We start from the raw sequence: 55,575 nt of genomic DNA, 5'->3' as shown, positions 1-55,575 counted from the left end.
AGAAAGGACCCCGCCCCATGGATGCCGCCCAGACCATCCGCGACTGCATCGCCGACGTCACGGCCCTGCGCCTGCACCGCACCGGCGATGCCGCACTGGGCGCGGCGGTGGGCCAGGTCAAGACCCTGCAGGCACGGCGCTTCAGGGGCACCTATGCCGACCTCATGGGCTCGCCCTCGTTCGGCCCCGCGGCCCGGTTCTTCCTCGAGGAGCTGTACAGCGACACCGACTACACCGAGCGCGACCTGCAGTTCGGCCGCATCGCGGGCACGCTGCAGACCATGTTCCCCCAGCCCGTGGTGGCCACCGCCGTGGCGCTGGCCGTGCTGCATGCGCAGACCGAGGGGCTCGACCAGGAGATGGGCCGCGCCTGGCTCGACGCCTCCGGCGGGGGCGGCATGCCGGACGCCGCCCGCTACACCGCCGCCTGGCGCGCCGTGGGGCAGCGCCATGCGCGCCAGCAGCAACTGCAGCGCGTGCTGGCCATGGGCACCGACCTCGCCCGCCTGACCCGCACCCCCGGCCTGCGCATGATGCTGCGCATGATGCGCGCGCCCGCCCAGGCGGCCGGCATGGGAGCGCTGCAGCGGTTCCTGGAGGCGGGCTTCGACACCTTTGGCCAGCTCGCGCGCCAGCGCGGCGGGGTCGAGCAGTTCCTGGCCACCATCCAGGAGCGCGAAGGCGCGCTGATGGCGCAGCTGTTCGATGCCGATCCTGTCACCTGCGAGACCCAACTGGCGCGCACCCTAGGACAAGCCCGGTAGCTGACTGCACGCCCGCGCTTCCACAATCTGTGCCCACCCTTTCACTGGCGAGCACAAGGAAACAAGCGCATGGAAAAGATCTGGCTCAAGAGCTACCCCCCGGGCGTACCGCACGATGTGCAGCCCGAGCAATACCGCTCTGTGGCCCACCTGCTGGAGGAATCCTTCCGCAAGCACGCAAAGAGCCCCTTCTCGGTCTGCATGGACCGGTGGATGACCTATGGCGAACTGGAGCGCCGCTCGGCCGCGCTGGGCGCCTACCTGCAGAGCCTGGGTCTGCCCCCCGGCGCGCGCGTGGCCATCATGCTGCCCAACATCCCGCAGTTCGGCGTGACCATGGCGGCCGTGCTGCGCGCGGGCTACACCTGCGTGAACGTGAACCCGCTGTACACGGCGCGCGAGCTGGAGCACCAGCTCAAGGACTCGGGCGCCACGGCCATCGTGATCCTGGAGAACTTCGCGCACACGCTGGCCGAGGTGGTGGACCGCACCGCCATCCAGCACGTGGTGATGACCTCGATGGGCGACCTGCTGGGCGCCGCGTTCGGCGCCTGGATCACCTTCGCGGTGCGCCACCTGGCCAAGATGGTGCCGGCCTACGAGCTGCCCCTGACCGGCGGCCGCAAGCTCGTCACCTTCAAGAAGGCGCTGTCGCTGGGCGAGCACAAGTCCCTGGCCCCGAGCCAGGCCACGCTCGACTCCATCGCCTTCCTGCAGTACACGGGCGGCACCACGGGCCTGTCCAAGGGCGCGGTGCTCACCCACCGCAACATCGTGGCCGCCACGCTGCAGGCCGAGGCCTGGTTCACGCCCGCGCTGTCGAAGGTGGGCGACATCAGCAAGGCCAACTCCATCGCCGCGCTGCCGCTGTACCACATCTTCGCGCTCACGCTGTGCCTGCTGGCCATCCGCCAGGGCTCCAGCCTCACGCTGATCCCCAACCCGCGCGACATTCCCAAGTTCGTGGCCGAGCTCAAGAAGCGCCCCTTCCACATGCTGCCCGCCGTGAACACCCTGTTCAACGCGCTGCTGCAGAACCCGCAGTTCCGCACCCTCGACTTCTCGCACCTGTGCGTGTCGCAGGCCGGCGGCATGGCCGCCAGCGAAGGCACGGCCAAGCAGTGGCAAAAGGTCACGGGCAGCACCATGATCGAAGGCTGGGGCATGAGCGAGACCTGCGCCATCGGCACCAACAACCCGGTGAACAACACCACCTTCAGCGGCACCATCGGCCTGCCGCTGCCGGGCATCGACATCGCCATCAAGGACGACGCCGGCCACAGCGTGCCCCAGGGCGACCCGGGCGAGATCTGCATCCGCGGCCCCAACGTGATGACGGGCTACTACAACCAGCCCGAGGAGAACGCCAAGGCTTTCACGCCCGATGGATTCATGCGCACGGGCGACATCGGCATCATGGACAGTGAGGGCTACACGCGCATCATCGACCGCAAGAAGGACATGATCCTGGTGAGCGGCTTCAACGTGTTCCCCAACGAGCTGGAGCAGGTCATCAGCCTGTGCCCCGGCGTGGTGGAATGCGCGGCCATCGGCATCCCCGACGAAAAGCAGGGCGAGGCGATCAAGGTGTTCATCATCAAGAACGACCCCACGCTCAGCGAGGAGGACGTGGCCCGCTACTGCCAGGAGAACCTCACCGGCTACAAGCGGCCCAAGTACATCGAGTTCCGCGACGAGCTGCCCAAGAGCAACGTGGGCAAGATCCTGCGGCGGGAATTGAGAACCGCCGCCTGAGCGGCTCCGCCCCCTTTCCTCTTCTCCTTCCTTTCCCCCTTCTCCTCACGCGCTTCGCGCCAGGAAAAGGGGGCACAACACCGGCGCGGCGGGGGCGGGCCTTGCGCGGTGTTTCTGGCAAGGCAGCGCGCAGGTTTCCACGCCCTGGCGCCACGGCCCGGCCCTTGCTCTTTTCTGCGGGGCCCCTCCTCCCATCCACCCCCTCCAAGCCCCGCGAAGCCAGGGCCGGGCTCCGCGCAGGGCGGCACGGCGGCAGAGCCGTTCCCGGCTTTCTCCCCGCCAGGCCATTGCGTGCTATTTCAGGGTTTTCACCAACTAGCAAACGTTTGCGCAAACGTTTGCTTTAGATATGATTCGCGCCGCGGCATCGCTTTGGCGGGTCGCCCGAAGCGTTTTTGTGGGCGCCGCTGGCGCTTGAAGCCCCATTCCAACAGGAGACACCATGCAGTTCACCCGCCGTTCCGTTCAGACCGCCGCCGCCCTTGCCGTCGTGGGCAGCCTGCTGGCCAGCCCTGCGTTCGCGCAGGACAAGCCCAAGATCGCCCTGGTCATGAAGTCGCTGGCCAACGAGTTCTTCCGCACCATGGAAGACGGCGCCAAGGCGCACCAGAAGGCGCACGCCAGCGAATACACGCTGGTGGCCAACGGCATCAAGAACGAGACCGACACCGCCGCGCAGATCAAGATGATCGAGCAGGCCGTGGCGCAGAAGGTCAGCGCCATCGTGCTGGCCCCGGCCGACTCCAAGGCGCTGGTGCCCGTGGTCAAGTCCGCCATCGACAAGGGCATCCTGGTGGTCAACATCGACAACCAGCTCGATGCCGACGCGCTGAAGGAAAAGAACATCACCGTGCCCTTCGTGGGCCCCGACAACCGCGCGGGCGCCAAGCTGGTGGGCGACCACCTGGCCAAGACACTGAAGGCCGGCGACAAGGTGGGCATCATCGAAGGCGTGTCCACCACCTTCAATGCGCAGCAGCGCACGCTGGGCTACCAGGACGCGATGAAGGCCGCCAACATCACCGTGGTGGGCGTGCAGTCCGGCAACTGGGAAATTGAAAAGGGCAACACCGTGGCCGCCGGCATGATGCGCGAGCACCCCGACCTGGTGGCGCTGCTGGCCGGCAACGACAGCATGGCCCTGGGCGCCGTGGCCGCCGTGAAGGCCGCCGGCAAGACCGGCAAGGTGCAGGTGGTGGGCTACGACAACATCGGCGCCATCAAGCCCATGCTGGCCGACGGCCGCGTGCTGGCCACCGCCGACCAGTACGCCGCCAAGCAGGCCGTGTTCGGCATCGAGCTGGCGCAGAAGGCCCTGGCCGCCAAGACGCCCCAGGCGCAGCTGCCCGCCCTGGTGAAGACCGACGTGGTGCTCGTGACCAAGGGCAGCAAGTAAGACGCACCCCGACCCCAGCCGCACCCGCTTCGCCCGCCATGCCCCGCACGACCGCCGCCCCCGCCCTGGCCACTCCCCTGCTCACGATCGACGCCGTGGGCAAGGACTACACGGCCACGGTGCTGGACGGCGTGACGCTGGCGCTGAACGCGGGCGAGGTGCTGGCGCTGACGGGCGAGAACGGCGCGGGCAAGAGCACGCTCTCCAAGATCATCTGCGGGCTGGAGTCGCCCACGCGGGGCGGCATGCGCCTGGCGGGGCAGACCTACACCCCCGGCTCCCGCCGCGACGCCGAACGCCAGGGCGTGCGCATGGTGATGCAGGAGCTGGGCCTGGTGCCCACGCTCACCGTGGCCGAGAATCTGCTGATGGGCCGCCTGCCGCACCGCCTGGGCTGGCTGCGGCGCGATGCGCTGCACACGGCCGCGCGCGCGCAGCTGGACAAGATTGGCCTGCGCGGCATCGACCCCGCCACGCCGGTGTCGCAGCTGGGCATCGGCCAGCAGCAGATGGTGGAGATCGCGCGCAACCTGCAGGACGACACGCGCATCCTGGTGCTCGACGAGCCCACGGCCATGCTCACGCCGCGCGAGACCAACTACCTGTTCGAGCAGATCGCGCACCTCACCGCGCGCGGCGTGGCCATCATCTACGTGTCGCACCGGCTCGAAGAGCTGCGGCGCATCGCCGACCGCGTGGCCGTGCTGCGCGACGGCCGCCTGGTGGACGCGCGCCCCATGGCCGGAATGAGCGAGGACGACTTGGTGCAGCGCATGGTGGGCCGGTCGGTGAGCGACCTGGAGCACCGCCCGCGCCGCCCCGCCGGCCCGGTGGTGATGGGCGCCCGGGGCCTGGGCCGGGGCACCGCCGTGCAGGACGTGAGCCTGGAACTGCGCGCGGGCGAGATCTTGGGCATTGCCGGGCTGGTCGGCTCCGGCCGCACCGAGCTGGTCCGGTTGCTGTTTGGCGCCGACCGGGCAGACCGGGGCAGCATCGCGCTGCACCCGGAATTTGAGCAAAAACAGCCCCCAGCGCTTGATGGACAAGCGCAAACAGCTACACAAAACATAGCAAACCAGGCGACCAAGGCGCCCCTCGCCACACCACGCACCATTGCGCGTGGCTTCGCATCCCCCCTGCAGGCCATCGCCGCCGGCGTGGGCCTGGTCACCGAAGACCGCAAATCGCAGGGCCTGCTGCTGGCGCAGCCCATCCGCATCAACGCCACGCTGTCCGACCTGTCGGCCGTCTCGCGCGGCGGCTGGCTGCTGCGCGGGCTCGAAAGCCGGCTGGTGCAGGGCTTTGTGCGCACGCTGGGCATCCGCTGCCGCAGCCCCGAGCAACCCGTGGGGCAGCTGTCGGGCGGCAACCAGCAAAAGGTGGTGTTCGCCCGCTGGCTGCACCGCCAGGGCCGCGTGCTGCTGCTCGACGAACCCACGCGCGGCGTGGACGTGGGCGCGCGCGCCGAGCTGTATGGCGAACTCGACCGCATGGCCTCGGAAGGCCGCGCGCTGCTCATGGTGTCGTCCGACCTGCGCGAACTCATGGCCATGGCCGACCGCATCGGCGTGATGAGCGCGGGCCGCCTGGTGGCCGTGTTCGAGCGCGGCGAGTGGTCCGAGCAATCGCTGCTGGCGGCCGCGTTTTCCGAGCCCGGCGGCCGTACCGGCACCACCCCTTCCACCCCTTCTCCTGTCACCGCATGAACGCCCCCGCACACTCTGCCGCCCCTGCGGCGGCACCTTCCGCCTCCTCCGTCTGGCGCAGCCAGCTGGGCACCTACCTGGGCCTGCTGGCCGTGCTGGCGGGCATGGTGGCGCTGTTCTCGTCGCTGTCCGACTACTTCTGGAGCGCCGAGACCTTCATCACCATCGCCAACGAGATCCCGGCCCTGGCCGTGATGGCGGTGGGCATGACCTTCGTGCTCATCATCGCGGGCATCGACCTGTCGGTGGGCTCGGTGATGGCGCTGGCCGCCGCCACCTCGGCCGCCGCCATCCTGCAATGGGGCTGGACGGTGCCCGCCGCCGCAGCCCTGGCGCTGGCCACCGGCCTGGTGTGCGGCACCATCACGGGCGCCATCTCGGTGGCCTGGCGGCTGCCCTCGTTCATCGTCTCGCTGGGCATGCTCGAAGCCGTGCGCGGCAGCGCGTACGTGGTCACCGACTCGCGCACGCAGTACGTGGGCGACGCCATCTCGTGGCTGTCGGCACCCTTCTTTGGCGGCATTTCGTTCGCGTTTCTGCTGGCCGTGGTGCTGGTGGTGGTGGCGCAGCTGGTGCTGTCGCGCACCGTGTTCGGCCGCTGCGTGGTGGGCATCGGCACCAACGAGGAAGCCATGCGCCTGGCGGGCGTGGACCCGCGCCCCATCCGCGTCATCGTGTTTGCCATGACCGGCCTGCTCGCGGGGCTGGCGGGGCTGATGCAGTCGGCCCGGCTCGAAGCCGCCGACCCCAACGCCGGCACCGGCATGGAGCTGCAGGTGATCGCCGCCGTGGTGATTGGCGGCACCAGCCTCATGGGCGGGCGCGGTTCGGTGGTGAACACCGCGTTTGGCGTGCTCATCATCGCGGTGCTGGAGGCGGGCCTGGCCCAGGTGGGCGCGAGCGAGCCCAGCAAGCGCATCATCACGGGGTTCGTGATCGTGGCGGCCGTCATCGTGGACACGCTGCGCCAGCGCCGCGCCGCCGCCTGACACCCCTCCCTCCTTGCCCACCGACTTCCTCCCCTCCCAATTTTTTTCTTCTTCCCATGGCCACTATCAAGGACGTTGCGCGCCACGCCGACGTGTCGGTCACCACGGTGTCGCACGTGGTCAACGGCACGCGCCGCGTGAGCCCCGAGGGGCGCGAGCGCGTCGAAAAAGCCATCCGCGCGCTGGGCTACGTGCCCAGCGCCATCGCGCGCAGCCTCAAGAGCAACAACACGCGCACGCTGGGCATGCTGATCCCCAACAGCTCCAACCCCTACTTCGCCGAGATCGTGCACAGCGTGGAAGACCGCTGCTTCGGCGCGGGCTACAACCTCATCCTGTGCAACACCAACGACGAGGCGCACCGCCAGGGCACCTACCTGCAGGTGCTGGCCGAGCGGCGCATCGACGGACTCATCGTCGTCTCCACGGGGCACGACGCCACGCTGCCCACACAGCTGGCGGGCCTGTCCATCCCCACCGTGCTGGTGGACCGCGAGATCGAGATCGCCGAGCAGCCCTGCGACCTTGTCGAGACCGCGCACATGCAAGGCGGGCAGCTCGCCACGCAGCACCTGCTGGACCTGGGGCACCGCCGCATCGCCTGCATCAGCGGGCCCGAGGGCCTGGTACCGAGCGAGCAGCGCATCGCGGGCTGGCGCGCCGCCCTGTCCGCGGCTGCGGATGCCCGCGGCGAGGCGCCCATGCTGTGCAACGGCCACTTCACCAGCCAGGGCGGCTACGACGCCATGCACGCCCTGCTGCGCGCGGACACGCCGCCCACCGCCGTCTTCGTCTGCAACGACCTCATGGCCATGGGCGCGCTGTGCGCCGCGCATGAACGGGGCCTGCGCGTGCCCGAGGCGCTGTCCATCGTGGGCTTCGACGACATCGAGCTGGCCGCCTTCACCAGCCCGCCGCTGACCACCGTGGCCCAGCCCAAGCAGCGCATCGGCGCGCTGGCGGTGGACATGCTGCTCGAACGCATCGACGGCAAGCGCCAGGACGCGCGCAAGGTGATGCTACAGCCCGAGCTGCGCGTGCGCGCCTCCACCGCGCCGCCCGCCCTGGAGACCCGCGCATGAGCGCCTCCGCCGCGCGCGTGCCGCGCATCGCCGTGGTCGGCAGCCTGAACATGGACCTGGTGCTGCAGGTGCAACACGCCCCCGGCCCCGGCGAGACCGTGCTGGCCGACGCCCTGCACCTGGTGCCCGGCGGCAAGGGCGGCAACCAGGCCGTGGCCTGCGCCCGCCAGGGCGCCCGGGTGGCCTTGTTTGGCCGCGTGGGCGACGATGGCTACGGCCACACGCTGCGCGCGGGGCTTGACGCCGACGGCATCGACCACGGCGGCGTGCAAACCGACACAGAAACCACCACCGGCGTGGCCGCCATCACCGTGGAGGCCAGCGGGCAAAACCGCATCGTGGTCGTGCCGGGCGCCAATGGCCGCTTTGTGCTGGATGCCGCCGCGCTGGGCACCGCACTGCAAGGCGCAGGCGGCCTGGTGCTGCAGTTTGAAACGCCCCTGCCCCAGGTCCTGGCCGCCGCCGAGATGGCGCATGCCGCTGGTTGCCCTGTGGTGCTCAACCCCTCGCCCATCCAGCCCCTGCCCGAAGCCCTGTGGCCGCTGGTGCACACGCTGGTGGTGAACGAATTGGAAGCCACGGCGCTGGCAGGCCAGAACGTGACCACGCCCGTGGAAGCAGCCAAGGCCGCGCAAGCCCTGCGCGCCAAGGGCCCGGCCCAGGTGGTGGTGACGCTGGGCGCGGCAGGCGCCGTGGCCGCCGACGCTGCCGGCAGCCGCCACCACCCCGGCAGGGTGGTGCGGGCCGTGGACACCACGGCGGCGGGCGACACCTTCCTGGGCGCGCTGGCCGTGGCGCTTGCGCGCGGTGAGCCCCTGGATGCCGGCGTGCGCGACGGCATCCGCGCCGCCGCGCTGTGCGTGACGCAGCCGGGCGCCCAGCCCTCCATCCCCACCCGCGCCGCCGTGGCGCACAGCCCCCTGCCTCCCGACTGGATCGCCCTGTGAAACGCACCACCCTGCTGCACGCCGAACTCTCCCACGCCATCGCCAGCCTGGGCCACGGCGACATGCTGGTGATCGGCGACGTGGGCCTGCCCATCCCGCCCGGCCCCCGCCGCATCGACCTGGCACTCACCCCGGGCATCCCGGCCGTGGCCGACGTGCTGCGCGTGGTGCTGTCGGAGATGCAGGTGGAAAAGGCCGTGATCGCCACCGAGGCCGTGGAGCGCGGCGCAGGCCATCTGCCCGGCTGGTGCCAGCTCCCGGTGGAGCCGCAGGCCGTGCCCCACGACGACTTCAAGCGCCTGACCCAGCAGGCCCGCGTGATGGTGCGCACGGGGGAGTGCACGCCGTACGCCAACGTGATCCTGGTGGCAGGCGTGACGTTCTGATGCCCGCTGCCTCAACCTCAGGCTGTGATAGACGACCAGCCTACAAGATCTGAGGGGTGCTTTTTCAGGTCTGCAGTTCTCCAAGGCCCACAAGGCGCCAGAGTCGACTTGCAACGGATTGAAACAGCGGTCACGTTTTTTTAATGTCTACGCATAATCATTTCACAGACAAAGCACCACATTGGTGCGGCTTTTTTACACGCATCGGGAGAATCCGCCCATGAAAACCATGTCGCGAAAGCGCCCGGCTGCCCGTACCTGGCTGGCCTTACTTCTAGGTGCGTCCGTTCTAATCATCTCGTGCGGCGGCGGAAGCGATCAGGGTACGCCGGTTACACCACCCGCAGTCAAGGCTTCGCTCAGCCTGCTCGCTGGGGCCACCAGCGGCTCTGGCTATCTAGATGGCCCCGCTGCTGACGCACTTTTTGCCAGTGCGCCTGCACTGGCGCTCTCCTCCACGGGCGACTTGCTGCTGGCCGACACGGGCAACCACGCCATCCGCAAGTTGACGGCCTCCGGCATGGTCAGCACGGTGGCTGGCGGCAAAAGCCCCGAACCATCCCCGTCCATACAGGGGCAATACGCTGATGGACCGGGTACTACAGCCCGCTTCTACTATCCATCGGCGATCGTGTCGGACGCAGCAGGCAATACCTACGTGGCGGACACCGCCAACCACCTGGTGCGCAAGATCGACAACACAGGCGCAGTCACCACCTTCGCGGGCAAGGCCGGGGTGTGTGGCAATACAGACGGTGCGCCACAGGACTCGACAGTCTGCGCCCCCCGGGGGCTGAAGCTGGACAGCGCCGGAAATCTCTATGTCGGCCAAAGCTCCTACACCTATCCGAAAATTCGCAAAATCACGCCCGCGGGTCTGACGAGTACGCTGGACGCTGCATTGCCGATACCGGAACGCTCCAGCTTCGTCGTGGATGCCTCCGGCACCATCTACGTCACGGATGGCAGTTCCATCAAGAAATATGCCCCGACTGGCGAACTGACCCACATCTCCGGCGACAAAGACATCCAAGGAACAACCGATGGTGATGCAACAACGGCCCGGTTCGGCATCCTCCAGGACCTGGCAATCGATGCTGCCAACGAGCTCTACGCGCTGGATGGACTCCGTTCCGCCACCATTCGCCACATCGCCAAGAACGGAACAGCATCCACAGTAGCGACCAATGCTCCTGAGGCGCTGGGCGGCACCAGCCTGGTGATTGATCGCAGCGGCAACTTCGTTGCCAGCCTCTCCAACGGCCTATCCACGTGGGTCCAGAAGTATCAGCGCGACGGCACCCGCACCATCCTTGCCGGTAGGCCGACGCAACCAGATCTCGAAGGCCCCCCGCCCGATGGACCCGGCGTGGATGCACGGTTCAGGGCACCTCTGGCCCTGGCATTGGCGAAGTCTGGCTCTTTGTATGTGAGTGACTACGACAAATCGCGGATGCGCATCGTCAACCCGGATGGCACCACGAGGACCCGCGCGCTTCAGTGGCCCGTAGGCGCTGAAGCCCCTTCCTGGCGGGCCATGGCGGTGGACGGACAAGACAACATCTACGTTGCGTCGACGGCCAGCATGCGGGACTCGCCCAATCTCATTTACCGGTTCACCCCCGCAGGCCAGGGCGCTGTATTGGCAGATGTGTCCACATGGATCGCCCCCTTTGTATCGGGCGGTCGGACCTACAGTTACTTTGCAGGCATCAATGGGATTGCTGCCGACGACGCTGGCAACGTGTACGCAAGTGGCGTCAATGGCGTCATCCTCAAGATCACTGCGGCGGGCTCGGTCAGCGTGCTGGCCGGCAGTCCCGGCACTTTGGGCCATGTAGATGGGCCGGGCAGCACCGCACGCTTTGCCATCCTGGGGAACATGACTCTGGATCAGGCAGGTAACCTGTATGTGGTGGATGGACTCAACGACGCGTTCACCGGCATTGGCCCCACCATCCGGAAGATCACCCCGGCAGGCATGGTGAGCACCATCGCCGGTCGAGCCGATCTGCCTGCGGGTCTGGCGGATGGCCCCGCCGGTAGCGCACGCTTTGCTGTCGCCAGTTACAGCACCTATACGGCCGGCGGGGTCTACCTGGGCCAGGACTTCGGCTCCAGCCACGGGGAGGATGGCGCAACGGCCAGTCTTGCCGTGGACTCCAAGGGCCATTTGTACCTCACCGACCCCGTCAATAGCGTGATCCGCAAGATCTCCGCAGAGGGCCAGGTGACGACCTTGGTGGGCCAAGCAGGGCAAAGAGGATTCGTGGGCGGAGATCTCCCAGGAGTGATCCACACGCCTGTGGGCGTCGCGGTGCGCGACTCGAAGCTGTACTTCACCACGCGCAATGCTGCATCACAAGTGAGCCTGCCGCAGTAGCGACGCGCTGCCAGTTACCGCCACCCGGCCGCAGCAGCCATCGCAGGCCGAGCTGCGGGTTTTGGAGGGCTTCGGGCGGCCCCCACCTGCGGTACGCTGGGCAGCAGCCCACGGCGCGGCACGCATGCCCGCCACCGAAGCCATCGAATTCCCGCCCCCATGCCCACCACCGCGCCCCACGACCTCCTGCCCCCCGAAATCACCGTCCTCGAACGCGGCTGGCTGTCTGCCAACAACATTCTCTTCATCGGCCACCACGACACCGCGCTGGTGGACACGGGCTACTGCAGCCATGCCGAGCAGACCGTCGCCCTGGTGCGTGACGCGCTGGCGGGCCGCCCGCTGGACCGCGTGCTCAACACCCACCTGCACAGCGACCACTGCGGCGGCAACGCCGCGCTGCAAAAGGCCTGGCCGGGCGTGCTCACGGCCATCCCGCCCGGCCAGGCGGACCATGTGCGCCAATGGGACGCCTATGCGCTGAGCTACACCCCCACGGGCCAGGAATGCCCGCCCTTTCGGGCCGACACGCTGCTCACGCCCGGCTCCTGCGTGCTGCTGGGCGACAAGCCCTGGCAGGTGCATGCCGCCCCGGGGCACGACCCGCATTCGGTGGTGCTGTTCGAGCCCCAGGGCCGCGTGCTGATTTCGGCCGATGCGCTCTGGGAAAGCGGCTTTGGCGTGGTGTTTCCCGAGCTGGAAGGCGACGATGCCTTTGCCGAGGTGGGCGCCACGCTGGACGTGATCGAGAAACTCTCGCCCCAGGTGGTGATCCCCGGCCACGGGCCGGTGTTTGCCGATGCGCCCCGCGCCATCGACGGCGCGCGCCGGCGCCTGGACGGCTTCGTGCGCAACCCGGCCAAGCACGCGCTCTACGCCGCGAAGGTGCTGCTCAAGTACAAGCTGCTGGAGTGGCAGCAGATCAGCATGGCCGACCTCACGGCCTGGGCCGAGGCCACGCCCTATTTCGGGATGCTGCGCGAGCGCTACTTCGCGGAGCAGACGCAGGCCGAGTGGCTGCGCAGCCTGGCCGATGACCTGGTGCGCTCCGGCGCCGCGCTGCGCCAGGGCGAGGTGCTGCACAACGTGTAAGCAGCGCGGGGGCGGCTGCAGGCGGCCGCGCCACCGCACGTGGCCCGGCGGCGTCCGGCCAGCGCGGGCCCCCCCTGCGGGAAGGCGCGCGGCGCCTCACGGCAGGCTCAATGCTTGTACTGCTTGTCGCACCCCATCACGTGGTTGTAGCTGCTGGACATGCACTGGTAGAACGACTTCTTGTTGCCCGACGCGCCCTGGCAGTCCGACACGCTGTACTTGCCCTTCGCCTCGCGGATCTTGGGCGCCGTCTTGTCGAAGTCGGCCTGGGCCATGTAGCCATCGCGCACATTCTTCTGCCCCACTTCCAGCATGGAGTCGGCCTGGTCGTGGATGTTGCCCACGGCGGCCTGGCAGTTCAGCGGCACCTGCTTGCTGTCGACCGTGCCCAGGGCCTTCGTGGCCCCCTCGGCAAACTCCTGCACGTCCTTGGGAATCTTCTTGGTGCCGTCCGCGTTGTACTGGACGCTGCCGGGCTTGCCGCCCCCTTTGCCGCTCGCACCGGCGCCACCGGTTCCGTTGGTGCCCTGCAGCTTCAGCGGCTCGGCATCCTGCTTGGACGGCGGCGGCTGGGAGCCATAGTGGGTCTTGCCCTCGGCATCCACCCATTTGTAGACCGGCTGCGCCTGGGCACCGGCGCCCAGGACCATGGCCATCGCCGCCACCGCCATGGCGGCACGGGCCGCCATCTTTTTGGCATCTCTCATCTCGCTTCCCTCCGTAGTTTTTGATTCCAATGGGCTCCACCGCTTTTCACCAAAGCGCCGGCAGCTCATGTTTTTATAGCAATCCCATGCGGCAGCCACCCCCCTCCCCGTGTCAGGGAAGGTCCTTGTTCACCTCGGGCGCGGACGCATCGCGCGGGCCGATGGTGCCCAGGCGGCTCTTGAGCGACTGGGGCTGGCCCGTGAGCATGGCGGCGTAGTTGGTGGTGTTGGCCAGCACTTTCTTCACATAGTCGCGCGTTTCGGCAAAGGGCACGTTTTCGGCCCAGATGGCGGCGTCCAGCACCGGGCCGTTGCGCCAGCTGCGCGGGCGGCCGGGGCCGGCGTTGTAGGCGGCGGCGGCCATGGGCATGGAGCCCGCGAAATCGTCCAGCGCGAGCTTGAGGTAGGCCGTGCCGATGGTGATGTTGGTGTCGCGGTCGTTGATCTGGTCGGGCGTGAAGTTGGCGAGGCCGATCTTCTTGGCCGTCCAGCGCGCTGTGGCGGGCATCACCTGCATCAGGCCCGAGGCGCCCACGTGGGAGCGCGCATCCATGATGAAGCGGCTTTCCTGGCGGATCAGGCCGTAGACATACGCCGGGTCCAGCCCGATGCCGGTGGCGCGCTCCACCACGGCGCTGCGAAACGGCGTGGGAAAGCGCTGCGTGGTATCCACGACGGCCTTGGTGCGCTCGCTGGTGTTGATGCAGCGGTCCCACACCTCGCGCTGGCACGCGAAGTCGGCGGCGGCCAGCAGCTCGCGGTCGGCCATGCCGCCGCTCTGGTGCAGGTTGGTGGTGTAGTTCCACTCGCGCACGCCCTCGCTGCGCAGGCCGAGCAGGATGGCGTACAGCGCGCGGTTCAGGCCCGGGTTGGCGCGGGCTGCCGCCTTTTCTTCCGGCGTGAGCGGCGCGGGCGCGGGCGGCACGGTGATGCGCTGGCCAATCTCTTCCAGGGCCAGTTGCTCGTAGAAGCCGCGCGTGCTGGCGATGCCTTCGAGCAGCTGGCGGGCTTCGGCGCGTTCGGCATCGGTCACGCGGCCTGCGAGCAGCGAGCGCGCCTTCCAGTACACCCAGGTGCTGTCCTGGCGGGCTTCGGGGCCCATGGCGTCCACCGCCTTGCCGACGGCCTTCCACTGGCCGGCGCGCAGGGCGGCACGCACCTTCCAGCCCAGCAGGTCGTCGTTGAGGTCGCTGTCCTTGGTCACATTGGCAAAGTAGCTGTGGGCGTTGCTGGCCAGCTTTTGCGCAGCGGTCTTGCCGATCACGGCCCAGGCCCAATTGCGCTCCTCGGCCGAGAGGTGCACGCTCCACTTGCTGTCGAGCTGGTGGGCAGCGCCTTCCGGGTCGGTGGTGGCCAGCTTCAGGAGCGCGAGCAGCACCAGTTCCTGCCTGGCCTTGCCGGCGGCCGTGGCGCGCGAGAGCAGGTACTTGGCGGGCGCGTCGAGCACCTCCTTGACCTGCGGCAGCGATTCGGGCGAGACGATCTCGACCGCCGTGCGCACGACGCGGGGGCGGTTGGCCTCCACGCCCAGGCGGGCCTTGCGCCAGATGTCCAGGGCCGACAGCTTCTTGTAGCCATGCAGCTCCCGCGCCGCGTGGGTGCAGCCGTCGTCGCCATCGCGCTGGGCGTACCAGTTGCTGCGCACGTCCTCGGCCACCGTGGGGCTGGCCGTGCCCTTGATCTGGTCGATCAGCAGTGCGTAGCAGCGCACCTCGCGGTCGTCCGACATGCGGTAGCCGGGGTGCTGCTCGGCGAACTGGCCCCAGTCGCGCCGCTGGCCCAGCAGCAGCAGCCAGTCGTTGCGCAGGCGGTCTTCCTGGTAGCTGCCCGCGTAGCGCTGCAGGAAGGACTGGATCTCCGATGGCGACGCCTCGCCCAGGCGCAGCTTGAGCTCCCAATAGGCCGCCCAGGGCTCCAGCGCATGGCCGCGTGCGGCGGGCAGGAGCTGCTCGAGTTTCTTGCGGTCTCCCTTGCGGAAGGCCTGCTGCATTTCGAGCAGGGTATCGTCACCACGGTTTTGCGCCATGACAAGGGGCGCGGTGGCGGCCAGCAGGCTGGCCGCGACAAGGGGTGTCAGAATCGCTCTGAGAAATTGCATGGGGGAATTATCTGATGGACAAAGCAGCCCTTCGGCGCGCGTTGATAGAAGAACGCCTCAACCTGCCCGACCGCCTACAGCGGGCCGACCTGTTACAGCAGGTGATGCGCATCTGGCTGGTCAACCGGCCCGACACCGTGATCGGCGCCTACTGGCCCATCAAGGGCGAATTCGACCCCCTGCCCGCCCTGCACCGCTGGAAGGAAGACGGCGAGCTGCTCGATGAACCCCAGCTGCGCCGCATCGGCCTGCCGGTGGTGAACAAGCTGCACAAGACCCTCACCTTCCACGCCTGGTACCCCGGCTGCCCCATGGAGGAGGACGCCTACGGCATCCCCAAGCCCAAGGACACCGAGGTCATCGTGCCCACCCTGCTCTTCGTGCCCTGCGTGGGCTACGCGCCGGGCGGCTACCGGCTGGGCTATGGCGGCGGCTTTTACGACCGCACCCTGGCCACGCTGCAGCCCAAGCCGTTCACCGTGGGCCTGGGCTTCACCCATGGCTACCTGGACGACTTCGAGCCCGAAGCGTTCGACCTGCCGCTCGATGCCATCCTGAACGACAACGGCGTGGTCTGGCCGGTCTGACCCGCCAACAGGGCCCGCACGGCCCGTGATGCGTGCCGCGCATCATTGGGGCCGTGTTTTCGCATCGCTGGCGCGCGCCACTGCCGCTAGCATGGCAGGCTGGCTTTCTTTTCTCTGATTTCCATCGGCAGGTGCCCCATGCTCAAGCTCTATATCGGCAACAAGAACTACTCGTCCTGGTCCATGCGCCCCTGGGTGCTGCTCAAGCAGGCGGGCATCGTGTTCGAGGAAGTGCGCGTGCGCTTCGACAGCTTCGAAGCCAATTCAGAATTCAAGCGCGCGATTGGCGCCGTGAACCCCACGGGCAAGGTGCCCGTGCTGGTCGACGGCGACCTGGTGGTGTGGGACACCCTGGCGATTGCCGAATACGTGGCCGAAACCCACCCCGCCCAAAAGCTCTGGCCCGCCGATGCCAAGGCCCGTGCACGCGCCCGCAGCATCTGCGCCGAGATGCACAGCGGCTTCACCGCCCTGCGCAGCCACTGCCCCATGAACATCGAGGCGAACCTGGCCGACACCGGCGCCTTGATATGGCGCGACCAGGCCGGCGTGCGCGCCGATGTGCAGCGCCTGGTGGACATGTGGAGCGCGCTGCTGCAGGAACACGGCGGCCCCATGCTGTTCGGCCAATTCACCGTGGCCGACGCCTACTTCGCCCCCGTGTGCATGCGCCTGTACACCTACGCCCTGCCCGTGCCACCCCACATCGCCGACTACGTGCAGCGCGTGCGCGCCCTGCCCGGCGTGAAGGACTGGATCGACGAGGCCCTGGCCGAGAAGGACTTCCTGGACTTCGAAGAACCCTATCGCCTGCGCCACACGCAAGGCTGAGCAGCGCCATGGCCGTCACCATCTACCTGCGCTACGTGCTCAACACCAGCAAGCTCAAAGAGTTCGAGCACTACGGAAAACTGTGGATCCCGCTGGTCGAGAAGTTCGGCGGTAAACACCACGGTTATTTCATGCCCAGCGAGGGCGCGAACAACATCGCGCTGGCGCTGTTCACGTTCGAGAGCCTGGCGGCGTACGAGGTGTACCGCCAGCAGTCGATGCAGGACGCGGACTGCCAGGCGGCGTTCCGCTACGCCGAGGAAACGGGCTGCATCGTGAGCTACGAGCGGAGTTTTTTCAGGCCGGTGTTCAGCTGAACGGGCGCGGGCAGCCCGGCCCCGCTACCGGAACTGCTTGCGCAAAAACGGCTTGTGCCGCGCGATGTGCGCCAACTGCGCCGGGGCGACGGTGCCGCCCAGGTCCTCCTCTTGCGCGTTGAGCACCTGGTTGGCATAGGCCAGCGCACGCGCCACCACCTCTTCGTCGCTCACGCCCTGCTGCGCGGCCAGGTCCAGCGCCACGCGCTTCATGGCGCGCTGCGACAGCATCCACATCGCGCCAAAGGCATCCCACGCGGCCATCGCTTCCTTGAACTTGTCGCGGTCGGCCAGGATTTCGTTCAGCGGCTTGGCCAGGATCTCCTGCAGGTCGTCCACCTTGGCTTTCAGGGCTTCGAGCTGCGCCTCGCGCTGCAGGGCCTCGGCGGCCGCGTTGGCGGCCGCGTCGGGCGCCGTGGGCACGGGCACGCTGCCGTCGGGGTTGAGCTGGGCAATTGTGAGGTCGGACGATAGGGGCATGGTGGGCTGGAATATACGGCCGGGGGCCCGGCCTAAACTACACCGATGCAAATCTACATGGTGGGCGGCGCCGTCCGCGACAAGCTGCTGGGCCGGCCCGTGAACGACCACGACTGGGTGGTGGTGGGCGCCACGCCCGAGCAGATGCTGAAGCTGGGCTATCTGCCCGTGGGGCGCGACTTCCCCGTGTTCCTGCACCCCGAGACGCGCGAGGAATACGCGCTGGCCCGTACCGAACGCAAGAGCGGGCGGGGCTACCGGGGTTTTGTGGTGCAAAGCTCGCCCGACGTGACACTGGAAGAAGACCTGTCGCGCCGCGACCTTACTATCAATGCGATAGCTAGCAGCGCCGATGGGACAAGCGCCACAGGCCTATTTGATCCCTATCTGGGAGCCAGAGACATCGCGGCGCGGGTGCTGCGCCACGTGACGGATGCCTTTCGCGAAGACCCGGTGCGCATCCTGCGCGTGGCGCGGTTTGCGGCGCGGTTCACCGACTTCACGGTGGCGCCCGAGACGATGCAGCTGATGCGCGAGATGGTGCAGCATGGCGAGGCGGACCACCTGGTGGCCGAGCGCGTGTGGCAGGAGCTGGCGCGCGGGCTGATGGAAGAAAAGCCGTCGCGCATGTTCGAGGTGCTGCGCGAGTGCGGCGCGCTGCAGGTGCTGCTGCCCGAAGTGGCGCGCCTGTGGGGCGTGCCCCAGCGGGCGGAGTACCACCCCGAGGTGGACACGGGCGTGCACCTGATGATGGTGCTGGACATGGCCGCCCGCCTGCAATCCCCGTTGACGGTGCGCTTTGCCTGCCTGGCGCACGACCTGGGCAAGGGCACTACGCCCGCCGACGTGCTGCCGCGCCACATCGGGCACGAGGAGCGCAGCGCCGCGCTGCTCAAGGACGTGGCCGAGCGTCTGCGCGTGCCCGTGGACTGCCGCGAGACGGCCGAGGTAGTGGCCCGCGAGCACGGCCACATCCACCGCAGCAACGAGCTGTCGGCCGCCGCCCTGGTGCGGTTGCTGGAGCGCTGCGACGCCATTCGCAAGCCTGCGCGCTTTGCCGACATCCTGCTGGCCTGCGAATGCGATGCGCGCGGGCGCCTGGGGTTCGAGGAATCGGCCTACCCGCAACGCCCCCGGCTCCTGGCCGTGCTGGGTGCCGTGCAGTCGGTGGCCACGCGCGACATTGCCGCGCAGGCGGCGGCCAAGGGCCTGAGCGGCCCGCAGGTGGGCACGCTGATCCACCAGGCGCGGGTGGCGGCGGTGGCGCGGTGGCAACACCCCCGCAGCGAGGCTGACTGACCCCGCGCAAAACGCCGCCACAGCGCGGGCAGAACCCTGCCTACAATCCGCGTCCGCTCGCACCCCCTCCGGGGTGCGCCTCTTGCCAGCCCCGGGGGCGCATTTTCGCGCCCCGCGGCCCTCTCCACGCCTCCATGACCACTGTGCACATCCGCCTGGCCACCCCGGCCGATACCGACACCATCGCCCCGCTGTTTGATGCCTACCGGCAGTTCTACGAGCAGGCGCCGGACCTCGCCGGAGCACGGGCATTCATTGCGGAGCGGCTGGAGCGCGCAGAGTCGGTGATCCTGCTGGCGCAGGACGCGTCCCGGGCGGCAGTGGGCTTTTGCCAGCTGTACCCCACGTTCTGCTCGGTGGAGGCGGCGCCCATCTACACGCTGTACGACCTGTTCGTGGCCCCCACGGCGCGCAAGGCGGGCGCCGGGCGCAGCCTGCTGGTGGCCGCCGAGGCCACGGCCCGCGCCCACGGCAAGGTGCGCATGGACCTGACCACGGCGCACACCAACACCGCCGCGCAGGCGCTGTATGAATCGCTGGGGTGGACGCTGGACACGGTCTTTCGCGCCTACAACAGGCGGGTGGCGGCCTGAGCGGCGGCCCGCCGCCGGGCCTGCGCCGATAGCGGCTACCAGCGCAGCAGGCGCGGCCCCAGCACGGCCCCCAGCGCCGTCGGGATGGCCATGCCCGCCAGGTACCAGACCGCCAGGAACGGCGCGGCCATCTCGGGGCAATGCAGGGCATACACCAGCGCGCCCAGCGCGCCCGCGAGCAGGCCGGCACCCGCGCCCGTCCAGGCCAGGCGCGTGGGTGCGGCACCCCTGAGGGCCCAGAAGCCCGCGGCCAGCGCAGGCACCGACAGCGCGGCGATATTGAACGGACAGGTGCGCCAGGTGCTGCCCAGGATGAGCGGCACCCGCTCCGCCGCCGTCACCTGTGACAGGGCCAGCAGGGCCAGGGCCCACAGCAGCAGCGGCGGCACCGCCAGCAGCAGCGCCGCAGGCCGCACCGCCATGCCCGGCCGGGCCATGCGGCGCAACAGCGCCAGCCCGGCGGCGGCCAGTGCAGCGGCAAACACCAGCTTGCCCCAGAACATGGGCTGCGCCAGGGTCGCCGGCAGGTCCGGGCGCAGGCCGAACAGGCCCAGCATCAGCACCCCGGCACCGGCAATGCCCACGGCGGCGGCCACGGCAAACCGTTGCTCTATCGCGGTGGTCCGCACCGGTCCGCCATCAGCGGCCAGCAGGTGGATCAATTCATCGGTTTTCATGCCATTCCTCCTGGGACTTGCGCAAATCAGGACGCGCCAACGACCCGTCGGCCGTGGCGGGCGATTTGCGCAAGCCCTGTTTTGCGTGAGTCATATCCCTCATCCTGGCGGCCAGGGCCTTGAGCCCCCGGTGCACGCCGACCTTGACGGCCGACTCCGACAGCCCCGTGAGGCGCGCCGTCTCGATCACCGACAGACCTTCCAGCTTCACGTACTCGATCGGCAGGCGCTGCTTGTCCGGCAAGGTGCGCAGCAGCTGCCCCAGGTCGCGCCGGGCTTCGGCGGCCTCGCTGTCGCTGCTGGCAAACAGCTCGCTGGCATCGTCCAGCGGGTCGTTGCGCCCTTCCTTCACGGCGTGCGAACGCAGCCAGTCGATGAGCTTGTAGCGCGCAATCGCATGCGCCCAGGCCGTCACCGGCATCTCGGGCCGGTAGGTGTGGCGCTGGTTGTGCACCGCCAGCAGTGTTTCCTGCACCAGATCCTCCACCTCATCGGGCCGCTGCGCCAGGCGGCGGCGCAGGAAGGCGCGCAGGTGCGCGCTCAGCTCCTTCAGAAAGCGCTGGTAAGCGGCTGCATCGGCATCCAGCCCCTGCAGCAGCAAACCGCGCAGGCGCTCTTCCACAATCTCCATGGCGTCTCCCTGCAGGCAATTCGTATGCCGGGGCCAACGGGTTACAGGCACCGCAAAAAATTTTCTTGCACTGCCACCACATTTTTTTGCGCAGCACCGTAACCGGCCCGCCGCACTGCGCGAATTACAACGCAGATCGGGCAGCTGGAATCCACCTTCGTGCAGCGCCCCGGTCGGATGCAACCCTCAACCCTTGGAGATCCCACCATGACCACACGCACCCTCAGCCTCGGCGCCCTGGCCCTTGCCGCCCTGGCCTCTGGCGCCGCCATCGCCCAGACCGCCCCGATGGACGGCGCCAAGCCCGCCATGGAGAAGTGCTACGGCGTCTCGATGGCCGGAAAGAACGATTGCGCCGCCGGCCCCGGCACCACCTGCGCCGGCACCTCGAAGATGGACTACCAGGGCAACGCCTGGAAGTTCGTGCCCGCGGGCACCTGCGCATCGATCAAGACGCCCAAGGGCATGGGTTCGCTGACACCCGCCAAGGCCTGAGGCCATGGCGCTTCCCACCGCTGGCCTGGGCCTCAAGCCCCTGCACTACGACGAGGCGCTGCGGTGCACCGCCCCCGGCCTGTGGTGGGAGGTGCACCCCGAGAACTACCTGGCCGACGGCGGCCCGCGCCTGGCCTGGCTGGAAGCCATCCGCGCGCGCCACCCCGTGGCGCTGCATGGCGTGTCCCTGTCGCTCGCTGCCGATGAACCGCCCGACACAGCGCACCTGGCCCGCCTGGCCGCACTGGCGCGGCGCGTGGAACCCGTCCTGGTGTCCGAACACCTGGCGTGGTCCCGCTGGCGCGGGCAGTACCTGCCCGACCTGCTGCCGTTTCCCCGCACGCACGCGGCGCTGCACCGCATCGCTGGCAACATCGCCCGCACGCAGGACGTGCTGCAGCGGCCCATCGCCATCGAGAATCCCACGCACTACCTGCACATCGACGGCCACGACTGGGCCGAAACCGAATTCCTGGCCGAGCTGGTGCGCCGCACCGGCTGCGGCCTGCTGCTGGACGTGAACAACGTCCATGTCAGCGCGAGCAACCTGGGCTTTTGCGCGCAGGCGTACCTGGAGGCGTTCCCTCTGCACGCCGTGGCCGAGATCCACCTGGCGGGCCACCACGCCGACCCGGTGCATGGCAACGCCTTGCTCATCGACAGCCACGACGCCCCGGTGGCCCCCGCCGTGTGGGCGCTGTACCAACGCGTGATCGAGCGCACAGGTCCCATCCCCACCCTCATCGAGCGCGATGGCAACCTGCCCGGCTTCAGTGAACTGCTGGGCGAGCGCGACCAGGCCCACCACGCACTCATGGCCGCGCACGCCGGGGAGGCCGCATGCAGCTGACCGAATTTCAGGACGGTTTCTCGGCCGCCCTGCTCGGCACCGGCCGTGCCCCGGCCACCGCGTGGTCAGCGGCCCTGGAGGCCCAGCCCGGCTTTGCCGTGTACCGCAACACCGTGCTCAAGGGCTGCATCGACGCCCTGCAGGCCAGCTACCCCACGGTGTGCCAGCTGGTGGGCGAAGACTGGTTCCGCGCGGCAGCGGGGGTGTATGCCCGCGCGCGGCCGCCCCGTGACGGGCTGCTGATGGACTACGGCGCGGGGTTTGGCGGTTTTCTGGCCGGGTTCGAACCGGCCGCCGGGCTGCCCTACCTGCCCGCAGTGGCGCGCCTGGACCGCTGCTGGACCGAATGCCACCTGGCGGCGGATGCCACCGCCGTGGACCGTGGCTGGTGGGCCCGGCAAGCGCCCGGTGCGCTGCCCGGCATGCGGCTGCGGCCGCACCCCGCAGCGCGCTGGCCCTGGTGCGACGAACACTCCGCCTACGCCCTGTGGCAAAGGCACCGCGATGGCCTGGACATCCCCACGCACCTGGCCTGGGTGGGTGATGGCGGCCTGCTCACCCGGCCCCGGGCCGAAGTGGCATGGCGCCCCCTATCGCGTGCGGGGATGGCCCTGCTGGACGCCTGTGCCGGGGGCCTGCCCCTGGAGGCTGCCGCCACCTGCGCACTGGCCACCGACCCCGCCACCGATCTTGCCGCGCTGATGGGCGCCCTGCTGGACGCGGGCGCCCTGGTCCAGCCCCCTTCACAGACAGGCTGAGGAGCCCCCATGGCAACAACCACCCACTTCCCCACCGCCCCCGCCAAGGGCCCCCGCGTGCTGCTGGCACGGCTGGCCGATGCCGCCGCCCGCCTCACCCCGCACGGCCTGCTGGCCCTGGTCAACCGGGTGGCGGTGGCGGGCATCTTCTGGCGATCGGCGCGCACCAAGGTCGAGGGCTGGTTCACCCTCTCCGACAGCGCCTATGCGCTCTTCCGCGAGGAGTACCGGCTGCCCCTGATCGCGCCGGAGCTGGCTGCGCAGATGGCCACCGTGGCCGAACATGTGTTCCCTGTCCTTCTGGTGTTGGGCCTGTGCACGCGCCTGTCCGCACTGGCCTTGCTCGGCATGACGCTGGTCATCCAGGTGTTTGTCTACCCCGATGCCTGGCCCACGCACCTGTCATGGGCGGGGTTGCTGCTGTACCTGGCGGGGCGCGGCGCGGGCAAGGTGTCGCTCGACCGGGCGCTCGGAATTCGCTGACGCGTGGGCTTTTTTTAGCCCGCCGCCGTCCGCACCCAGCGCACGATGTCCGCCGCGCCGAGCGCCCCCGAGATGCGCGCCACCTCGCGCCCCTGCTGGAAGAGGATCATGGTCGGAATGCTGCGGATCGCATAGCGCGCCGCGATCGCCTGGTGCTCTTCGGTGTCGAGCTTTGCCAGGCGCACGCGCGGCTCCAGCTCGCGGGCGGCCTGCGCGAACGCCGGGGCCATTTGCCGGCATGGCCCGCACCACGGCGCCCAGAAATCGACCAGCACCGGGATGTGGCTTCGGCCCACATGGCGATCAAAAGTGTCGGCGTCGAGCGCAAGCGGCGCGCCCGCGAACAGGGGCTGGTGGCATTTGCCGCAGTCGGGCGCGCTGGCCAGGTCGGCACCTTGCACGCGGTTGGTGGTGTGGCAGTGCGGGCAGACGATGTGCAGGGCGTCGGTCATGCGGTGGACGTGGTGGGTGGAGGGGTAAGGGGATCGCTTCCTTCTGCACAGTGCGGCCAAGGCGTGGCATTTCAAGCCGCGGCCGGCAACTCTTCGCCCGGCGCAAACCCGCGCACGGCCAGTGGCAGGAAGTTACGCACGATTACCACGGCCAAAGCCCCCTTCCACGGGAGGCGGTTTAGCGCCATCTGCTAAGGTCCTGCCCCATGCAGCTGCTCCCGTTACTGACAACTGCCCATGCGCTTTTTCTCGATTTCGACGGCACGCTGACCGAGTTGGCACCGCGCCCCGAGGCGGTGCGCGTAGCCTCCGGCCTGGTTCCCACACTGGCGTCCCTGCATGCCCATCTGGGGGGGGCGCTGGCCATCGTGACCGGGCGGCCCGAGTCCGACATCGATGGATTCCTCGCGCCGCTGCGCCTGCCGCTGGCCAGCGAACACGGGGCGCAATACCGCCTGGGCGACACCTCCCACCCCGCCATCGAGCCGCCGGACCTGGCGCCCGTCCTGCAGGCCGCGCGGAACCTCGCGGCGCGGCACCCCGGCCTGCTGGTGGAGGCCAAGCGCGCCAGCGTGGCCCTGCACTACCGCCTGGCCCCCCCGCTGGAAGCGTTGTGCCACGACACCCTGGTGCGCGCGATGCAGCACCTGGACGGCGTGGAACTGCTGCGCGGCAAATGTGTCTTTGAAGTCAAGCCCCGTGGAGTCCACAAGGGCCAGGCCATCGTCGACTTCATGACCCAGCCGCCGTTCGCGGGCCGCACGCCGGTCTTCGTGGGCGACGACGTCACCGACGAGGCCGGCTTTGCCGCCGTGCAGGCGCTGGGGGGATGGGGCATCAAGGTCGGCGAGGGGCCGACCATGGCACAACACCGCTGCATGACATCCGCCGCGCTGCGCGGCTGGCTGTCTTCTGCACGCACCACCTGGGAGCGCGAACGATGAACACGCCAGCCACCGAACCCCAGCCCGGGTCCTTGAACCTGGGCATGATTGGCAACTGCGCCATCAGCGCGCTGATCGACGACCACGCCCGCATGGTGTGGTGCTGCCTGCCCCGGTTCGACGGCGACCCGGTCTTCAACGCCCTGCTGCAGCCCGGCGATGGGGGCAGCCACTTCGCCGTCGAACTGGAAGACCTGGCCTCGGCCCACCAGTGGTACGAGCCCAACACCGCGATCCTGCGCACGCAGCTGTTCGACAAGGCCGGCCACGGCATCGAGATCACCGACTTCGCCCCGCGCTTCTACAGCCGCTCGCGCTACTTCCGGCCCATGACGCTGGTACGCCGGGTGCGCTCCATCCAGGGCGCGCCGCGCATCCGCGTGGCGCTCAAGGTGCGCTACGACTGGGGGCAGACGGAACCCCGGATCACGCGCGGCAGCAACCACATCCGCTATGTGGGCGAGGGCATGACGCTGCGCCTGTCCACCGATGCGCCGGTCTCGCACGTGCTGTCGGGCCAGGCCTTCGTGCTCACGCGCGAACACAACTTCCTGCTGGGAGCCGACGAGACGCTGGTGGAGGGCATCGCCGACACCGCCCGCCTGTTCGAGCAGGAAACCACCTCGTACTGGCGCAACTGGACCCGCGCCCTGGCCGTGCCGCTGGAGTGGCAGGACGCGGTGATCCGCGCGGCCATCACGCTCAAGCTCTCGCTGTACGAGGACACGGGCGCCATCGTGGCGGCCATGACCACCAGCATCCCCGAATCCGCCCACAGCGGGCGCAACTGGGACTACCGCTTCTGCTGGCTGCGCGACGCGTTCTTCGTGGTGCGCGCGCTCAACAGCATCTCCGAGGTCGGCACCATGGAGGACTACCTGCGCTGGCTCAGCAACGTGGTGGTGGAAGGCGGCGACGGCCACATCCAGCCGCTGTACGGCATTGGCCTGGAGCACGACCTGCCCGAAAGCCTCGTGCCCCAGCTGGCGGGCTACCGGGGCATGGGCCCCGTGCGCGTGGGCAACCAGGCAGCCGAGCATTTCCAGCATGACGTGTACGGCAACATCGTGCTGGGCGCGGCCCAGGCCTTCCACGACCACCGCCTGCTGCACCGCGCGGGCCTGGCCGAATTCACGCGGCTGGAACAGGTGGGCGAGAACGCGGTGCGCGTCTATGGCCAGCCCGATGCGGGCATGTGGGAGCTGCGCACGCGCGCCCGGGTGCACACCTCGTCCGCGCTGATGAGCTGGGCGGCCTGCGACCGGCTGGCCAAGATCGCCGCCACCCTGCAACTGGCAGACCGCGCCAGCCACTGGCAGCAGCATGCGGACCGCATGCGCGCCGAGATCCTCGACAAATCCTGGTGCGAAGCGCGCCAGGCGTTCGCCGAAAGTTTTGGCGGCCATGAACTCGATGCCAGCGTGCTGCTGATGGCCGAGGTCGGCCTCATCGACCCCAGGGACCCGCGCTTCGTGAGCACCGTGGAGGCCATGGAAAAGAGCCTGTGCGACGGCCCCTACATGCGCCGCTACGAGGCGGCCGACGATTTCGGCAAGCCCGAGACCGCCTTCAACATCTGCACCTTCTGGCGCATCGACGCGCTGGCGCGCATCGGCCGCAAGGCCGAGGCCCGCGCCATCTTCGAGACCATGCTGGCCGCGCGCAACCCGCTGGGCCTGCTGTCCGAAGACACGCACCCCGAAACGCGCGAGATGTGGGGCAACTTCCCGCAGACCTATTCGATGGTGGGCGTGATCAACGCCGCCGTGCGCCTGTCCGCGCCCTGGGACAGCGTGATTTGAGGCCGTGTCCGACAGGCGGCGCCCCCCAACCCCGCCGATGATCGGGGGATGAGCCGCCTCGTCGTCGTATCCAACCGCATCGCAGACCCCCGCAAACCCGCAGCCGGGGGTCTGGCCGTGGCACTGGGCGACACCCTCAACCGCACGGGCGGCCTGTGGTTTGGCTGGAGCGGCAACATCGCGGAGGCGGGCACGCCCGGCGAAGGCGAGCTCCAGACCCGCCAGGCGGGCCCCGTGACGCTCGCCACCGTGGACCTGTGCCGCGAAGACCATGACACGTACTACCACGGCTACAGCAACAGCGTGCTCTGGCCGGTGTTCCACTACCGGCTGGACCTGGCGGACTTCAACACCCGCTACATCGCGGGGTACCGGCGCGTGAACCAGATGTTCGCGCGCAAGCTGCTGCCCCTGCTGCGCGACGACGACATCATCTGGGTGCACGACTACCACCTGATTCCGCTGGCCGCCGAGCTGCGTGCCATGGGCTGCAGGCAGCGCATCGGCTTCTTCCTGCACATCCCCATGCCGCCGCCGCTCATCATGGCGGCCATCCCGCAGCACGAATGGCTGATGCGCTCGCTGTTCGCCTACGACCTGGTGGGCCTGCAGAGCGAAGCCGACGTGTCGCACTTCACGCGCTACGTGCGCAACGAAGGCAGTGCCGAGGAGGTGGATGCCCAGCGCCTGCGCGCCTTTGGCGCCACGGTGCACGTCAAGGCCTTTCCCATCGGCATCGACGTGGACGAGTTCACGCGCCTCACGCAGGCCCCCGACGCGGTGGAAACCTACGAGAACATGCGCGACGAGTACTCGCGCCGGCGCCTGCTGCTGGGCATCGACCGGCTGGACTACTCCAAGGGCATACCGCACCGCGTGCGCGCCTACCGCGAGCTGCTCGACCGCTACCCCGAGAACCGCAACAGCGCCACCATGATCATGATCGCCTCGCCCTCGCGCGACGACGTGCATGCCTATGCCGACCTGCGCCAGGAGCTGGAGGGGCTGTGCGGCGCGGTGAACGGCGACTATGGCGAGCTGGACTGGATGCCGGTGCGCTACATCCACCGCATGGTGGCGCGCAAGCGGGTACCGGGCCTGTGCCGCGCCGCCGCCGTGGGCCTGGTCACGCCGCTGCGCGACGGCATGAACCTGGTGGCCAAGGAATACGTGGTGGCGCAAGACCCGGACGACCCGGGGGTGCTGGTGCTGTCCCGCTTCGCGGGAGCGGCCGAGCAGCTCAAGGAAGCGCTGCTGGTGAACCCCTACGACACCCAGGGCATGGCCGACACCATCCAGCAGGCACTGCAGATGCCGCTGGCCGAGCGCCAGGCACGCCACCAAAAGCTCATGGCGCGCATCCGCGAACATGACGTGCACTGGTGGCGCAGGTCGTTCCTGCAGGCGCTCCAGGCGGCAGGCGACTGAAGCCGCCACGCGCGGCGGCACATTCTGCCCCGGTGCGCGTGCCGCAGGGGGTCAGAGCAACTTCGTGAGCAAGCTCACCACAAAGCTCAGGAGCAGCGTCGACGCCAAGGGCACGTCCCAGTCCCGGCCCAGCCAGCGAAAGCGCAGGTCGCCGGGCAGGCGGCCAAACCCCATGCGCCTGAGCAGGGGCGACAGCCAGCTCAGCAACATCAGAGCCAGGAAGATGACGAGAAGCCAGCGGATCATGCCCACAGTGTAGGGCTGCAGGCCCGGTCGCCCCCCCACGGCGCAGGCATGCGGCGTGCCCTCACGGCATCCCGCGCCACGAGCGCCGGGCTGGCGCCGCCCCCTTCAGCGCTGCACGCCCCAGCGCCGCACCGTCAACCGTTCCAGCGTGTGGAAACCCAGGCTCTCCACCGCCAGGCCGATCAGGATCACCAGCACCAGGCCCGCGAACACCTTGTCGGTGTAGAGCTCGTTGCGGTTCTGGAAGATGTACCAGCCCAGCCCGCCCTTGCCCGACGACGCGCCGAACACCAGCTCGGCCGCGATCAGCGTGCGCCAGGCGAAGGCCCAGCCGATCTTCAGGCCCGACAGGATGGAGGGAAGCGCGGCCGGCACCAGGATCTGCAGCACGTAGCGGATGCCGGTCAGGCCGTAGTTTCGGCCCGCCATGCGCAGCGTCTCGGGCACGGACTGGAAACCCGCATAGGTGTTGAGCGCCAGCGGCCACAGCACCGAGTGGATGAGCACGAACACCAGGCTGCCCTGCCCCAGGCCGAACCACAGCAGCGCCAGCGGCAGCAGCGCGATGGCCGGCAAGGGGTTGAACATGGAGGTCAGCGTGGACAGCAGGTCGCGCCCGAACTGGGTGGACACGGCCAGCGTGGTGAGCACGAAGGCCCCGAGGATGCCTGCGAGATAGCCCTTGAGCAGCACCGACAGGGAGATCGCCGTCTTGCCGATCAGCTCGCCCGAGGCCAGGCCCTCCACCAGCGCCTTGGCGGTCTGCAGGAAGGTGGGCAGCAGCAGGTCGTTGTCCTGCCAGCGCGCCACCACCTCCCATAGCACGGCCAGCACCGCCAGGATCACGAGCTTGCGCACAAAGGTCTGCTGCCAGATGCGCGCCGTCAGCGGCAGGGGCAACACGGGCGCGATACCGCCCAGCGGCTCCAGGCTGCGCTCGAACTCGGGGCGCACGGGAGGGGTCAGCAGGGAGGCACTCATACGGAAATCTGGAAGGGCAGCGAACCGGCAGGCCGCTGTGGGGGAATGAGCGGCACGCCACCACGGCGGCCAGGTGCCAGAGCTTCGGTATCGGCCTGCACCGATCCCGGCACGGCACCGGCGGCGGGTTCGTCGAACAGCAGCCGGTGGATGCGCTGGGCCGTGGCCTGGAACTCGGTGCCGCCCAGGCTGTACAGCCCGAATTGATGGCTGTTGACCTCGGCGCGCAGCCGCCCCGGATGCGGCGAGAGGATGGCGATGCGGTTGCCCACCACCAGCGCCTCTTCGATGGAGTGCGTGACGAAGATCAGCGTGAAGCGGAACTCGTCCCACAGCGAGAGCAGTTCTTCCTGCATGCGCCGGCGCGTGAGGGCGTCGAGCGCGGCAAAGGGTTCGTCCATCAGCAGCACCTGGGGCTGCATGGCCAGCGCGCGCGCAATGGCCACGCGCTGCTTCATGCCGCCCGAGAGCTGGTGCGGATGCACGTCGGCGAACTTGGACAGGCCCACCTTGTCGATGTACAAAGCCGCGCGTTCGGCCGCCTCCTTGCGGCTCACGCTGCGCGAGGCCAGCAGCGGGAACATCACGTTCTCGCGCACGGTCTTCCACGGCGGCAGCTGGTCGAACTCCTGGAACACCACCACCCGGTCGGGGCCGGGCCGCGTGACCGCGCGGCCGCCGAGCAGGATCTGACCCTCGCTGGGCGCGATGAAGCCGGCAATCGACTTGAGCAAGGTGGACTTGCCGCAGCCCGAGGCACCGAGCAGCACGAAGCGGTCGCCCGCAAACACGTCGAAACCCACGCGGTGCGTGGCACGCACCACGCGCTCGCGCGTGCGGTAGGCGATGCTCACGCCCTGCACCTGCAGCAAGGCGGCGTTGGGGCGGGTGGGCGCGGCGGAGGCACGGCCCTCGCCCATGGCCCAGCCCAGTGCCTGCGCCTCGTCCTCCAGCGCATTGCGTTCGCTCTGCAGCGGCGGCGAGAAGGGGCCCATGCGGAGGGTGTGCTCGCTCATGCCAGGAGGCCCACTCAGTTGCCCGACGCCGTGTGCGCGTCTTCGAAGAAATAGTCCTTGAGCGCGGTCGGCTGGTTCTTGATGGCGCCCACGCGGTGCAGGAACTGGCCCATGCCCAGCGTGTTCTCGGGACGCACCTTGAACTGCACCTCAGGGTTCTGGATGATCTTGAGCAGCAGGCCCCGGTCGGTATTGCCGCCCGACACCTTGAGGTAGATGTCGGCCGCCTTCTCGGGGTTGGCGGCGACGAACTTCGCGGCCTCGTCGAGCGCATCGACGAAGGCCTTGTAGGTCTTGGGGCTCTCGGCGCGGAATTTCTCGGTGGCGTAGAGCACGGTGGCCGATGCCGGGCCGCCCAGCACGTCGTACGAATTGAGGACGATCTTCGCCTTCGGGTTGCCGACCAGTTCCTGCTCCTGGAAGGGCGGGTTGCCGAAGTGGCCCGTGATCTCGGTGCCGCCCTTGATGATGGCGGCCGCCGCATCGGGATGCGGCAGGGCCACCTGGTTCTTGTCCAGGCGGTTGAACTCCTTCTCGCCCCAGAGCTTGGCCGAGGCCATCTGCAGCACGCGCGACTGCACCGAGACACCGACGGCCGGCAGCGCGATGCGATCCTTCTCGGTGAAGTCGGCAATGGTCTTCACGGCCGGGTTGTTGCTCACCAGGTAGTAGGGGAAGTTGCCCAGCGAGGCCACGCCCTTGACGTTCTGGCGGCCCTTGGTGCGGTCCCACAGCGTGAACAGCGGGCCCACGCCGGCACCGGCGATGTCGATGTTGCCCGACAGCAGCGCATCGTTGACGGCCGAACCGCCCGACAGCTGCAGGAACTCGACCTTGATGTCCACGCCCGCGGCCTTGCCATGCTTCTCGATGAGCTTGTTCTCCTGCGCCACGTTGAGCAGCAGGTAGACGATGCCGAACTGCTGTGCGATGCGCAATTGCCCTTCGGCTGCATGGGCCGTGGCGCTCAACCCACCGGCCAGCAGCAGGCCCGTGGCAGCGAGCCACGCGGCGGTCCTGCGGCCGAGGCTTCGGCGGTCAAAACGGTGGTGGGTGGAGGTGGTCATGGAAGTCCTTCAAATCAAAAATCAAACAAAATATGGCCCCAGCTCTTATCCAACAAGCGCTGAAAGCTATCAAAAACAGAGCAAACTCAGAAAGGCAGGTCGCCTTCGATCGTGGTTCTGTACAGCTTGCGGCGTTCGGTGTCTGGCGTGCCCGCCGCCAAGTGCATGACAGACCGGTTGTCCCAGAACACCAGGTCGTGCGGCTGCCACGGGTGGCGGTAGGTGAACTCGGGGCGCACGCTGGCGGCGAACAGTTCGGCCAGCAGGGCCTGGCTTTCGGCCTCGGGCAGGCCGACGATGCGGGTGGTGAAGTGCTCGCTCACGAACAGGGCCTTGCGGCCCGTCTCGGGGTGGGTGCGCACCACGGGGTGGATGGAGGGCGCCACCTCGTCGATCTGCGCCTGGGTGAGCTTCGGGCGCCAGGGGCTCCTGGCGCGCAGTTCTTCGTACTTGGCCAGGTAGCTGTGCTCGGCCTGGAGCGGCGCGATGCGCGCCTTCAACGCTTCGGGCAGCGCATCGTAGGCGGCATGCTGGTCGGCGAACAGGGTGTCGCCGCCTTCGCCCGGCAGCTCCTGCGCGTGCAGCAGCGAGCCCAGGCTGGGCTTGTCCTTGTACGACAGGTCCGAATGCCAGTAGTGGCCCGCATCGCCCAGGCCGATGGGCTGGCCCGCAGCGTCCTTGATGTTGGAGACGATCAGGATCTCGGGGTGGTCCGCGAGCTGGAAGTTCTTGAGCACGTGGATCTGCAGCGGCCCGAACAGGCGGCTGAAGTCGATGTGCTGCTGCGGCGTGATGCGCTGGTCGCGGAACACCAGCACATGGTGGTCCAGGTGCGCGCGGTGGATGCGCGCGAAGTCCTCGCGGCCCAGCGGGCGCGACAGGTCCAGGCCCAGCACCTCGGCCCCCAGCGGGCCGGCAGAGCCCGCCACAGTGCGGATCACCAGACCTTGCGGTGGCGCGTCGCCATCGGTGGCGGAAAGGGACGGGAATGACGGAACAGCCGACATGGGAGCCTCGTGAGGAATGGGGACAGGCGTGCCCCGACGTCCGCACTCTAGGCCGCGTTGCTTATTCAGGGAACGAAGGTTTTCTCAGTTGTTAACAACCAAAACAGCTAACGTGCCCTGTGGCTCCCACCCGCTATGGCGCTCTGCGGCACGCACATGCCATCATCGCCACCGGGCCCACTTCCATCCTTGCCGATGCCTGCGACCTACCACCACACCGTCAGCGGCCAGCGCTGGTCGTTCTGCGACCTGCGCGAGGTGATGGCCAAGGCCACGCCCGCACGCTCGGGCGACACACTGGCTGGCATCGCGGCCGGCTCGGCGGTGGAGCGCATGGCCGCGCGCATGTGCCTGGCCGACGTGCCGCTGGCGCGCTTCCTGAACGAAGCGCTGGTGCCTTACGAGGTCGATGAGGTCACGCGCCTCATCATCGACACGCACGACGCGGCGGCTTTTGCCCCCATCGCCCACCTCACCGTGGGCGGGCTGCGTGACTGGCTATTGGCCGCAGACCCGGCCGCCCTGACCGCCGTGGCACCGGGCCTGACGCCCGAGATGGCGGCCGCCGTGAGCAAGCTCATGCGCAACCAGGACCTGATCGCCGTGGCGCGCAACTGCCGGGTGGTCACGCGCTTTCGCAACACCCTCGGCCTGCCGGGCCACCTGGCCGTGCGCCTGCAGCCCAACCACCCGACCGACGATGTGCGTGGCATCGCCGCGTCGATGATCGACGGGCTGCTGTACGGCGCGGGCGACGCGGTGATCGGCATCAACCCGGCGACGGACAGCATCGCGGCCCTCACGGGGCTGGTGCACATGCTGGACGACGTCATCACCAAGCTGCAGATCCCCACGCAGTCGTGCGTGCTGACCCACGTGACGAACACCGTGCAGATGATCGAGCAGGGTGCGCCGGTGGACCTGGTGTTCCAGTCCATCGCGGGCACCGAGAAGGCCAATGCGGGTTTCGGCGTGAACCTGGCCCTGCTGCGCGAGGCGCGCGGGGCGGCCCTGTCCCTGAAGCGCGGCACGGACTTTGGCGATGGCCGGGGCGACAACGTGATGTATTTCGAGACCGGCCAGGGCAGCGCGCTGTCGGCCAACGCCCACCACGGCGTGGACCAGCAGACCTGCGAGGCCCGGGCCTACGGCGTGGCGCGCGCGTTCTCGCCGCTGCTCACCAACACGGTGGTCGGCTTCATCGGCCCTGAGTACCTGTACGACGGCAAGCAGATCATCCGCGCCGGCCTCGAAGACCATTTCTGCGGCAAGCTGCTGGGCGTGCCGCTGGGCTGCGACGTCTGCTACACCAACCATGCCGAGGCCGATTCGGACGACATGGACACGCTGATGACGCTGCTGGGCGTCGCGGGCCTGACCTTCATCATGGGCGTGCCGGGGGCCGACGACATCATGCTCAACTACCAGAGCACTTCCTTCCACGACGCGCTGTACCTGCGTGAGGTGCTGGGCCTGCAACGCGCGCCCGAGTTCGAGGCCTGGCTGCAGCGCATGCACCTGGCCGATGGCGCGGGCCGGCTGCTGCCTGCCGCACAGCAGCAGGCCGCCATTGCGCAGCTGCGGCAGATCGGGATGCGGAGATGAGCGAGCCGGCCCCTATCACCGGCCCTCTGCCCGACCCCTGGGATGACCTGCGCGCCCACACCGCCGCGCGGCTGGCGCTGGGCCGCGCGGGCACGGCCGTCCCCACGCGCGAGCTTCTCAGCTTTGGCCTGGCCCACGCGCAGGCGCGCGATGCCGTGCACCTGCAGCTCGGCGCGGAGGCGCTGGCGGCACAAATCAGGGCGCTGGGCTGCAGCACGCTGCAGGTGGCCAGCGCCGCGCCCGACCGCGCCACCTACCTGCTGCGGCCCGATCTCGGCCGACGGCTTGGCGATGCGGATGCGGAGCGGCTGCGCGGTCTGGGAGACGGCCACACACGCTGCGACCTGCTTGTGGTCGTGGCCGACGGGCTCTCGTCCCTGGCCGTCGAGCGCAACGCCGTGCCCCTTGTGGAAACCATCGTGCGCACCGCGCCGCAGGGCTGGCGGATCGGCCCGGTGGTCGTCGCCACCCAGGGCCGCGTGGCGCTGGGCGACGAGGTGGGCGCGCTGCTGGGCGCACGCCTGGTGGCGGTGCTGATCGGCGAACGCCCGGGCCTGAGCTCGCCCGACAGCCTGGGCATCTACCTCACCTGGCACCCGCAGGTGGGCCGCAGCGATGCCGAGCGCAATTGCATCTCCAACGTGCGGGCCGAGGGGCTGGCGCCGTCGGCTGCCGCAGCACGCCTGTGGTGGCTGTGCCAGGAGGCCCGGCGCCTGGCCCTGACGGGCGTGGGCCTGAAGGACCGCAGTGATGGCGTGGTGGTGGGAAACGCGGCAGGCAAGGTGTTGCCCGGCGGGCCCGCCGCGGCCTGACTACAGCCGGTGCGACCGGTCCCCGTGCACGAACCCCACGGGCTCCCACGCCTCGCCCGCGCCGAGGGCCAGCACCTTGAACAGCTCGCCCATTTCATGCTCCATGATCAATTTGGCCGCTATCGCCCGCTGTGCTTGCGGTAGTTGCTCCATTTTTTGTAGCAACCCGCAGTTGATGAGGAAGTGCGCCTGCGTGGTGTAGCCCAGCACGTTCAACCCGGCCTCCTGCGCGGCCAGGGCCATGGCGGTGAAGTTGACATGGGCGGTGATGTCCTTGCGCCCCACTTCCACCAACGGGTCGCCATCGGCCTGGTGGCCCTGGTGGCACATCACCGTGCCCATGTGGCGCTGGGGGTGGTAGTACTCGCTCTCGCCAAAACCGTAGTCCAGCAGGAAGGCCGCGCCGCGCGTGAGCCGGTCGGCCAGCGTGCGGATGAAGCCCTCGCCCTGGGCGTGGATCTCGGTCAGGTAGTCCTGCGGGCCGTCGATGTCGACGGGCGGGCGCAGGCCGGTGGGGCGGTCGGCCCAGGCAAAGCTGCCGTCAGCCTGCACCACCACGCCGCGCTCGTGCCACGCCCCATTCTGCTGGCCGCCGTGGCGGGCGAGCAGCTGCACGGGCATGGCATCGAGCACTTCGTTGCCCACCACCACGCCGCTGAATTGGTCGGGCAGTGCATCCACCCAGCGCAGCTTGTCGGCATGCGCCACCAGCTTGGCCTGCTGGCGGGCCCGCAGGCTGCCCGACAGATCGACGATGGTGTAGCGCCGCACCTGGTCGCCCAGGGCATCCAGCAGTTGCAGCGCCAGCGCGCCTGAGCCCGCGCCAAACTCCCACACCTCGGAGGTACCAGTCTGCGCCAGGGCCTCGCCCACCTGCACGGCCAGCGCCTGGCCGAACAGCGGGGTCATCTCAGGTGCGGTGACGAAGTCGCTGCCGGACTCGGGCATGGCGCCGAACTTGGTGGAATCGTTGGCGTAATAGCCCAGGCCCGGGGTGTACAGGGCCAGCGCCATGAAGCGGTCAAAACCCAGCCATCCACCCTCGGCGGCAATGGCCTGGGCAATGTGCTGGTGCAGGGCGGTCGTTAAACTGTCGGGTCTTTGGGTCACGGCCCGCATTGTCTCCCACCCCACATGTCTCACCCCGCCCCCACACGCACCGTTCTGGTCACAGGCGCCGCCAAGCGCCTGGGCCGCAGCATTGCGCTGGCCCTGGCGGCGGGGGGCTGGCAGGTGGCGGTGCACTACCGTTCATCCAAGCAGGATGCTATCGATACCGTAGCTGCTTGCGCACAACTGACAAGCGCCAGCGCCCATTTTGACGCTGATTTCGAGGACGAGGCCGCCGTGCGTGACCTGCTGCCCCGCGTGGTGGCGCACTTTGGCGGCGTGGATGCGGTGGTCAACAGCGCCTCGCTGTTCGAGCACGACAACGCCGCCACCTTTGGCTTTGCCGCGCTCGAAAAGCACCTGCGCAGCAACACCGCCGCCCCCATGCTGCTGGCCCAGGCGCTGCACCAGCACGTGGCCGACCGCGTTGCCAAGGGCGAGGCCGACGCGCAGGGCGCCGTGGTCAACCTGCTGGACCAGAAGCTCTGGAACCAGAACCCCGACTTCGTGAGCTACACGCTGTCCAAGGCGGCGCTCGAAGCCGCCGGCACCATGCTGGCGCTGGCCCTGGCACCGCGGGTGCGCGTGGTCGGCGTGGCGCCCGGCCTCACGATCACGAGCCACATGCTGGCGCAGGAAAAGTTCCAGCAGCTGCATGCACTGAGCCCGCTGGGCCGATCGTCCACGGCCGAGGACGTGGCCGCGACCGTGAAATTCGCGCTGGAGAACCGCTCGATCACCGGCACCACGCTGCTGGTCGACGGCGGCCAGCACCTGATGAAGTTCGAGCGCGACTTCTCCATGATGTGAGCACATGCTCACGCAGAAAGCATCCATCCATGAACAACGCCGCTGGCACCCAGATCCTCACGCTCACCGGACTGCGCTTTGACGCCAACCTGGGCATCCTGTCGCATGAGAAGACGACGCCGCAGCCCATCCAGGTGGATGCCGAGCTGAGCCTGGGCGTGCAGCCGCTCACGCCGCGCGACGACGACATCCTGCATGTACTGGACTACCGCAAGGTGCGCCAGATCATCATCGACGAATGCCGGGCCGAACATGTGAACCTGCTCGAGAGCCTGATCGGCAAGCTGGCCCACCGCCTCATGCAGCTGCCCGGCGTGCTGGGCGTGCGCGTGAAGATCGCCAAGCTGGAGATTTTTGATGACTGCGAAGTGGCGATTCGCGTAGAGACAGGACAGTGGTGAGCAAGCGCAGCACTCTTTTTTGGAGCTTGATTCTCGCCCTGGCATGCACCGGTCTGATGTTCGTCCGGCTCTCCCACATACGCCATGCCATCGTTCTTGCCACCGACTGCCGCCATTGCGGCTGGAGCTGGGAAGCCCCAGCTTACGATGCGGGAGTTTTTGGACTGCTGGTGCTTCTGCTAGGGTTTGCCGGAGTACTACCTCGCTGGGCCCGGCCTTTGAAGGCCGCCGTGGGAGGAGTGATTCTCCTGCTTTACAGCACGGACGTTTTTGTTGCCGATCTGCTGAACATTCGCCTCGACATCACCGACATCATCAAATATGCGGACGATGTAGAACTGAACAAAACCGTGGCCCTACCCCACTTCGCGTCACCATCTGGGGCGGCGCTGTTCACCTTGACCTTGGCGGGATGCCTCGCATTCTGGGTGTTGGCGCTGCGCATGCGCCATGGCGCCAAGCATTTGGGCGTGTTCACGGTGGCGGCGCTGGGCCTTCTCGCGGCCCGCACCCTCCCAGCCACGACGCCCTACGCTGCCGGGCAGGTCTACACGGACTACATCACCAACAATCTCCCCAGTGGCATCGACACGCCCTACACACCGCAAAAGCGCGCAGAGTTGGAGCGTCAGGCACCGCCCGCGCAAACATGCGCCAAGCCCCGGCATGCACCTCGCCCCGTGATCCTGCTGGTGGTCGAATCACTTTCGCTTTACCACAGCAAGAAGTTTTCCGGCATCGAAGACTACACCCCAGAACTGGACACCATCGCGAGCAAATATGGTCATCTGGAGTCCTTCTATGCCAACGGGTTTTCCACCGACGGCGGGCTGATTGCGCTGCTGACCGGCTATGCCCCCATTCCCAACATCAACCGTTACCACAGTATCGACATTTACCAAGGGTATGACAGCCCAAAGCAGGATATGTTGGGCCCGCTGCAGGCGGCAGGTATTCCAACGTCGTATTTTTCGACTTCCGACCTGGGGTTTATCGGCATGGGGGACTGGCTGAAAAAACTCCAGTTCTCGTATATCGAAGGGCCCGAACACCCCTTTTACAACAGCATGCCCCGGGGCTCGTTCAATGATCCTGGAGACGAAGCCCTATACCAACGCTACCTGCAGTGGTTTGATCACGAACGCGCTCCTGGGCCTTTTTTCTCGGTGATACAAACCATCACCACCCACCCGCCCTTCGTGATCCCGGGCTCCAGTCAGCATGGCGAGGAGGCTGCGGTGCGGTACGCGGACCGCGCCCTGGGTCACTTCGTGCGCCAGCTGGAAAAGCGGGGCTTTTTGGACCAAGGCATTCTGATCATCATGGGGGACCACCGAAGCATGACCATTCAGCGCCCCGGTGAGGCCAGGACCATTGGACCTGCGGCGCATGCGCGGGTTCCGGCCGTCATCGCTGGCGTTGGCTACCGAGGCATCGGCAGCATTGCCGGGCAATGGCAACAGGCAGACCTCGTTCCATCGGTGCTGTCCACCCTGGGCATGCGCTCATGCACCAGCGATTTTCAAGGCCGCTTTGTCGAGCCTCGGCAGCAGCCAAGGTACATCTTTCACGCACAAGGAATGGAGAGAGACCGCGTGCTGATCAAGGTCAAGGACGAGCCTGATCTGCTGTTCGTGCAGCTGGACGGCGATCGCACACACTGGGTACGCCCACCCGATCCGCCCACAGCGCATCACGGCGTCATTGCCGAAATCAATCGACAGAGAGCGCGCGTCCCCCCGGCGGAGGCCAATCTGGCGGCGGGGTTCTTGCGCTGGAAAGGCCTGATGCCCTGAAGGCCGAAGGGCGATAATCCCGCCATGCTTCCTACCGCCCAGTCCGCCTCCGTTAGCCTGCCAGAAGGCATCCCTGCGCCACTGAAGATCGAGCGCGAAACCCACAAGCTCGAGAAGCGCCTGTGCCGCGAGGTCGGCAAGGCCATCGTCGACTTCAACATGATCGAGGAAGGCGACAAGGTGATGGTCTGCATGTCCGGCGGCAAGGACAGCTATGCCCTGCTCGACATCCTGCTCAAGCTCAAGGCGCGGGCGCCCATCCATTTCGACCTGGTGGCCGTCAACCTCGACCAGAAGCAGCCCGGCTTTCCCGAGCACGTGCTGCCCGAGTACCTCCGGAGCACCGGCGTGCCGTTCCACATCGAGAACGAGGACACGTACAGCATCGTCAAGCGCCTGATCCCCGAGGGCAAGACCACCTGCAGCCTGTGCAGCCGCCTGCGCCGGGGCATCCTGTACCGCGTGGCCGACGAGCTGGGCTGCACCAAGATCGCGCTGGGCCACCACCGCGACGACATCCTGCAGACCCTGCTGCTCAACATGTTTTTTGGCGGCAAGATGAAGAGCATGCCCCCCAAGCTGGTGAGCGACGATGGCAGGCACGTGGTGATCCGCCCGCTGGCCTACGTGGCCGAGAAGGACACCGCCCGCTGGGCCGCGCACCGCGACTTCCCCATCATCCCCTGCAACCTGTGCGGCAGCCAGGAGAACCTGCAGCGCAAGCAGGTGGGCGAGATGCTGCGCGAGTGGGAGAAAAAATTCCCCGGCCGCGTGGAGAACATGTTCAACGCCCTGCAGAACGTGGTGCCCTCGCACCTGCTCGACGGCGGCCTGTACGACTTCAAGAATGCCAAGGCCACGGGCGTGGCGAACGAGGACGGCGACAAGGCCTTCGACAAGGAGGAGTTCTCGGCGCCGGCGCCCTCGCTGCCGGGTGTGCAGGTGGTCCAGCTGTCGTGAACCTCCCGGGTGCCGCAGCACTCTGACGGGAATCCCTTTTCCTTCCGCCCAGGAGGCTTCACCATGACGCGCCGATGGATTTCCACCCTGTTCCTGCATGCGGCCGCGGCCGTCCTGATGGGCTGCAGCAGCGCCCCCCGGATCGTCGAGGGCCAGGTGCAGAGCTTTTCCACCCTGGCGGCCCTGCCCACGCCCGCCACCTACCGCATCGAGCGCCTGCCATCGCAACAGACGCCGTCGTTCGACCCGATCGCCACCCTGGCTGACCAGGCGCTGGCGCGCGCGGGCCTGCAGCGCGACGAGACCGCCCCCCGGCTGCTCGTGCAGATCGGCGCCCACGCCGACGCCGTGCCGCGCCACGACCCCTTCCGTCCGTACGGCCCCTACGGCCCCTATCCCTGGGGTTTTGGCGGCTGGTACGGCCGGGGCTGGGGCATGCAGGGCGCCTGGCGGTTCAACGAACCCACGCCCCTGCACCGCCGCGCGGTCAGCATCGTGCTGCGCGACGCGGCCACGCAGGCCGTGGTGTACGAGACCTCCGCCGTGCACGAGGACGTGTGGGTGAGCGACCCGGCCGTCTATGGCGTGCTGTTCGATGCCGCGCTCAGCGGATTCCCCAAGCCGCCCGGCGGGGTACGCCAGGTGCGGCTGCCGCTGGCGCCGCCCGCGCCCTGAAGAACGCTCACCAAACACTGTTTCATTTCCGCCCGCCCGCCCACACACACCGCCACCTGCATGCACGCCACCCGCATCGTCGCCATCCGCCACGGCGAAACCGCCTGGAATGTGGACACCCGCATCCAGGGCCACCTGGACATCCCCCTCAACGACACCGGCCTGTGGCAGGCCGACCAGGTCGCCCGCGCCCTGGCGGGCGAGTCGATCGCCGCCATCTATACCAGCGACCTTCAGCGCGCCCAAGCCACGGCCCAGGCCGTGGCCCGCGCCACCGGTGCGCCCCTCACGGCGGAGCCCGGCCTGCGCGAGCGCAGTTTCGGGCATTTCCAGGGGCGCACCTTCTCGCAGATCGAGGCCGAGCTGCCCGAAGATGCCCTGCGCTGGCGCAAGCGCGATCCGCACTACACGCCCGAGGGCGGCGAATCGCTGGTGGCGCTGCGCGAGCGCATCGAGCGCACCGTGACGGCCCTGGCCCAGCAGCATGTGGGCGAGCAGGTGGTGATGGTGGCGCACGGCGGTGTGCTGGACGTGCTGTACCGCCTGGCCACCCGCCAGGACATCCAGGCGCCGCGCACCTGGCAACTCTCCAACGCGGCCATCAACCGGCTGCTGTGGACCCCGGATGGCCTGACCCTCGTGGGTTGGGCCGACACCCAGCACCTGGACAACGCAGCGCGCGATGAAACCCATTCCTGACGCCCTCCAGGCCACCGTCGGCCTGCGGGTGGACCTGATCGACACCCCCTCCCTCGTCATCGACCTGGACGCCATGGACCGCAACATCCAGCGGATGGCCGACTTCGCGCGCAAGCACCAGGTGCGCTGGCGCCCCCATGCCAAGCTGCACAAGAGCGCCGAACTCGCGCTGCAGCTGCAGCGCGCGGGCGCCCAGGGGGCGTGCGTGCAGAAGGTCGCCGAGGCCGAGGCCCTGGCGGCGGGCGGCGTGGACGACATCACCATCACCAACCAGGTCATCGCCATGCCCAAGCTGCACCGCGTGGCACGGCTGGCGGCCCTGCTGGCGGCACGGGGGGGCCGCCTGGGCCTGGCGGTGGATCACCTGGAGGGCATCGAACGCCTGAACGAGGCGATGGCGCAATCCGGCAGCGACGCGGGCATCGACGTGCTGGTCGAGATCGACGTCGGCCAGGGCCGCTGCGGCGTGCCGCCGGGCGAGGCCGCCGTGCCGCTGGCACTGGCCGTGGCGCGCAGCCCCCGCCTGCGTTTTGCGGGGCTGCAGGCCTACCACGGACGTGCCCAGCACCTGGCCAGCACGGTGGGCCGCAGGGAGGCCATCGCCGCCGTGGTGCGCGCCGCGGAACACACGCGCCAGCTGATCGAGGCCGCCGGCGTGCCCGTGCCGCTGGTCACGGGCTCGGGCACCGGCACGCTGGTGCACGAGGCGGCCAGCGGGGTGTTCGGCGAGCTTCAGGCGGGATCCTTCCTGTTCATGGACGCCGACTACGCGCGCAACGAACGCGAACCCGCGCAGCCCCCGTTCGAGCACGCGCTTTTCATCAAGACCCAGGTGGTATCGGTGCGCGACACCCATGCGGTGTGCGACGCGGGCCACAAGAGCCACGCCATCGACTCCGGCCTGCCCACCGTGGCCCTGCTGCCCCCGGACCGCGCGCTGCGCTTTTCCAATGGAGGCGACGAACACGGCGTGCTCCACGCCGATGGCCCCAAGGCCCGCCTGCCCGCGCTGGGCCGCATGCTGTGGCTCATCCCGGGGCACTGCGACCCCACGGTGAACCTGCACGACTTCATGACCGGGGTGCGCGGCGGCCTGGCCGCGGGCGTGGTCGAGCGCATCATCAGGGTTGATGCCAGAGGCGCATTGACCTGATTGGGGCAAGAATGCTGCGGCATGAGCGCCGCACCGGGCCGCGCCAGCCAGCTCGCACCGCAATGCGCAGCACCGAGGTAATCCAGTGAGCCCCAGCCAGATCATCGTTCTCGCCACCCCCGTCTTCTTCCTGCTGATCGCCATCGAGCTGGTGGTGGGCTACCGGCGCCGGCGCAATACCTACCGGCTGGCCGACGCGGTCAGCAGCATCAGCCTGGGGATGCTCAGCCAGACGAGCGCCGTGTTCACGCGGCTGCTGCGCATCGGCATCTACACCGCCCTGTTCGAGCACGTGGCCCTGTGGCGCAACGACGCGTTCTGGACCAGCCTGCCCGGCTGGCTGCTGGCGCTGGTGTTCTACGACCTGTGCTACTACTGGCTGCACCGCATGGGGCACGAGTCGGCGGTGCTGTGGGCGGCGCATGCCGTGCACCACCAGAGCCAGGACTACAACCTGTCCACCGCGCTGCGCCAGACCAGCTCTGGCGCAGCGCTGGGCTGGATCTTCTATGTGCCCATGGCGCTGGCGGGCGTGCCGCCGCTGGTGTTTGCGGTGGTGGCGCTCATCGACCTGCTCTACCAGTTCTGGGTGCACACCGAGCAGGTGGGGCGCCTGGGCTGGTTCGACCGCTGGTTCTGCAGCCCCAGCAACCACCGCGTGCACCATGCGGTGAACGACGCCTATCTCGACAAGAACTACGGCGGCATCCTCATCGTGTGGGACCGCCTGTTCGGCACCTTCAAGGACGAAGACGACCAGGACCGCTGCGTGTACGGCACGCGCGGCCTGCTCAACAGCTGGGACCCGCTGTGGGCCAATGCCCAGGTATACGCGGGCCTGGCGCACGACAGCTGGCATGCGCGCAGCTGGGCCGACAAGCTCCGGGTGTGGCTCAAGCCCCCGGGCTGGCGGCCCGCCGATGTGGCAGAGCGTTTTCCCAAGCCCCCCTTCAGCATGGCGCAGATGCAGCTGTACCACCCGCCGATGGCACGCGCGGTGCAGTGGTTCGCGCTGGTGCAGTTCGCGCTGCTGCTCACGGGGGTGGCGGCCTTTCTGTGGCAGGCCGACAGCGCGCCGCTGGCCAGGAACGCCGTCTGGTTCGCCACGCTGTTGGTCGCGCAGTGGGCGCTGGGCGCGGTGATGCAGGGGCGCATCGGCATGCTGATGGCCCTGGTGCTGCAAAGCGGCGCGCTGGCCACGGCCACCAGCGCGCTGGGGTTCGTGCAGTGGCACTGGGTGTTCAAGCCGCTGACCATGGTGATTGCTATTGTCTTGGTAGCTGCCAGCGCTTACCAGTCAAGCGACAGGGGCAGATTTGCATCAAAAACCCTGGCACTGCTGGGTGCCGCGCTGGCAGGGTCGCTGGCGGGCGATGTGTTTCTGATGTTCGAGGGCTTTTTCATCCCCGGACTGGTGAGCTTCCTGGTGGCCCATCTGTTCTATGTGGCGCTGTTCAAGACCGGGCAGCGGTGGTTTCCGCACCGCGGCGCGCTGGCGGGCACGCTCGGTGTCGGCGTGGCGATGTATGCCTTTCTGTGGATGGGCGGGTTGCCCGCCGCGCTGCGGGGGCCGGTGGCAGCCTATGTGCTGGTGATTGCACTGATGGCCGCGCAGGCCATCGGTCGGGCCAGCGTGCTGCGCGATGGAGCGTCGGTGCTGGTGGCGGTGGGGGCGGTGTTCTTCATGCTCAGCGATTCCCTGCTGGCCACCCACCGCTTCGTGCAGCCCCTGCCGTGGTCGCAGGTGTGGGTGCTGGGCACCTACTACGTGGCGCAGGCGTGCATCGTGGCGGGGGTGCTGAAGGCGTTGCTGGTGCCTGCGCTCGAGGCCACGGTGCCTGACAGCCCGCCGGTCGTTGTTGCTTCTGTTCCTGTCGTGGCTAATGCGACCACGTGCGGGCCAGCGCTGCGGCCGGAATGTACGCCGCACCCGCAATGAACAGCACACCGGCGAGGGTGAACGAGCCGGCGCTCAGCAACCACAGCAGGGTGTCGGCGTTGTACCAGCCAGGCCGCGCCTGCAGCAGGGCGGCCATGGCCGCTTCCTGCACGGCAATCAAGCCCCGCCCGGCGGTGTAGTGGTACACGGCGCCTCCCAGGGCCCAGAAGCCGGTCAGCACCAGCGCCAGGCCATAGAAGGCGTACCCGGTGCGCCACCGCTTGGTGGAGCCTGCCGTGCACCACACCCCCAGGCAACCGGCCAGCACCGCACCGGCCACCAGCCAGGCCTGCAGGCGGTCGCTGGCCACCGGCAGCAGCCAATGCCAGGCCCAGGGCAAGGGCGCCAACAGCCATTCCGATTGCGCGGCCAGCCCCGGCCAGCGCTGCGCAGGCAGGTCCATGGAGAAGCGCGGCCTGTCCACCATCCACAGCACAAAGGTCACCGGCACCAGCACGGCGAACAGGATGTAGGCGCTGGCACGCCACACCAGCAGGCGGTGCGACCACGCGGCGGTCGTCCTGCCCCGCCTGTGGCCGTCGATCAGGTGCAGTGCCAGGCCTGCCACCAGTGCGGCCTCGGCCACCGCCGCGCACACGGCGACGCGGCCGCGCAGGTCGGCAAAGCCTTCCAGCACAAAGATGGACAGCTGGCCATAGATGAGCGCGCCCAGCGCATGCAATGCGACCGTGCCCGCCAGCAAGGCCACGGCGCAGGACCGCAGGAACTGTTGCTCGGGCACGGTCACGGGTCCGTCCGACCCCGCCCAGCCCCGCGCAGCGCGCGTCCGGGCCTCGGCGCGCAACTGGCGGCGTCGGTCGCTCTTCTTGGGATGCTTGCGCGGTGTTGCCATGGCGGTGCTGCGCGGCCTGGGCGGCGGCGGACGTGAAGGTCGGTAGGAGGCTTCTCAGGCGCCAAACAACCCCGGCGCCCCGGCGCTGGGCGGCGCCACCCCCAGGTGCCGGAATGCCGCCAGCGTGGCGATGCGCCCGCGCGGCGTACGCTGCAAAAAACCTTGCTGGATGAGATAGGGCTCGATCACGTCCTCGATGGTGCCGGCCTCTTCGCCAATGCTGGCGGCGATGTTGTCCAGGCCCACGGGGCCGCCGTCAAAGCGGTGGATCACGGCTTCGAGCAGCTTGCGGTCCATCACGTCAAAGCCCTGCGGGTCCACGTCCAGCATGGCCAGCGCCTTGTCGGCAATGCCTTTGGTGATGCGGCCGTCACCCTTGACCTCGGCATAGTCGCGCACGCGGCGCAGCAGCCGGTTGGCGATGCGCGGCGTGCCGCGCGAGCGGCGGGCGATCTCGAAACCACCTTCGTCGTCCATGGGCGCGTTGAGCAAGCCAGCGCTGCGCTTGACGATGCGCGCCAGCTCTTCGGATGTGTAGAACTCCAGCCGCGCCACGATGCCGAAGCGGTCGCGCAGCGGGTTGGTCAACATGCCCGCGCGCGTGGTGGCGCCCACCAGGGTGAAGGGCTGCAGGTCGAGCTTGATGCTGCGCGCCGCGGGCCCTTCGCCGATCATGATGTCGATCTGGTAGTCCTCGAGCGCGGGGTAGAGGATTTCCTCGACCACGGGCGAGAGGCGGTGGATCTCGTCGATGAAGAGAACGTCGTTCTTCTCCAGGTTGGTGAGCAGCGCCGCCAGGTCCTTGGGCTTTTCGAGCACAGGGCCGCTGGTCTGGCGCAGGTTCACGCCCAGTTCGGCCGCGATGATGTGGCTGAGCGTGGTCTTGCCCAGCCCCGGCGGGCCAAACAGCAGGACATGGTCGAGCGCCTCGCCGCGCTTCTTCGCCGCGCCGATGAAGATCTCGAGCTGCTCGCGCGCCTTGGCCTGGCCCACATACTCCTGCAGGAGCTTGGGGCGCAGGGCGCGTTCAATGGCTTCTTCCTGAGGCGATGCGGGCGCGGCGGAGATCACGCGTTTGGAGGGCGCAGGGGCGAAATCGTCGGTCTGGATGGTCATCTTTTTGTGTGCGCTCTCGCCGTCTCCGGCATCAGGAACCGGGCATCAACCAGGTCTTGAGAGCCAGCTTGAAAGGCAGGTCGAAGCGCCCGTAGTGGTCAAGGCCCGTGGGCGCCGCGCAACTGGACGATCCGCCGTAGAGCTGGCCGACCAGGTACCGCCTGGAGCCGATGGTGAAGAACAGGCCGGAGCCGCTGCTGCCGCCCTCTGTCGTGCCCTCCGTCCATCCCACCGCGTAGAACTTTCCGTCCTGCTGCGTTTCGGGGAAGCACCGTTCGCCGCTGCAATAGCTGAACTGGGCCACCGAGCCAGCGCTCGTCTTTTGCAGGTCGCCACGGGGATGGTGGATGCCCACCACGGCGGCGGAGGTGTTCACGGATCCGACGTACGAACCCGCATACACAACGCCCTGCGGCGGCGCGCTGTTCAGGCGCATGAAGGACGTGTCAGTCTGCGAGTCGGCAAACAGCAGCTCTGCGCCGCCCCTGACCTTTTGCGTACCGGGATTTGCGGTAGCGTTGTTGCAGGCCGACGAGCGGTAGAACCAGTCGGTGGTGAGGGACGATGCGACCGTCTGGGTGGAAATGCAGTGGTGCGCCGACAGGAAGTGCGGCTTCTTGCTCGACGGGGCGTCGTTGAGCAAGGTGCCCGTGCACAGGAAACTGCCGCCCTCGACGACAAACACCATGCGCGCCACCGATCGGCTTTCGGCGCTGAGTTCGGGCTTGCAAGATACGTCGATGTTGCAGGTGCCGGATTCACCCACCTTGGCAAAGCTTGCGGCCGTGGCCTGGTCGGGCGACACGAAGAAGTGCGAGAGCATGGGCACCGCGATGTCCAGTTCCTGCTCCAGCCGCGCGGCCACGGGAACCTCCAGCTCCAGCGTGGTCTCGGCCCCGCCAAAATCCGGACTCCAATAGGTGCGTGCCGCATCGCCGGTGTCGCCGGCATCCAGGTTGCGCTGGATGCTGCGCAGCACTTCGGCGCCCGAAACCTGCACCGAATCGCCGCCGGCCTGGGCGTAAAAACGCAGCACCGTACCAGCGGGCAGTTGGCGCACCACCAGCCCCAGCCGGACGCCGAGGGCGCCCTCTGCTGTGAAACTGATGGCGGCCCGCTGCAGGCCCGCACCTACCGGCTGCCAATTGAGCTGGCCCATCAGGTCGCGCGCCTTGGCGGTGGCTGCCACCGGGCGGGCCACACCAATCTGCTGGGGATCACCCTTGGTGAGCCCCGCGGGTTGCATGGCCTTCTTCACGAGGGCCTGGGTGTCGCCTTCCAGCGGGCCGAGGCGGATGGACGTCGCCTGCACGGCGGTGCCGCTACGCACTGCGACCTTGGCTCCGGCGCTGCTGGCGGATTTGGGAAGCCCCGTGTCGAGCGGCTCGATACGGTCGGTGCTCACCGGCGTTGGCGTGACGGGAACGGTGGGGGTGGTAGGCTGTTCCGGGCCGGCCGGGGTGGTCGGCACCGGGGGCGCTGCAGGTGAATCCCCCCCGCCGCCGCCGCCACAAGCCGCCATGGCCAGCGCGACCAGCAGTCCGGCAAATTTGAACGAAGCGCGATACGTCATCTCGGTTATCCCTCCGGTTGAACCCGTTACTTGGCCAGCGCCTTCAGCGCCAGCTTGATCCCGTCACTTACCCCTACGTCCGCCGGCAGCGCCTTGAGCGCCGCCGCGGCTTCCTTGTCGTTGTACCCTAACGCCAGCAATGCCTGGAGGATATCCGCCTGCGCGTCGCTGGTGGCGCCACCGTGCATGGCCCCCATGTCGGCGCCCAGCTTGCCCTTGAGCTCCAGCAGCAGCCGCTCGGCCGTCTTCTTGCCGATGCCCGGCACCTTGACCAGGCGGCCCGCTTCCTGCAGCGTGATGGCCTGCGCCAGGTCGGCCACACCCATGCCGGACAGGATGGACAGCGCAGTGCGCGGCCCCACGCCCGAAATCTTGATCAACTCGCGAAATGCCTGGCGCTCCGGCGCCGTGGCGAAGCCATACAGCAGCTGCGCGTCCTCGCGCACAATGAACTGGGTGAGCAGGCTCACCCGCTCGCCCACGGCGGGCAGGTTGTAGAACGTGCTCATGGGCACATTCACCTCATAGCCCACGCCGTGGCAGTCCAGCAGCACCTCGGGGGGATTCTTCTCCAGCAGGGTGCCGGTCAATTTGCCTATCATTGATGTCCTTTGACGCCGCTGGCATGACACCCTGCGCCGTCGTTCTTGCTGTTTTTCCGTTGCCTGACTGGAATTATCCGCGTGATCCTGCGCCACACCTTCACCCCCCACAACAACACCCGGCTCACGCACCTGTGCGGGCCGGCCGACGCGCACCTGCGCACCATCGAAGTGGCCCTGCAGGTGAGCATTGCGCACCGCCATGAGCAGTTCAAGGTCGATGGCCCCAAGGCCAGGGCGACGCAGGCCATGGAACTGCTGCAGGCCCTGTACGAAATGGCGGAACGCCCCATCACCGAGGACTACCTGCAGCTCATGCTGGCGGGTGATACCGCTCTGGTGGAGGCGCCCGAGGGCGCCATCGTGCTCAACACCCGCCGGGCCGACCTGCGCGGCCGTACGCCCACGCAGAACCTGTACCTTGAAAACATCGCCAGCCACGACATCACCTTCGGCATCGGCCCCGCGGGCACCGGCAAGACCTACCTGGCCGTGGCCTGCGCCGTGGATGCGCTGGAGCGCAGCGCCGTGCAGCGCATCGTGCTCACCCGCCCGGCGGTCGAGGCCGGCGAACGCCTGGGCTTCCTGCCCGGCGACCTGGCGCAGAAGGTGGACCCCTACCTGCGCCCGCTGTACGACGCGCTGTACGAACTGATGGGCTACGACAAGGTGCAAAAGGCCTTCGAGCGCAACGCACTCGAAATCGCGCCGCTGGCCTTCATGCGGGGCCGCACGCTGAACAATGCCTTCGTGATCCTGGACGAGGCACAGAACACCACGCCCGAGCAGATGAAGATGTTCCTCACCCGCATCGGCTTTGGAGCCAAGGCCGTGGTGACGGGCGACGTGAGCCAGATCGACCTGCCCAAGGGCGCGATGAGCGGCCTGATCGATGCCGAGCGCGTGCTCAAGCGGGTCAAGGGCATTTCCGTCACCCGCTTCACCTCCGCCGACGTGGTGCGCCACCCGCTGGTCGCGCGCATCGTGGATGCATACGACGCGCCACGCCGTGCGGCGCCCGCTGCGCGCCGCTGAGCATTGCTCCTGTTTCTATAGCTATCCGCGCTTTCCAATCAAGCGCCTGAGGCCCCAATGCCCTTGAACCACCTCTCCCTGTCGCTGCAATTCGGTGCATTTGACGGCGCGGCGGCACACCGCGCCGTGCTGCCGCGCCACAAGGTCACGCGCTGGATTCGCCACGCCCTGGCCACCGACGCCGAGATCACCGTGCGCATCGTGGGTGAGGACGAGGGCCGCCAGCTCAACCACGCGTACCGCAAGAAGGACTACGCCACCAACGTGCTCACCTTCGACTACACGCAGGAGCCCGTGGTGACCGCCGACCTGGTGCTGTGCGCCCCCGTGATCGAGCGCGAGGCGAAGGAGCAAAACAAGAGCCTGGAAGAACACTACGCCCACATGCTGGTGCACGGCACGCTGCATGCCCAGGGCTGGGACCACGAGACGAGCGAGGCGGATGCCCTGGAGATGGAGTCGTACGAAACCGACATCCTGCGGGAGCTGGGATTTGCCGATCCGTACGCGACCTCCTGAACGCCATCCCTATTGCCGCGGGCAGTGGCGCAGTTTTTTACCATTTGGTACAAAGTGCTCGCATCTGCCGGGGCTTGGCGTTGCCTTGATAAGTGAGGATTGACTCCTCCAGTGGGCGTCTCGCAGACCTGCCAGCACTCCCGCCGCGCGCCCTGCCTGTCTTCCCCCATTCTTTCAGGAGTCTTCTCTGTGACCAATTTCCCGCGGCACCCTGCCCCCATGGCAAATTCGGGCCTCCCATCCTTGCATCGCGCATTGCTGCTGGCGGCGCCACTCGTTCTGGCGGCGTGCGGGGGTGGCAGTGGCGAATCGGAGTCCGCCGGACTCTCGGCCCCTTCCGGCTTCAGCGTGGCGAGCTACGGCCCCAAGACCTACAACTTCGGTTGGGCCGTCACCCCGGGCGCGATGCGCTACGAACTGTTCGAGGACCCTGATGGCGCGGGAGGCCCCCAATCCGAATCGCTGTTCGGCAGCGCCAACGCCAACAACGCCACCAGCTTCCCTCTACAGATTGGGGGGCTGCTGCACGAGCGGGTGAACGCGAGTTACCGGCTGCGCGCCTGCGACGCGAGCGGCTGCGGCCCGTTCACTGCCGCGGTAACACCCGACCTCACCCAGGCCATAGGACGCTTCGACCTTGCTGGCGGCGATCCGACCAAGCGATTTGGTGCCTACACGAACGCAATTGCCCTGTCGGCCGACGGTGCAACGCTGGCCGTCGGTTCGCCCCGCGAGGGCCGTTCAGGTGACCTGGCAGGGGCGGGCGCGGTGTACATCTTCAGCCGCAGCATGCCGGGTATTGGCATGCCAACCCCTGCCTGGGGTCTGCGGGCGCGACTGGAAGGCAGCAGTCCCGCCGCAAAGATGGCCTTTGGCGCCAGCCTGGCACTATCGGCCAACGGTCGCACGCTGGCAGTGGGTGCACCAGAGGAAAGAAGCAATGCACGCGGCATCAACGGCGATGCGGCCAACCGCGACGCGTATGGCGCGGGGGCTGCGTATATCTTCATGGACAACGGCAGCACCTGGAGCCAGCAGGCCTACATCAAGTCCCGCAACACGCCTGCGAAAGTCGAAACCTGTAGCCGCCTGGACATCATGGGCACGGCTATATTTCCCTGCACCCCCCAACACTTTGGCTTCAGCGTGGCTCTGTCAGCCGACGGGAACCTGCTGGCGGTAGGAGCGCCCGAAGAAGGCGCTAACTTCACCCCGGGGTCTGCCGCCGTGTTGGGTGGGCTCTCCTTCACCGGCGAAACCATTTTTGGGGGCGGCGTGGGAGCCGTTCACACCTTTGCCCGCAACAACGGCGGCTGGGCCGAGCAGGCGCACCTGCCAGGCAGCAGCGCCGACCCGACCATGGCCCGCTTCGGGGCGGTTGTAGCCCTGTCCAGCGACGGAACCGTGCTTGCGGCGAACACCGACAAGGACGTCTCGGTCCTGACCCATCTCGGCGGTGCCTGGAGTGCACCCACGCAGGTGTGGCGCGTTCCAGCCGCCGGTGTGCTACCGGCTTCGCACAATCCCTTTGCAATGTCCAGGGACGGAAGCACACTGGCCGTCTTGGACCGCTCTGGAGGTACTGACGTTCAGCTGCGAACATTCACACGCACGGCGGGGGACGCCTGGACGCAGCAGCCCGCACTGCCGGTCAAGGCTGCCGGCGGGTTCTTTACAAACAGTGTCATGTTGTCGCTTTCTGCGGACGGCCGCACGCTCGCCGTGGGCGACCTCAACGATGCCAGCAACGCCTCTGGCATCAATGGCAACCCCAACAACCAGGCCTTATATTCAGCCGGAGCCGTCAATGTCTACCGCCGCGACGGCACGACTTGGGGCCACCGCGCCTATCTCAAGCCCCCCCAACCGCAAGCACTCGCGAGCTTCGGCGCTGGCGTAGCGCTTTCCGGTGATGCCAGCACCCTGGCCGTGGGCACCAGCAGCGCTACGGATGGCGTAACACCCGCCGTGCCCAACGCAGCCTATCTGTACTGAGGCGCTGAAAGCGCCGGTCGTTGTGCGGCCTTGGCCGCAATGGCAACCGGCACCCATCGACGTGGTCGCAAGCAAAAGTGTTGCATCCGCGCCGTCGCCAATGGCGGCAGCGCCACCCCCTACCATCGGTGCATGCTCGACACCCCTTTGCTGCTCACCGCCGCCTTCGTCGCCGGCGCCCTCAACGCCGTCGCCGGAGGCGGCAGCTTCCTGACCCTTCCCGCCCTGGTCTTCACCGGCGTGCCGCCCGTGGTGGCCAATGCCACGGGCACGGTCGCGCTGCTGCCGGGCTACATGGCCGGCGCATGGGGGTTTCGAGAGGACACGGCACCGCCGCCAGGGCTGTCGATGCGGCTGCTGGTGGTGTTGTCGCTCATCGGCGGCGCGGCGGGTGCGGCGCTGCTGCTGGTCACGCCCGACGCCACCTTCCGCCGCGTGGTGCCCTGGCTGCTGCTGGCGGCCACGGCGCTGTTTGCATTCGGGCCTCAGCTGCGCCGGATGCTGGCGGGCGGCAAACCCTCCACCGCCAAGGCCACGGTGGGCGTGCTGGCGGTGGCCGCCTATGGCGGCTACTTCAACGGCGGGCTGGGCATCCTTCTGCTGGCGCTGTTCGGCCTGCTCGGGCAGACGAACCTGAACGCCATGAACGGCCTCAAGAACTGGGTGTCGGCCCTGCTCACAGCCATTGCCGTGCTCATCTATGCGGCGGGTGGCGTGGTGCTGTGGCCGCAGGCGCTGATGATGATGGTGGCCGCCACCGCTGGCGGGTACGGCGGTGCACGCGTAGCGCGCAAGCTGCCTGCCAACGTGCTGCGCTGGGGCATTGTGGCTACCGGGCTGGTCATGGCCGCTCTGTTCTTCTGGCGGCAGTGAGCGGCAATCCCCTGCCGTCCTCGTCGGCGCCTCCATCCTTGCCCGCGGGCAGCGGCCGGCCATTACCGCGTGCGCTGTGGGCCATGCTGCTTGCGCTGCTCAGCGGGTTTGCACTGAGCCAGGCCTTTCGCACCACCACGGCCATGGTGGCCCAGGGACTGACGGCGGACTTCGGGCTCTCGCCAGGGTCGCTGGGCGCGTTTGCGGGGCTGTTTGGCCTTTCCTTCGGCGTGGCCCAGTTGCTGATGGGCGTGGGGCTGGACCTGTACGGCCTGCGGCGCACGGTACTCACGGCGTTTCCGCTGGCGGTTGCAGGGTCGGCGCTCTCGGCCACCGCGCCGGCCTACCCCTGGCTGATGGCAGGGCAATTGCTGATCGGCGTGGGCTGCTCGCCCGCGTTTCTGGCCTGCACGCTGTTCATTGCGCGGCATTTTCCGGCAGAGCGGTTTGCCTACCTGTCGGGCGTGGCGATGGGTGTGGGTGGCCTGGGCCTGCTGTTCACCGGCACGCCGCTGGCCTGGCTGGTGCAACACGGCGGCGGCTGGCGCACGGGTTATGCCGTGTTGGCGGTGCTCAGCGCGCTGTCGTGGCTGCTGATCTGGCTGCGCGTGCACGAGCCCACCCCGCTGGTGCCGCCCCCGGCGCAGCGCGAAACCTGGGGCCAGGCGCTGCTGGGCTTTGGCCAATTGCTCACGGTGCCGCACACCTGGGGCATCCTGCTGCTGGGCATGTCGGGCTACGCCGCGTTTCTGTCATTGCGCGGCCTGTGGCTGGCACCGCTGCTGATGGACCGCTACCACCTCTCGCTGGTAGACAGTGGCAACGTTGCGCTGGGTCTCTCGCTGATTGCCCTCTTCGCGCCGGGTCTGGGCGGTCGGCTGGACCCGGGCATCGCCCGCCGCAGACGCTGGATCGGCAATGCCTCGCTGCTCATGGCGAGCCTGTTCATCGTGCTGGCGTTCCTGCACGGGAACGCTTGGGCCAGCGTGGTGCTGATTTTGCTGATGGGCCTGCTGTCGGGCTACGGCGTGCTGCAGTACGCCGATGTGCGGGCCTCCTATCCGCCCACGCTCACAGGCCGGGCACTGTCGGCCTACACCATGGCGATGTTCCTGGGGGTAGCGCTGATGCAGTGGTTCACTGGCATCGTCGCCACCTGGGCGCAGCGCCAGGGATGGGATGCCTACACGGCCGTCATGCTGGCCATTGCCACTTGGCTGGCGCTGGCGTCGGCAGGGTTCCGGGTGCTGCCGGTGTCGCCCTTGGTCTCCCTCGAAAACAAGAAGAAAACAGGGTCATAGCGCTTATCCATCAAGCGCTGAATGCTATCTTTTTTGACTATCAAGCCGCTCTAGGAGGTATCCGCAGCGGGATGGTCACCGGGCCGTCATTGATGAGATGCACCTGCATATCGGCGGCAAACTGGCCCGTGGCCACCTCGGGGTGCACCTTGCGCGCCTGGGCAACCACATAGTCGTACAGCCGCCGCCCCTCATCGGGTGCAGCCGCCTGGGTGAAGCTGGGGCGGTTGCCGCCGGTGGTGTCTGCCGCCAGGGTGAACTGGCTGACCAGGAGCAGGCCGCCACCGGTGTCCTGCACGCTCTGGTTCATCTTGCCTGCGGCGTCCGAAAAAATGCGCAGCTTGAGGATCTTGGCCAGCAGCTTGTCGGCCTCCATCTCCGTGTCACCGCGTTCGGCACACACCAGCACCAGCAGGCCTGCGCCGATGGCGCCCACGGTCTGCCCGTCCACCTCCACGCGCGCTTCGCGCACACGTTGCAATACGCTGATCACTTCACGGCATCCTTCAAATCGTCACGGGGGTCGTCGAAATGCGCCTCCACATCGATGGGCAGCAGCTCGATGGTGGCGCGCAGGCCGGGCACGGCGGCCATCAGCGCGCGCTCGACCTGGCCGCGCAGCTCGGCGGCGTGGCGCAGGGTCCAGTGGGCGGGCATGTGCAGGTGCATGTCCACAAACCGGCGCTGGCCCGCACGGCGGGTGGAGACATGGTCGAACCGCACGGCGCCGGGCGCCTGCGATTGCACGAACTGCTGCAAGGTGGCGTCGATGGTGGCTTGCGCCTCGGGTTCCACCGCCGAATCCATGAGGCCCTGGGACGAGCGCCAGACCAGCTCCAGACCCTCTTTCAGGATGTTCAGCGCCACCACGATCGCCGCCAGCGCATCCAGCCACAGCCAGCCGGTCAGGGCCGCGCCGGCGATGCCCATTAGCACGCCGGCGGAGGTCCACACATCGGTGACAAGGTGGCGGGCATCGGCCTCCAGCGCGATGGAGCGGTGCTCGCGCGCCGAACGGAACATGAGCCAGGCCAGCAGGCCATTGAGCACCGAGCTGAGCACCGACAGGCCCAGGCCCCAGCCGACCTGCTCCAGGGGCTGGGGCGCCACCAGGCGGTGGCCCGCCGCCCACAGGATGCCCACGGACACGCCCACGATCAGGATGCCCTCGAACCCCGACGAGAAGTATTCGGCCTTGTGGTGGCCATAGGGATGGTCGTCGTCCGCCGGGCGCTGCGCCACGGTCACCATCGCCAGCGCGAACATCGCGCTGGCCAGGTTGACGAACGACTCCATCGCATCCGACAGCAGCCCGACCGACCCTGTCACCAGCCAGGCCAGGGTCTTGAGCAGGATGGTGACCACGGCCACCGCCACGGAAGCCCACAGCAGGTTGCGGGGCGAGAACCAGCGATGGACCACGGGGGCAGTTGCAGGCATGAGAGAGGCATCCAGACGCGACAGGGGAAACGGAAACCGGCGAGCGCAGCCGATTACAC

At 68.3% G+C, this 55,575-nt stretch carries 55 protein-coding genes; 37 read left to right on the top strand and 18 right to left on the bottom strand.

What is annotated here, in order from left to right; all coding sequences use genetic code 11:
* Positions 1-17: 17 nt before the first annotated feature.
* The 10 genes from KW843_RS00515 to KW843_RS00470 all read left to right on the top strand — a co-directional run bounded on the left by KW843_RS00515 (position 18) and on the right by KW843_RS00470 (position 12,500).
* A complete protein-coding gene (locus KW843_RS00515; protein ID WP_218293154.1) occupies positions 18-764 on the top strand; it encodes a hypothetical protein in 747 nt (248 codons plus the stop codon).
* Positions 765-833: 69 nt separating this feature from the next.
* On the top strand, positions 834-2,519 hold the full coding sequence (locus KW843_RS00510) for an AMP-binding protein (RefSeq protein WP_218293153.1): 1,686 nt from the start codon (positions 834-836) through the stop codon (positions 2,517-2,519).
* Between the two features lie 442 nt (positions 2,520-2,961).
* The gene (locus KW843_RS00505) at positions 2,962-3,915 is read left to right on the top strand and encodes a sugar ABC transporter substrate-binding protein (RefSeq protein ID WP_218293152.1); all 954 of its coding nucleotides are present in this window, start codon (positions 2,962-2,964) and stop codon (positions 3,913-3,915) included.
* A 38-nt stretch (positions 3,916-3,953) separates the two neighbouring features.
* Entirely contained in the window at positions 3,954-5,621 is a 1,668-nt protein-coding gene (locus KW843_RS00500; RefSeq protein WP_218293151.1) for a sugar ABC transporter ATP-binding protein, read from the top strand.
* A complete protein-coding gene (locus KW843_RS00495) occupies positions 5,618-6,610 on the top strand; it encodes an ABC transporter permease (RefSeq protein ID WP_218293150.1) in 993 nt (330 codons plus the stop codon). Before KW843_RS00500 ends, KW843_RS00495 begins: the two co-directional genes overlap by 4 nt.
* Positions 6,611-6,666: 56 nt before the next feature.
* Complete coding sequence (locus tag KW843_RS00490; RefSeq protein WP_218293149.1) at positions 6,667-7,692, top strand: LacI family DNA-binding transcriptional regulator; 1,026 nt, start codon at positions 6,667-6,669, stop codon at positions 7,690-7,692.
* Complete coding sequence (gene rbsK / locus KW843_RS00485; RefSeq protein ID WP_218293148.1) at positions 7,689-8,639, top strand: ribokinase; 951 nt, start codon at positions 7,689-7,691, stop codon at positions 8,637-8,639. Before KW843_RS00490 ends, rbsK begins: the two co-directional genes overlap by 4 nt.
* The gene (rbsD, locus tag KW843_RS00480; protein ID WP_218293147.1) at positions 8,636-9,025 is read left to right on the top strand and encodes a D-ribose pyranase; all 390 of its coding nucleotides are present in this window, start codon (positions 8,636-8,638) and stop codon (positions 9,023-9,025) included. The genes rbsK and rbsD overlap by 4 nt, the downstream gene beginning before the upstream one ends.
* A gap of 220 nt (positions 9,026-9,245) precedes the next feature.
* Positions 9,246-11,408, top strand: a complete 2,163-nt coding sequence (locus tag KW843_RS00475; RefSeq protein WP_218293146.1) for a hypothetical protein — start codon at positions 9,246-9,248, stop codon at positions 11,406-11,408.
* Positions 11,409-11,567: 159 nt separating this feature from the next.
* Positions 11,568-12,500, top strand: a complete 933-nt coding sequence (locus KW843_RS00470) for an MBL fold metallo-hydrolase (RefSeq protein WP_218293145.1) — start codon at positions 11,568-11,570, stop codon at positions 12,498-12,500.
* A 107-nt stretch (positions 12,501-12,607) separates the two neighbouring features.
* On the opposite strand, the gene KW843_RS00465 is transcribed toward KW843_RS00470, so the two are convergent.
* A complete protein-coding gene (locus KW843_RS00465) occupies positions 12,608-13,207 on the bottom strand; it encodes a DUF4124 domain-containing protein (protein WP_218293144.1) in 600 nt (199 codons plus the stop codon).
* Positions 13,208-13,319: 112 nt separating this feature from the next.
* The gene (locus KW843_RS00460; protein ID WP_218293143.1) at positions 13,320-15,305 is read right to left on the bottom strand and encodes a lytic transglycosylase domain-containing protein; all 1,986 of its coding nucleotides are present in this window, start codon (positions 15,303-15,305) and stop codon (positions 13,320-13,322) included.
* Between the two features lie 14 nt (positions 15,306-15,319).
* Between KW843_RS00460 and KW843_RS00455 the strand changes: the two genes are divergently transcribed.
* From KW843_RS00455 to KW843_RS00445, 3 genes are all read left to right on the top strand, one after another.
* On the top strand, positions 15,320-15,892 hold the full coding sequence (locus tag KW843_RS00455; protein WP_218293142.1) for a 5-formyltetrahydrofolate cyclo-ligase: 573 nt from the start codon (positions 15,320-15,322) through the stop codon (positions 15,890-15,892).
* Between the two features lie 138 nt (positions 15,893-16,030).
* Positions 16,031-16,723, top strand: coding sequence for a glutathione S-transferase family protein (locus tag KW843_RS00450; RefSeq protein ID WP_218293141.1), 693 nt, complete (start codon positions 16,031-16,033; stop codon positions 16,721-16,723).
* Between the two features lie 8 nt (positions 16,724-16,731).
* A complete protein-coding gene (locus KW843_RS00445; RefSeq protein WP_218293140.1) occupies positions 16,732-17,040 on the top strand; it encodes an NIPSNAP family protein in 309 nt (102 codons plus the stop codon).
* A 24-nt stretch (positions 17,041-17,064) separates the two neighbouring features.
* Here the strand turns inward: KW843_RS00445 and KW843_RS00440 are convergent, their stop codons facing one another.
* Positions 17,065-17,520: a hypothetical protein gene (locus tag KW843_RS00440; RefSeq protein ID WP_218293139.1), complete on the bottom strand. Its 456-nt coding sequence runs from the start codon at positions 17,518-17,520 to the stop codon at positions 17,065-17,067.
* A gap of 45 nt (positions 17,521-17,565) precedes the next feature.
* On the opposite strand from KW843_RS00440, the gene KW843_RS00435 reads away from it, so the two are divergent.
* Both KW843_RS00435 and KW843_RS00430 read left to right on the top strand, forming a co-directional pair.
* Complete coding sequence (locus KW843_RS00435) at positions 17,566-18,819, top strand: multifunctional CCA addition/repair protein (RefSeq protein ID WP_218293138.1); 1,254 nt, start codon at positions 17,566-17,568, stop codon at positions 18,817-18,819.
* Between the two features lie 134 nt (positions 18,820-18,953).
* Positions 18,954-19,412: a GNAT family N-acetyltransferase gene (locus tag KW843_RS00430; RefSeq protein ID WP_218293137.1), complete on the top strand. Its 459-nt coding sequence runs from the start codon at positions 18,954-18,956 to the stop codon at positions 19,410-19,412.
* Between the two features lie 35 nt (positions 19,413-19,447).
* Here the strand turns inward: KW843_RS00430 and KW843_RS00425 are convergent, their stop codons facing one another.
* Together KW843_RS00425 and KW843_RS00420 are read right to left on the bottom strand one after the other, a co-directional pair.
* On the bottom strand, positions 19,448-20,089 hold the full coding sequence (locus KW843_RS00425) for an NrsF family protein (RefSeq protein WP_218293136.1): 642 nt from the start codon (positions 20,087-20,089) through the stop codon (positions 19,448-19,450).
* Positions 20,076-20,720 carry a sigma-70 family RNA polymerase sigma factor gene (locus KW843_RS00420; protein ID WP_218293135.1) on the bottom strand — a complete coding sequence of 215 codons (645 nt, stop codon included), beginning with the start codon at positions 20,718-20,720 and terminating at the stop codon, positions 20,076-20,078. Before KW843_RS00420 ends, KW843_RS00425 begins: the two co-directional genes overlap by 14 nt.
* A gap of 207 nt (positions 20,721-20,927) precedes the next feature.
* Here KW843_RS00420 and KW843_RS00415 point away from each other — a divergent pair, with 207 nt between their 5' ends.
* Genes KW843_RS00415 through KW843_RS00400 form a run of 4 tightly spaced genes read left to right on the top strand, consistent with a single transcriptional unit; the run spans position 20,928 to position 23,306 of the window.
* On the top strand, positions 20,928-21,215 hold the full coding sequence (locus tag KW843_RS00415) for a DUF2282 domain-containing protein (RefSeq protein WP_218293134.1): 288 nt from the start codon (positions 20,928-20,930) through the stop codon (positions 21,213-21,215).
* A 4-nt stretch (positions 21,216-21,219) separates the two neighbouring features.
* Positions 21,220-22,065, top strand: coding sequence for a DUF692 domain-containing protein (locus KW843_RS00410; protein WP_218293133.1), 846 nt, complete (start codon positions 21,220-21,222; stop codon positions 22,063-22,065).
* Entirely contained in the window at positions 22,056-22,823 is a 768-nt protein-coding gene (locus tag KW843_RS00405) for a DNA-binding domain-containing protein (protein ID WP_218293132.1), read from the top strand. The genes KW843_RS00410 and KW843_RS00405 overlap by 10 nt, the downstream gene beginning before the upstream one ends.
* 9 nt (positions 22,824-22,832) lie before the next feature.
* Positions 22,833-23,306: a DoxX family protein gene (locus KW843_RS00400; RefSeq protein ID WP_218293131.1), complete on the top strand. Its 474-nt coding sequence runs from the start codon at positions 22,833-22,835 to the stop codon at positions 23,304-23,306.
* A 14-nt stretch (positions 23,307-23,320) separates the two neighbouring features.
* On the opposite strand, the gene trxC is transcribed toward KW843_RS00400, so the two are convergent.
* Positions 23,321-23,758 carry a thioredoxin TrxC gene (trxC, locus tag KW843_RS00395; RefSeq protein ID WP_218293130.1) on the bottom strand — a complete coding sequence of 146 codons (438 nt, stop codon included), beginning with the start codon at positions 23,756-23,758 and terminating at the stop codon, positions 23,321-23,323.
* A 206-nt stretch (positions 23,759-23,964) separates the two neighbouring features.
* Here trxC and otsB point away from each other — a divergent pair, with 206 nt between their 5' ends.
* Genes otsB through otsA form a run of 3 tightly spaced genes read left to right on the top strand, consistent with a single transcriptional unit; the run spans position 23,965 to position 27,932 of the window.
* Positions 23,965-24,702, top strand: coding sequence for a trehalose-phosphatase (gene otsB / locus KW843_RS00390; RefSeq protein ID WP_218293129.1), 738 nt, complete (start codon positions 23,965-23,967; stop codon positions 24,700-24,702).
* On the top strand, positions 24,699-26,504 hold the full coding sequence (locus KW843_RS00385; RefSeq protein WP_218293128.1) for a glycoside hydrolase family 15 protein: 1,806 nt from the start codon (positions 24,699-24,701) through the stop codon (positions 26,502-26,504). The genes otsB and KW843_RS00385 overlap by 4 nt, the downstream gene beginning before the upstream one ends.
* A 48-nt stretch (positions 26,505-26,552) precedes the next feature.
* The gene (gene otsA / locus KW843_RS00380; RefSeq protein WP_218293127.1) at positions 26,553-27,932 is read left to right on the top strand and encodes an alpha,alpha-trehalose-phosphate synthase (UDP-forming); all 1,380 of its coding nucleotides are present in this window, start codon (positions 26,553-26,555) and stop codon (positions 27,930-27,932) included.
* Positions 27,933-27,983: 51 nt separating this feature from the next.
* On the opposite strand, the gene KW843_RS00375 is transcribed toward otsA, so the two are convergent.
* From KW843_RS00375 to KW843_RS00355, 5 genes are all read right to left on the bottom strand, one after another.
* Complete coding sequence (locus KW843_RS00375; RefSeq protein ID WP_056164478.1) at positions 27,984-28,178, bottom strand: DUF2905 domain-containing protein; 195 nt, start codon at positions 28,176-28,178, stop codon at positions 27,984-27,986.
* 105 nt (positions 28,179-28,283) lie between these two features.
* Complete coding sequence (locus KW843_RS00370; RefSeq protein WP_218293126.1) at positions 28,284-29,159, bottom strand: ABC transporter permease; 876 nt, start codon at positions 29,157-29,159, stop codon at positions 28,284-28,286.
* Positions 29,156-30,175, bottom strand: coding sequence for an ABC transporter ATP-binding protein (locus tag KW843_RS00365; protein ID WP_218293125.1), 1,020 nt, complete (start codon positions 30,173-30,175; stop codon positions 29,156-29,158). Before KW843_RS00365 ends, KW843_RS00370 begins: the two co-directional genes overlap by 4 nt.
* A 14-nt stretch (positions 30,176-30,189) precedes the next feature.
* A complete protein-coding gene (locus KW843_RS00360; RefSeq protein WP_218293124.1) occupies positions 30,190-31,242 on the bottom strand; it encodes an ABC transporter substrate-binding protein in 1,053 nt (350 codons plus the stop codon).
* An 86-nt stretch (positions 31,243-31,328) separates the two neighbouring features.
* Positions 31,329-32,249, bottom strand: coding sequence for a TauD/TfdA family dioxygenase (locus KW843_RS00355; protein WP_218293123.1), 921 nt, complete (start codon positions 32,247-32,249; stop codon positions 31,329-31,331).
* 195 nt (positions 32,250-32,444) lie between these two features.
* On the opposite strand from KW843_RS00355, the gene KW843_RS00350 reads away from it, so the two are divergent.
* On the top strand, positions 32,445-33,854 hold the full coding sequence (locus tag KW843_RS00350; RefSeq protein WP_218293122.1) for an ethanolamine ammonia-lyase subunit EutB: 1,410 nt from the start codon (positions 32,445-32,447) through the stop codon (positions 33,852-33,854).
* Entirely contained in the window at positions 33,851-34,666 is an 816-nt protein-coding gene (eutC, locus tag KW843_RS00345; protein WP_218293121.1) for an ethanolamine ammonia-lyase subunit EutC, read from the top strand. The genes KW843_RS00350 and eutC overlap by 4 nt, the downstream gene beginning before the upstream one ends.
* Here the strand turns inward: eutC and KW843_RS00340 are convergent, their stop codons facing one another.
* Positions 34,667-35,785 carry a class I SAM-dependent methyltransferase gene (locus KW843_RS00340; RefSeq protein WP_218293120.1) on the bottom strand — a complete coding sequence of 373 codons (1,119 nt, stop codon included), beginning with the start codon at positions 35,783-35,785 and terminating at the stop codon, positions 34,667-34,669.
* A 15-nt stretch (positions 35,786-35,800) separates the two neighbouring features.
* Between KW843_RS00340 and KW843_RS00335 the strand changes: the two genes are divergently transcribed.
* The 8 genes from KW843_RS00335 (at position 35,801) to KW843_RS00300 (ending at position 44,209) form a co-directional block, all read left to right on the top strand.
* Entirely contained in the window at positions 35,801-36,586 is a 786-nt protein-coding gene (locus tag KW843_RS00335) for an SDR family oxidoreductase (protein WP_218293119.1), read from the top strand.
* A gap of 29 nt (positions 36,587-36,615) precedes the next feature.
* The gene (locus KW843_RS00330; protein WP_218293118.1) at positions 36,616-36,987 is read left to right on the top strand and encodes a dihydroneopterin aldolase; all 372 of its coding nucleotides are present in this window, start codon (positions 36,616-36,618) and stop codon (positions 36,985-36,987) included.
* Positions 36,984-38,783 carry an LTA synthase family protein gene (locus tag KW843_RS00325; protein WP_218293117.1) on the top strand — a complete coding sequence of 600 codons (1,800 nt, stop codon included), beginning with the start codon at positions 36,984-36,986 and terminating at the stop codon, positions 38,781-38,783. The genes KW843_RS00330 and KW843_RS00325 overlap by 4 nt, the downstream gene beginning before the upstream one ends.
* A gap of 24 nt (positions 38,784-38,807) precedes the next feature.
* Positions 38,808-39,743 (top strand): tRNA 2-thiocytidine(32) synthetase TtcA, encoded by a 936-nt coding sequence (gene ttcA / locus KW843_RS00320; RefSeq protein ID WP_218293116.1) that lies wholly within the window; start codon positions 38,808-38,810, stop codon positions 39,741-39,743.
* 63 nt (positions 39,744-39,806) lie between these two features.
* The gene (locus KW843_RS00315; protein ID WP_218293115.1) at positions 39,807-40,418 is read left to right on the top strand and encodes a DUF4136 domain-containing protein; all 612 of its coding nucleotides are present in this window, start codon (positions 39,807-39,809) and stop codon (positions 40,416-40,418) included.
* A 60-nt stretch (positions 40,419-40,478) separates the two neighbouring features.
* Entirely contained in the window at positions 40,479-41,117 is a 639-nt protein-coding gene (locus tag KW843_RS00310; RefSeq protein ID WP_218293114.1) for a histidine phosphatase family protein, read from the top strand.
* A complete protein-coding gene (locus KW843_RS00305) occupies positions 41,101-42,270 on the top strand; it encodes a DSD1 family PLP-dependent enzyme (protein ID WP_218293113.1) in 1,170 nt (389 codons plus the stop codon). Before KW843_RS00310 ends, KW843_RS00305 begins: the two co-directional genes overlap by 17 nt.
* An 85-nt stretch (positions 42,271-42,355) precedes the next feature.
* The gene (locus KW843_RS00300) at positions 42,356-44,209 is read left to right on the top strand and encodes a lysoplasmalogenase family protein (RefSeq protein WP_218293112.1); all 1,854 of its coding nucleotides are present in this window, start codon (positions 42,356-42,358) and stop codon (positions 44,207-44,209) included.
* Here the strand turns inward: KW843_RS00300 and KW843_RS00295 are convergent.
* From KW843_RS00295 to ruvA, 4 genes are read right to left on the bottom strand one after another with little or no spacing between them, the layout of a single operon-like run.
* Complete coding sequence (locus KW843_RS00295) at positions 44,151-45,062, bottom strand: hypothetical protein (protein WP_218293111.1); 912 nt, start codon at positions 45,060-45,062, stop codon at positions 44,151-44,153. The two genes, KW843_RS00300 and KW843_RS00295, sit on opposite strands and share 59 nt — an antisense overlap.
* Positions 45,063-45,116: 54 nt before the next feature.
* On the bottom strand, positions 45,117-46,178 hold the full coding sequence (gene ruvB / locus KW843_RS00290; RefSeq protein WP_218293110.1) for a Holliday junction branch migration DNA helicase RuvB: 1,062 nt from the start codon (positions 46,176-46,178) through the stop codon (positions 45,117-45,119).
* A gap of 31 nt (positions 46,179-46,209) precedes the next feature.
* Entirely contained in the window at positions 46,210-47,751 is a 1,542-nt protein-coding gene (locus KW843_RS00285) for a trypsin-like peptidase domain-containing protein (protein ID WP_218293109.1), read from the bottom strand.
* A gap of 26 nt (positions 47,752-47,777) precedes the next feature.
* Positions 47,778-48,353 (bottom strand): Holliday junction branch migration protein RuvA, encoded by a 576-nt coding sequence (ruvA, locus tag KW843_RS00280; protein WP_218293108.1) that lies wholly within the window; start codon positions 48,351-48,353, stop codon positions 47,778-47,780.
* An 81-nt stretch (positions 48,354-48,434) separates the two neighbouring features.
* Here ruvA and KW843_RS00275 point away from each other — a divergent pair, with 81 nt between their 5' ends.
* The 5 genes from KW843_RS00275 (at position 48,435) to KW843_RS00255 (ending at position 54,076) form a co-directional block, all read left to right on the top strand.
* Positions 48,435-49,388 carry a PhoH family protein gene (locus KW843_RS00275; protein ID WP_218293107.1) on the top strand — a complete coding sequence of 318 codons (954 nt, stop codon included), beginning with the start codon at positions 48,435-48,437 and terminating at the stop codon, positions 49,386-49,388.
* Positions 49,389-49,445: 57 nt separating this feature from the next.
* On the top strand, positions 49,446-49,907 hold the full coding sequence (gene ybeY, locus KW843_RS00270; RefSeq protein WP_218293106.1) for an rRNA maturation RNase YbeY: 462 nt from the start codon (positions 49,446-49,448) through the stop codon (positions 49,905-49,907).
* A 189-nt stretch (positions 49,908-50,096) separates the two neighbouring features.
* Positions 50,097-51,902, top strand: coding sequence for an FG-GAP repeat protein (locus tag KW843_RS00265; protein ID WP_218293105.1), 1,806 nt, complete (start codon positions 50,097-50,099; stop codon positions 51,900-51,902).
* Between the two features lie 132 nt (positions 51,903-52,034).
* Positions 52,035-52,775, top strand: coding sequence for a sulfite exporter TauE/SafE family protein (locus KW843_RS00260; RefSeq protein WP_121422168.1), 741 nt, complete (start codon positions 52,035-52,037; stop codon positions 52,773-52,775).
* Positions 52,776-52,858: 83 nt separating this feature from the next.
* Positions 52,859-54,076, top strand: coding sequence for an MFS transporter (locus KW843_RS00255; protein ID WP_218293104.1), 1,218 nt, complete (start codon positions 52,859-52,861; stop codon positions 54,074-54,076).
* Positions 54,077-54,116: 40 nt separating this feature from the next.
* On the opposite strand, the gene dtd is transcribed toward KW843_RS00255, so the two are convergent.
* Positions 54,117-54,569 (bottom strand): D-aminoacyl-tRNA deacylase, encoded by a 453-nt coding sequence (dtd, locus tag KW843_RS00250; protein WP_218293103.1) that lies wholly within the window; start codon positions 54,567-54,569, stop codon positions 54,117-54,119.
* Positions 54,566-55,516, bottom strand: coding sequence for a cation diffusion facilitator family transporter (locus KW843_RS00245; protein WP_218293102.1), 951 nt, complete (start codon positions 55,514-55,516; stop codon positions 54,566-54,568). The genes dtd and KW843_RS00245 overlap by 4 nt, the downstream gene beginning before the upstream one ends.
* Positions 55,517-55,575 lie beyond the last annotated feature (59 nt).

The sequence above is a fragment of the Acidovorax sp. sif1233 genome (genome assembly GCF_019218755.1).
In the GTDB taxonomy this organism is placed as follows: domain Bacteria; phylum Pseudomonadota; class Gammaproteobacteria; order Burkholderiales; family Burkholderiaceae_C; genus Acidovorax.
Note: the sequence above shows the minus strand (reverse complement) of the source record. Positions and strands in the feature narration are given on the sequence as shown.

Bases quoted from the DNA above. Each gene is read 5' to 3' on its own strand.
- KW843_RS00515 (WP_218293154.1), top strand. From the start codon at position 18: ATGGATGCCGCCCAGACCATCCGCGACTGCATCGCCGACGTCACGGCC.
- KW843_RS00510 (WP_218293153.1), top strand. From the start codon at position 834: ATGGAAAAGATCTGGCTCAAGAGCTACCCCCCGGGCGTACCGCACGAT.
- KW843_RS00505 (WP_218293152.1), top strand. From the start codon at position 2,962: ATGCAGTTCACCCGCCGTTCCGTTCAGACCGCCGCCGCCCTTGCCGTC.
- KW843_RS00500 (WP_218293151.1), top strand. From the start codon at position 3,954: ATGCCCCGCACGACCGCCGCCCCCGCCCTGGCCACTCCCCTGCTCACG.
- KW843_RS00495 (WP_218293150.1), top strand. From the start codon at position 5,618: ATGAACGCCCCCGCACACTCTGCCGCCCCTGCGGCGGCACCTTCCGCC.
- KW843_RS00490 (WP_218293149.1), top strand. From the start codon at position 6,667: ATGGCCACTATCAAGGACGTTGCGCGCCACGCCGACGTGTCGGTCACC.
- rbsK (WP_218293148.1), top strand. From the start codon at position 7,689: ATGAGCGCCTCCGCCGCGCGCGTGCCGCGCATCGCCGTGGTCGGCAGC.
- KW843_RS00475 (WP_218293146.1), top strand. From the start codon at position 9,246: ATGAAAACCATGTCGCGAAAGCGCCCGGCTGCCCGTACCTGGCTGGCC.
- KW843_RS00470 (WP_218293145.1), top strand. From the start codon at position 11,568: ATGCCCACCACCGCGCCCCACGACCTCCTGCCCCCCGAAATCACCGTC.
- KW843_RS00465 (WP_218293144.1), bottom strand. From the start codon at position 13,207: ATGAGAGATGCCAAAAAGATGGCGGCCCGTGCCGCCATGGCGGTGGCG.
- KW843_RS00460 (WP_218293143.1), bottom strand. From the start codon at position 15,305: ATGCAATTTCTCAGAGCGATTCTGACACCCCTTGTCGCGGCCAGCCTG.
- KW843_RS00455 (WP_218293142.1), top strand. From the start codon at position 15,320: ATGGACAAAGCAGCCCTTCGGCGCGCGTTGATAGAAGAACGCCTCAAC.
- KW843_RS00450 (WP_218293141.1), top strand. From the start codon at position 16,031: ATGCTCAAGCTCTATATCGGCAACAAGAACTACTCGTCCTGGTCCATG.
- KW843_RS00445 (WP_218293140.1), top strand. From the start codon at position 16,732: ATGGCCGTCACCATCTACCTGCGCTACGTGCTCAACACCAGCAAGCTC.
- KW843_RS00440 (WP_218293139.1), bottom strand. From the start codon at position 17,520: ATGCCCCTATCGTCCGACCTCACAATTGCCCAGCTCAACCCCGACGGC.
- KW843_RS00435 (WP_218293138.1), top strand. From the start codon at position 17,566: ATGCAAATCTACATGGTGGGCGGCGCCGTCCGCGACAAGCTGCTGGGC.
- KW843_RS00430 (WP_218293137.1), top strand. From the start codon at position 18,954: ATGACCACTGTGCACATCCGCCTGGCCACCCCGGCCGATACCGACACC.
- KW843_RS00425 (WP_218293136.1), bottom strand. From the start codon at position 20,089: ATGAAAACCGATGAATTGATCCACCTGCTGGCCGCTGATGGCGGACCG.
- KW843_RS00420 (WP_218293135.1), bottom strand. From the start codon at position 20,720: ATGGAGATTGTGGAAGAGCGCCTGCGCGGTTTGCTGCTGCAGGGGCTG.
- KW843_RS00415 (WP_218293134.1), top strand. From the start codon at position 20,928: ATGACCACACGCACCCTCAGCCTCGGCGCCCTGGCCCTTGCCGCCCTG.
- KW843_RS00410 (WP_218293133.1), top strand. From the start codon at position 21,220: ATGGCGCTTCCCACCGCTGGCCTGGGCCTCAAGCCCCTGCACTACGAC.
- KW843_RS00405 (WP_218293132.1), top strand. From the start codon at position 22,056: ATGCAGCTGACCGAATTTCAGGACGGTTTCTCGGCCGCCCTGCTCGGC.
- KW843_RS00400 (WP_218293131.1), top strand. From the start codon at position 22,833: ATGGCAACAACCACCCACTTCCCCACCGCCCCCGCCAAGGGCCCCCGC.
- trxC (WP_218293130.1), bottom strand. From the start codon at position 23,758: ATGACCGACGCCCTGCACATCGTCTGCCCGCACTGCCACACCACCAAC.
- otsB (WP_218293129.1), top strand. From the start codon at position 23,965: ATGCAGCTGCTCCCGTTACTGACAACTGCCCATGCGCTTTTTCTCGAT.
- KW843_RS00385 (WP_218293128.1), top strand. From the start codon at position 24,699: ATGAACACGCCAGCCACCGAACCCCAGCCCGGGTCCTTGAACCTGGGC.
- otsA (WP_218293127.1), top strand. From the start codon at position 26,553: ATGAGCCGCCTCGTCGTCGTATCCAACCGCATCGCAGACCCCCGCAAA.
- KW843_RS00375 (WP_056164478.1), bottom strand. From the start codon at position 28,178: ATGATCCGCTGGCTTCTCGTCATCTTCCTGGCTCTGATGTTGCTGAGC.
- KW843_RS00370 (WP_218293126.1), bottom strand. From the start codon at position 29,159: ATGAGTGCCTCCCTGCTGACCCCTCCCGTGCGCCCCGAGTTCGAGCGC.
- KW843_RS00365 (WP_218293125.1), bottom strand. From the start codon at position 30,175: ATGAGCGAGCACACCCTCCGCATGGGCCCCTTCTCGCCGCCGCTGCAG.
- KW843_RS00360 (WP_218293124.1), bottom strand. From the start codon at position 31,242: ATGACCACCTCCACCCACCACCGTTTTGACCGCCGAAGCCTCGGCCGC.
- KW843_RS00355 (WP_218293123.1), bottom strand. From the start codon at position 32,249: ATGTCGGCTGTTCCGTCATTCCCGTCCCTTTCCGCCACCGATGGCGAC.
- KW843_RS00350 (WP_218293122.1), top strand. From the start codon at position 32,445: ATGCCTGCGACCTACCACCACACCGTCAGCGGCCAGCGCTGGTCGTTC.
- eutC (WP_218293121.1), top strand. From the start codon at position 33,851: ATGAGCGAGCCGGCCCCTATCACCGGCCCTCTGCCCGACCCCTGGGAT.
- KW843_RS00340 (WP_218293120.1), bottom strand. From the start codon at position 35,785: ATGCGGGCCGTGACCCAAAGACCCGACAGTTTAACGACCGCCCTGCAC.
- KW843_RS00335 (WP_218293119.1), top strand. From the start codon at position 35,801: ATGTCTCACCCCGCCCCCACACGCACCGTTCTGGTCACAGGCGCCGCC.
- KW843_RS00330 (WP_218293118.1), top strand. From the start codon at position 36,616: ATGAACAACGCCGCTGGCACCCAGATCCTCACGCTCACCGGACTGCGC.
- ttcA (WP_218293116.1), top strand. From the start codon at position 38,808: ATGCTTCCTACCGCCCAGTCCGCCTCCGTTAGCCTGCCAGAAGGCATC.
- KW843_RS00315 (WP_218293115.1), top strand. From the start codon at position 39,807: ATGACGCGCCGATGGATTTCCACCCTGTTCCTGCATGCGGCCGCGGCC.
- KW843_RS00310 (WP_218293114.1), top strand. From the start codon at position 40,479: ATGCACGCCACCCGCATCGTCGCCATCCGCCACGGCGAAACCGCCTGG.
- KW843_RS00305 (WP_218293113.1), top strand. From the start codon at position 41,101: ATGAAACCCATTCCTGACGCCCTCCAGGCCACCGTCGGCCTGCGGGTG.
- KW843_RS00295 (WP_218293111.1), bottom strand. From the start codon at position 45,062: ATGGCAACACCGCGCAAGCATCCCAAGAAGAGCGACCGACGCCGCCAG.
- ruvB (WP_218293110.1), bottom strand. From the start codon at position 46,178: ATGACCATCCAGACCGACGATTTCGCCCCTGCGCCCTCCAAACGCGTG.
- KW843_RS00285 (WP_218293109.1), bottom strand. From the start codon at position 47,751: ATGACGTATCGCGCTTCGTTCAAATTTGCCGGACTGCTGGTCGCGCTG.
- ruvA (WP_218293108.1), bottom strand. From the start codon at position 48,353: ATGATAGGCAAATTGACCGGCACCCTGCTGGAGAAGAATCCCCCCGAG.
- ybeY (WP_218293106.1), top strand. From the start codon at position 49,446: ATGCCCTTGAACCACCTCTCCCTGTCGCTGCAATTCGGTGCATTTGAC.
- KW843_RS00260 (WP_121422168.1), top strand. From the start codon at position 52,035: ATGCTCGACACCCCTTTGCTGCTCACCGCCGCCTTCGTCGCCGGCGCC.
- KW843_RS00255 (WP_218293104.1), top strand. From the start codon at position 52,859: ATGCTGCTTGCGCTGCTCAGCGGGTTTGCACTGAGCCAGGCCTTTCGC.
- KW843_RS00245 (WP_218293102.1), bottom strand. From the start codon at position 55,516: ATGCCTGCAACTGCCCCCGTGGTCCATCGCTGGTTCTCGCCCCGCAAC.